The organism is Nocardia sp. 852002-51101_SCH5132738, from assembly GCF_001665695.1.
Classification (GTDB): domain Bacteria; phylum Actinomycetota; class Actinomycetes; order Mycobacteriales; family Mycobacteriaceae; genus Nocardia; species Nocardia nova.
Genome location: NZ_LZML01000119.1, coordinates 1 through 57671 on the forward strand (window position 1 = coordinate 1; position 57671 = coordinate 57671).

The 57671-nt window shown below is 68.6% G+C and carries 55 protein-coding genes and 1 riboswitch (1 of these 56 running past the window's edge); of the genes, 18 read left to right on the forward strand and 37 right to left on the reverse strand.

The genetic code is table 11. The features are described from left to right. Positions 1-651: 651 nt before the first annotated feature. A complete protein-coding gene (locus tag A5789_RS17485) occupies positions 652-1518 on the reverse strand; it encodes an exodeoxyribonuclease III (RefSeq protein ID WP_155525954.1) in 867 nt (288 codons plus the stop codon). A gap of 14 nt (positions 1519-1532) precedes the next feature. Here A5789_RS17485 and A5789_RS17490 point away from each other — a divergent pair, with 14 nt between their 5' ends. Then, the gene (locus A5789_RS17490; protein ID WP_227463188.1) at positions 1533-2465 is read left to right on the forward strand and encodes an alpha/beta fold hydrolase; all 933 of its coding nucleotides are present in this window, start codon (positions 1533-1535) and stop codon (positions 2463-2465) included. A gap of 63 nt (positions 2466-2528) precedes the next feature. Here A5789_RS17490 and A5789_RS17495 read toward each other — a convergent pair whose 3' ends face one another. From A5789_RS17495 to A5789_RS17535, 9 genes are all read right to left on the reverse strand, one after another. Continuing rightward, positions 2529-3785 (reverse strand): acyl-CoA dehydrogenase family protein, encoded by a 1257-nt coding sequence (locus A5789_RS17495; RefSeq protein ID WP_064902583.1) that lies wholly within the window; start codon positions 3783-3785, stop codon positions 2529-2531. Between the two features lie 18 nt (positions 3786-3803). Further along, positions 3804-4673 (reverse strand): SDR family oxidoreductase, encoded by an 870-nt coding sequence (locus A5789_RS17500; protein WP_064902582.1) that lies wholly within the window; start codon positions 4671-4673, stop codon positions 3804-3806. Positions 4674-4687: 14 nt separating this feature from the next. Further along, positions 4688-5569, reverse strand: coding sequence for a MaoC/PaaZ C-terminal domain-containing protein (locus tag A5789_RS17505; RefSeq protein WP_063015600.1), 882 nt, complete (start codon positions 5567-5569; stop codon positions 4688-4690). Between the two features lie 10 nt (positions 5570-5579). Next, on the reverse strand, positions 5580-6014 hold the full coding sequence (locus tag A5789_RS17510) for an SRPBCC family protein (RefSeq protein WP_063015599.1): 435 nt from the start codon (positions 6012-6014) through the stop codon (positions 5580-5582). A 13-nt stretch (positions 6015-6027) separates the two neighbouring features. After that, complete coding sequence (locus tag A5789_RS17515; protein WP_063015638.1) at positions 6028-7245, reverse strand: lipid-transfer protein; 1218 nt, start codon at positions 7243-7245, stop codon at positions 6028-6030. 385 nt (positions 7246-7630) lie between these two features. Beyond that, positions 7631-8275, reverse strand: a complete 645-nt coding sequence (locus A5789_RS17520) for a TetR/AcrR family transcriptional regulator (RefSeq protein WP_064902581.1) — start codon at positions 8273-8275, stop codon at positions 7631-7633. A gap of 38 nt (positions 8276-8313) precedes the next feature. Further along, positions 8314-8898, reverse strand: coding sequence for a potassium channel family protein (locus A5789_RS17525; RefSeq protein WP_146098797.1), 585 nt, complete (start codon positions 8896-8898; stop codon positions 8314-8316). A 51-nt stretch (positions 8899-8949) separates the two neighbouring features. Beyond that, positions 8950-10236 carry an MFS transporter gene (locus A5789_RS17530; protein WP_227463189.1) on the reverse strand — a complete coding sequence of 429 codons (1287 nt, stop codon included), beginning with the start codon at positions 10234-10236 and terminating at the stop codon, positions 8950-8952. Between the two features lie 305 nt (positions 10237-10541). Next, on the reverse strand, positions 10542-11759 hold the full coding sequence (locus A5789_RS17535; protein WP_063015596.1) for an NADP-dependent isocitrate dehydrogenase: 1218 nt from the start codon (positions 11757-11759) through the stop codon (positions 10542-10544). Between the two features lie 313 nt (positions 11760-12072). Then, positions 12073-12184, forward strand: a riboswitch (SAM riboswitch). 13 nt (positions 12185-12197) lie between these two features. On the opposite strand from A5789_RS17535, the gene A5789_RS17540 reads away from it, so the two are divergent. Together A5789_RS17540 and A5789_RS17545 are read left to right on the forward strand one after the other, a co-directional pair. Continuing rightward, positions 12198-12452, forward strand: a complete 255-nt coding sequence (locus A5789_RS17540; protein WP_063015595.1) for a hypothetical protein — start codon at positions 12198-12200, stop codon at positions 12450-12452. A 2-nt stretch (positions 12453-12454) separates the two neighbouring features. Further along, the gene (locus tag A5789_RS17545; RefSeq protein WP_063015637.1) at positions 12455-13615 is read left to right on the forward strand and encodes a homoserine O-acetyltransferase; all 1161 of its coding nucleotides are present in this window, start codon (positions 12455-12457) and stop codon (positions 13613-13615) included. Between the two features lie 2 nt (positions 13616-13617). Here A5789_RS17545 and A5789_RS17550 read toward each other — a convergent pair whose 3' ends face one another. Further along, a complete protein-coding gene (locus tag A5789_RS17550; RefSeq protein WP_081879271.1) occupies positions 13618-13863 on the reverse strand; it encodes a DUF3017 domain-containing protein in 246 nt (81 codons plus the stop codon). A 170-nt stretch (positions 13864-14033) separates the two neighbouring features. Then, positions 14034-14546 carry a GNAT family N-acetyltransferase gene (locus A5789_RS17555; RefSeq protein ID WP_228792825.1) on the reverse strand — a complete coding sequence of 171 codons (513 nt, stop codon included), beginning with the start codon at positions 14544-14546 and terminating at the stop codon, positions 14034-14036. 302 nt (positions 14547-14848) lie between these two features. On the opposite strand from A5789_RS17555, the gene A5789_RS17560 reads away from it, so the two are divergent. Further along, the gene (locus tag A5789_RS17560; protein ID WP_030513537.1) at positions 14849-15313 is read left to right on the forward strand and encodes a tRNA (cytidine(34)-2'-O)-methyltransferase; all 465 of its coding nucleotides are present in this window, start codon (positions 14849-14851) and stop codon (positions 15311-15313) included. Positions 15314-15345: 32 nt separating this feature from the next. Here the strand turns inward: A5789_RS17560 and A5789_RS17565 are convergent, their stop codons facing one another. The 3 genes from A5789_RS17565 to A5789_RS17575 all read right to left on the reverse strand — a co-directional run bounded on the left by A5789_RS17565 (position 15346) and on the right by A5789_RS17575 (position 20437). Next, complete coding sequence (locus A5789_RS17565; protein WP_063029386.1) at positions 15346-15576, reverse strand: DUF167 domain-containing protein; 231 nt, start codon at positions 15574-15576, stop codon at positions 15346-15348. Between the two features lie 48 nt (positions 15577-15624). After that, the gene (locus A5789_RS17570; protein WP_064927305.1) at positions 15625-18966 is read right to left on the reverse strand and encodes an error-prone DNA polymerase; all 3342 of its coding nucleotides are present in this window, start codon (positions 18964-18966) and stop codon (positions 15625-15627) included. Positions 18967-19054: 88 nt separating this feature from the next. After that, positions 19055-20437, reverse strand: a complete 1383-nt coding sequence (locus A5789_RS17575) for an MFS transporter (protein WP_155525955.1) — start codon at positions 20435-20437, stop codon at positions 19055-19057. 94 nt (positions 20438-20531) lie between these two features. On the opposite strand from A5789_RS17575, the gene A5789_RS17580 reads away from it, so the two are divergent. Continuing rightward, complete coding sequence (locus A5789_RS17580; protein ID WP_197516640.1) at positions 20532-21380, forward strand: helix-turn-helix transcriptional regulator; 849 nt, start codon at positions 20532-20534, stop codon at positions 21378-21380. 192 nt (positions 21381-21572) lie between these two features. Here A5789_RS17580 and A5789_RS17585 read toward each other — a convergent pair whose 3' ends face one another. Further along, positions 21573-21749 (reverse strand): hypothetical protein, encoded by a 177-nt coding sequence (locus A5789_RS17585; protein WP_156747550.1) that lies wholly within the window; start codon positions 21747-21749, stop codon positions 21573-21575. Between the two features lie 204 nt (positions 21750-21953). Here A5789_RS17585 and A5789_RS17590 point away from each other — a divergent pair, with 204 nt between their 5' ends. Further along, positions 21954-22934: an SDR family NAD(P)-dependent oxidoreductase gene (locus tag A5789_RS17590; RefSeq protein ID WP_063012671.1), complete on the forward strand. Its 981-nt coding sequence runs from the start codon at positions 21954-21956 to the stop codon at positions 22932-22934. A 71-nt stretch (positions 22935-23005) separates the two neighbouring features. On the opposite strand, the gene A5789_RS17595 is transcribed toward A5789_RS17590, so the two are convergent. The 4 genes from A5789_RS17595 to A5789_RS17610 all read right to left on the reverse strand — a co-directional run bounded on the left by A5789_RS17595 (position 23006) and on the right by A5789_RS17610 (position 27161). Beyond that, positions 23006-23902 (reverse strand): sucrase ferredoxin, encoded by an 897-nt coding sequence (locus A5789_RS17595; RefSeq protein WP_064901651.1) that lies wholly within the window; start codon positions 23900-23902, stop codon positions 23006-23008. Between the two features lie 65 nt (positions 23903-23967). After that, positions 23968-24735, reverse strand: a complete 768-nt coding sequence (locus A5789_RS17600) for an alpha/beta fold hydrolase (protein ID WP_064901650.1) — start codon at positions 24733-24735, stop codon at positions 23968-23970. A gap of 90 nt (positions 24736-24825) precedes the next feature. Next, positions 24826-26430: a DNA polymerase Y family protein gene (locus A5789_RS17605; protein ID WP_064908840.1), complete on the reverse strand. Its 1605-nt coding sequence runs from the start codon at positions 26428-26430 to the stop codon at positions 24826-24828. Beyond that, positions 26430-27161 (reverse strand): hypothetical protein, encoded by a 732-nt coding sequence (locus A5789_RS17610; RefSeq protein ID WP_063012704.1) that lies wholly within the window; start codon positions 27159-27161, stop codon positions 26430-26432. Before A5789_RS17610 ends, A5789_RS17605 begins: the two co-directional genes overlap by 1 nt. Positions 27162-27568: 407 nt before the next feature. On the opposite strand from A5789_RS17610, the gene A5789_RS17615 reads away from it, so the two are divergent. Further along, on the forward strand, positions 27569-28714 hold the full coding sequence (locus tag A5789_RS17615) for a serine/threonine-protein kinase (RefSeq protein WP_064901646.1): 1146 nt from the start codon (positions 27569-27571) through the stop codon (positions 28712-28714). A 7-nt stretch (positions 28715-28721) separates the two neighbouring features. Here A5789_RS17615 and A5789_RS17620 read toward each other — a convergent pair whose 3' ends face one another. The 3 genes from A5789_RS17620 to A5789_RS17630 form a co-directional block, all read right to left on the reverse strand. Then, positions 28722-29384, reverse strand: a complete 663-nt coding sequence (locus A5789_RS17620; protein WP_036498325.1) for a response regulator transcription factor — start codon at positions 29382-29384, stop codon at positions 28722-28724. Between the two features lie 167 nt (positions 29385-29551). Beyond that, positions 29552-31057, reverse strand: a complete 1506-nt coding sequence (locus A5789_RS17625; RefSeq protein WP_174554960.1) for an ATP-binding protein — start codon at positions 31055-31057, stop codon at positions 29552-29554. 85 nt (positions 31058-31142) lie between these two features. Then, the gene (locus tag A5789_RS17630) at positions 31143-31511 is read right to left on the reverse strand and encodes a DUF6223 family protein (RefSeq protein ID WP_064901645.1); all 369 of its coding nucleotides are present in this window, start codon (positions 31509-31511) and stop codon (positions 31143-31145) included. A gap of 222 nt (positions 31512-31733) precedes the next feature. Here A5789_RS17630 and A5789_RS17635 point away from each other — a divergent pair, with 222 nt between their 5' ends. The 4 genes from A5789_RS17635 to A5789_RS17650 all read left to right on the forward strand — a co-directional run bounded on the left by A5789_RS17635 (position 31734) and on the right by A5789_RS17650 (position 35817). After that, entirely contained in the window at positions 31734-32936 is a 1203-nt protein-coding gene (locus A5789_RS17635) for a sensor histidine kinase (RefSeq protein ID WP_064901644.1), read from the forward strand. Beyond that, a complete protein-coding gene (locus A5789_RS17640) occupies positions 32933-33622 on the forward strand; it encodes a response regulator transcription factor (RefSeq protein WP_063012665.1) in 690 nt (229 codons plus the stop codon). The genes A5789_RS17635 and A5789_RS17640 overlap by 4 nt, the downstream gene beginning before the upstream one ends. A gap of 139 nt (positions 33623-33761) precedes the next feature. Next, complete coding sequence (locus tag A5789_RS17645) at positions 33762-35603, forward strand: PspC domain-containing protein (RefSeq protein WP_064901643.1); 1842 nt, start codon at positions 33762-33764, stop codon at positions 35601-35603. Next, the gene (locus tag A5789_RS17650) at positions 35596-35817 is read left to right on the forward strand and encodes a hypothetical protein (protein ID WP_030513518.1); all 222 of its coding nucleotides are present in this window, start codon (positions 35596-35598) and stop codon (positions 35815-35817) included. Before A5789_RS17645 ends, A5789_RS17650 begins: the two co-directional genes overlap by 8 nt. 85 nt (positions 35818-35902) lie before the next feature. Here the strand turns inward: A5789_RS17650 and guaA are convergent, their stop codons facing one another. Further along, entirely contained in the window at positions 35903-37480 is a 1578-nt protein-coding gene (gene guaA / locus A5789_RS17655; protein WP_030513517.1) for a glutamine-hydrolyzing GMP synthase, read from the reverse strand. Positions 37481-37702: 222 nt separating this feature from the next. Here guaA and A5789_RS17660 point away from each other — a divergent pair, with 222 nt between their 5' ends. Then, positions 37703-38500: an alpha/beta fold hydrolase gene (locus tag A5789_RS17660; RefSeq protein WP_030513516.1), complete on the forward strand. Its 798-nt coding sequence runs from the start codon at positions 37703-37705 to the stop codon at positions 38498-38500. A gap of 21 nt (positions 38501-38521) precedes the next feature. On the opposite strand, the gene A5789_RS17665 is transcribed toward A5789_RS17660, so the two are convergent. Next, positions 38522-39691 carry a GuaB3 family IMP dehydrogenase-related protein gene (locus tag A5789_RS17665; protein WP_063012661.1) on the reverse strand — a complete coding sequence of 390 codons (1170 nt, stop codon included), beginning with the start codon at positions 39689-39691 and terminating at the stop codon, positions 38522-38524. Positions 39692-40024: 333 nt separating this feature from the next. Then, complete coding sequence (gene guaB / locus A5789_RS17670; protein WP_227463190.1) at positions 40025-41569, reverse strand: IMP dehydrogenase; 1545 nt, start codon at positions 41567-41569, stop codon at positions 40025-40027. 266 nt (positions 41570-41835) lie between these two features. On the opposite strand from guaB, the gene A5789_RS17675 reads away from it, so the two are divergent. Next, entirely contained in the window at positions 41836-42249 is a 414-nt protein-coding gene (locus tag A5789_RS17675; protein ID WP_025347353.1) for a DUF5319 domain-containing protein, read from the forward strand. Between the two features lie 168 nt (positions 42250-42417). Here A5789_RS17675 and A5789_RS17680 read toward each other — a convergent pair whose 3' ends face one another. From A5789_RS17680 to A5789_RS17690, 3 genes are all read right to left on the reverse strand, one after another. Further along, positions 42418-43617, reverse strand: coding sequence for an anti-sigma-D factor RsdA (locus tag A5789_RS17680; RefSeq protein WP_082940783.1), 1200 nt, complete (start codon positions 43615-43617; stop codon positions 42418-42420). Further along, positions 43610-44188, reverse strand: a complete 579-nt coding sequence (locus tag A5789_RS17685; RefSeq protein WP_030513512.1) for a sigma-70 family RNA polymerase sigma factor — start codon at positions 44186-44188, stop codon at positions 43610-43612. Before A5789_RS17685 ends, A5789_RS17680 begins: the two co-directional genes overlap by 8 nt. Before the next feature lie 120 nt (positions 44189-44308). Next, complete coding sequence (locus A5789_RS17690; RefSeq protein WP_227463191.1) at positions 44309-45202, reverse strand: hypothetical protein; 894 nt, start codon at positions 45200-45202, stop codon at positions 44309-44311. Positions 45203-45848: 646 nt separating this feature from the next. Between A5789_RS17690 and A5789_RS17695 the strand changes: the two genes are divergently transcribed. The 3 genes from A5789_RS17695 (at position 45849) to A5789_RS17705 (ending at position 47449) form a co-directional block, all read left to right on the forward strand. Beyond that, positions 45849-46142 carry a WhiB family transcriptional regulator gene (locus A5789_RS17695; protein ID WP_030513510.1) on the forward strand — a complete coding sequence of 98 codons (294 nt, stop codon included), beginning with the start codon at positions 45849-45851 and terminating at the stop codon, positions 46140-46142. A gap of 421 nt (positions 46143-46563) precedes the next feature. Then, entirely contained in the window at positions 46564-47139 is a 576-nt protein-coding gene (locus tag A5789_RS17700) for a sigma-70 family RNA polymerase sigma factor (protein ID WP_064901642.1), read from the forward strand. A gap of 1 nt (position 47140) precedes the next feature. After that, a complete protein-coding gene (locus A5789_RS17705; protein ID WP_227463192.1) occupies positions 47141-47449 on the forward strand; it encodes a hypothetical protein in 309 nt (102 codons plus the stop codon). Positions 47450-47765: 316 nt separating this feature from the next. On the opposite strand, the gene groL is transcribed toward A5789_RS17705, so the two are convergent. Then, positions 47766-49373: a chaperonin GroEL gene (groL, locus tag A5789_RS17710; protein WP_030513507.1), complete on the reverse strand. Its 1608-nt coding sequence runs from the start codon at positions 49371-49373 to the stop codon at positions 47766-47768. A 183-nt stretch (positions 49374-49556) separates the two neighbouring features. Beyond that, positions 49557-49859, reverse strand: a complete 303-nt coding sequence (gene groES / locus A5789_RS17715) for a co-chaperone GroES (protein WP_030513506.1) — start codon at positions 49857-49859, stop codon at positions 49557-49559. Positions 49860-50548: 689 nt separating this feature from the next. On the opposite strand from groES, the gene A5789_RS17720 reads away from it, so the two are divergent. Beyond that, complete coding sequence (locus A5789_RS17720; protein WP_155525957.1) at positions 50549-52132, forward strand: Hsp70 family protein; 1584 nt, start codon at positions 50549-50551, stop codon at positions 52130-52132. 27 nt (positions 52133-52159) lie between these two features. Here A5789_RS17720 and tsaD read toward each other — a convergent pair whose 3' ends face one another. From tsaD to alr, 6 genes are all read right to left on the reverse strand, one after another. Then, positions 52160-53194 carry a tRNA (adenosine(37)-N6)-threonylcarbamoyltransferase complex transferase subunit TsaD gene (tsaD, locus tag A5789_RS17725; protein WP_030513504.1) on the reverse strand — a complete coding sequence of 345 codons (1035 nt, stop codon included), beginning with the start codon at positions 53192-53194 and terminating at the stop codon, positions 52160-52162. After that, positions 53191-53724 (reverse strand): ribosomal protein S18-alanine N-acetyltransferase, encoded by a 534-nt coding sequence (gene rimI, locus A5789_RS17730; RefSeq protein WP_063012650.1) that lies wholly within the window; start codon positions 53722-53724, stop codon positions 53191-53193. The genes tsaD and rimI overlap by 4 nt, the downstream gene beginning before the upstream one ends. Beyond that, entirely contained in the window at positions 53721-54410 is a 690-nt protein-coding gene (tsaB, locus tag A5789_RS17735; RefSeq protein WP_064901767.1) for a tRNA (adenosine(37)-N6)-threonylcarbamoyltransferase complex dimerization subunit type 1 TsaB, read from the reverse strand. The genes rimI and tsaB overlap by 4 nt, the downstream gene beginning before the upstream one ends. 269 nt (positions 54411-54679) lie before the next feature. Next, a complete protein-coding gene (gene tsaE, locus A5789_RS17740) occupies positions 54680-55165 on the reverse strand; it encodes a tRNA (adenosine(37)-N6)-threonylcarbamoyltransferase complex ATPase subunit type 1 TsaE (protein ID WP_063012646.1) in 486 nt (161 codons plus the stop codon). After that, complete coding sequence (locus A5789_RS17745; RefSeq protein ID WP_064901766.1) at positions 55158-56288, reverse strand: alpha/beta fold hydrolase; 1131 nt, start codon at positions 56286-56288, stop codon at positions 55158-55160. Before A5789_RS17745 ends, tsaE begins: the two co-directional genes overlap by 8 nt. After that, the gene (gene alr / locus A5789_RS17750) at positions 56288-57484 is read right to left on the reverse strand and encodes an alanine racemase (RefSeq protein ID WP_369817464.1); all 1197 of its coding nucleotides are present in this window, start codon (positions 57482-57484) and stop codon (positions 56288-56290) included. The genes A5789_RS17745 and alr overlap by 1 nt, the downstream gene beginning before the upstream one ends. A 107-nt stretch (positions 57485-57591) precedes the next feature. On the opposite strand from alr, the gene A5789_RS17755 reads away from it, so the two are divergent. Next, positions 57592-57671, forward strand: partial view of an SDR family oxidoreductase gene (locus A5789_RS17755; RefSeq protein WP_064901764.1) — the 5' portion only. Its footprint extends 739 nt past the window's final position; the window shows 80 of its 819 coding nt (coding positions 1-80); its start codon is at positions 57592-57594; its stop codon lies beyond the right edge, outside the window.

The following is a 57671-nucleotide window of genomic DNA, read 5'->3' on the forward strand; positions in this document are numbered from 1 at the left end:
GGTCCGACAGCATCTTGGACGGGTCGATAGGCTGGACAGAGGTCATCGCGTGAACTTTCTTTCCTTCAAGTGACTTGCCGGTCTTTTGAAGGATCACGCGGTGACCACCCCCTATCCGGCTACGACACGCCCGCACTTTGCTGGCGTCCGGCCATACACCATCCTGCTGGACTCAACCGGAATGCGTAGCTCATGCCCCATATATTTTCATATATTTCCACGCAGGGGATTGGGATGGGAAAGCTGACCGCCGGTGGCGCTGCCGTCGTAGACGGACAGCACCGGGGAGACCGGACATCGGTCTCATGTCGCTAAGCCGTTGGGCATCGGCCCCGGCGGTCAGTCCCGCCGGAACCTACCAGTAGCACCGATATCGTTGGCGAGGTCGCTCAGTCACGCCGCCGGAACAGGTTTGCAAGTGCGTTGATGATGTCTGGTCGTGTCTCGGGTGGCGCACCCCAGAGGGCAAAGATGCAAACGGCCGATCCACACATAGCCAGGATTGCGACAGTCATTGCTACGTTCACCTGCTCAAGCCTTCCTCGGTCAGAGGAAGGAAGACGGAACCTCACCCTGACCAGCGTTCTGGTTTCTGACCAGCGTTCTGGTGTGGTGACGGCCATTCCGTCAGCGGCGCTGAGTCTACATCCGTCAATCCAGGGCGGATACCGTCTCGGCACCACCGGCCGTGCCGGTCGGGGCTGGGATAACGACGGGCTCGGGTGCCTTGTCGGCAAACTCCACGGTGACCGGGGCATGGTCCGACCAACGTAGGGCGTACTCGGCGGCCTTCTCAACACGTGCCGACACGGCTCGGGATGCGATATCCTCCGTTGTGTAAACCGCGTCGATGCGCCAGCCGGCGTCGTTGTCGTAGGCGCGGCCGCGGTAGGACCACCAGCTGTAGGGGCCGGGCACGCCCGGATGGAGTTGGCGGACCACGTCGACATACCCCGCGGCCAGCATCTCGTCGATCCAGGCCCGCTCCCCCGGCAGGAAGCCGGAGTTCTTGACGTTGCCCTTCCAATTCTTGATGTCGAGTTCGGTGTGCGCGACGTTCCAGTCGCCGCAGATCACGAAATCGCGGGTCTGCGCCTTCATATGCCCGCCCAGTTCGCCGAGGAAACGATATTTCTCGTCCTGCATGGGAGTGTCGGCCTCACCGGTGTGCACGTACACGCTCGCGACGGTGACGTCGTCGAAATCGGCCTCCACGTAGCGGCCGACGCCGTCGAATTCGGTGCTGCCGAAGCCGATTCGCACGCGGGTGGGCTCACGGCGGGACAGAATTCCGACCCCGGCGCGGCCCTTGGCGCCCGGCTCGGCGTGGGCGAGGAACCACCCGGCGTCGAGGACCGGCGCCAGTGCCTTGCGGGTCTGGTCATCGGTTGCCCGGGTCTCCTGCAGGCAGATGATGTCGGCCTCGGTCACTGCGAGCCATTCGAGCATCCCCTTCCCGGTCTTGCCGGTAGCTGCGCGTATGCCATTGACGTTGACGGAACTGATGATGCGGGCCACGTATCGACCGTACAATGCGGGAATCAACCCGTCCTCGCGGACATCGCGGCCACGCCGAGCAGGCCGCCGCCGATTCGGAAGGGGTGACGACGATGACGTCCGGCACCACCCAACCCGCCACCTCCCTTGCGCCGATGACAGCCCTGCACACCGGATCGGGTGATCCGCTGCTGCTGTTGCACGGTTTCCTGATGTCGCCGCACTGCTGGGAGGACGTCGCGTCCCGATTGTCCGCTACTTGCGAGGTGTTCGCTCCGGCCTTCGCCGGGCACTGGGGCGGCCCCGACCTCAGCGGCTGGTACATCGACGTGAATCTGCTCGCCGACCGGGTCGAGGAACAGCTCGACGAATTGGGTTGGCGCACCTGCCATATCGCGGGCAACTCGCTCGGCGGCTGGGTCGGCTTCGAATTGGCCCGCCGCGGCCGGGCGCGCACGCTCACCGCCATCGCACCCGCCGGTGGATGGCACAATCCGTCGCTGGCGCAGTTGCGGGTGGGGCTGGAGTTCCTGATGCTGCTGCCGATCGTCGAAATCGGCAAGCGTCTACCGGCCTGGATCCGGTTCAGCGCGCCGGTCCGGCGGGCCACCGCCATGTTGCTGAGCAAGAACATCGCCGCGGCGCCGCGACGCGGAGTGGAAGCGGCGATCATGTCGGCGACCCACTGTGCGGCCATGCTGCCGCTGATCGTCAGCGGTCTGCGGATGGCGGTTCTCGACGATCTGTCCACCGTGCGGACGCCGGTGCGCCTGCTGATGTGCGAATTCGACCGGATCATCCCGAACCGCATGTACGCCAAGCGTTTTCTGCGGGAACTGCCCGAGACCGCAGACCGCATCCTGGTGCACGGCGTGGGTCACGTCCCGATGCTGGAGGCTCCCGACCGCATCGCGACCCTCATCGCCGAGCACGTCTATGCCAGCCGCACGCGTCTGCGGGCGGTGTGAGAAAGGCCGGCGGATCGGTTCGAACCCCTCGGCGCCGATCCGCCGGCCGCCATCACGTGGCGATCACCGGCCCAGCAGGCCCTTCGCGATATGGGTCACCTGGATCTCGTTGCTACCGGCGTAGATCATCAGCGACTTCGCGTCGCGGGCGAGTTGTTCGACGCGGTATTCCTGCATGTAGCCGTTACCGCCGAACAGTTGCACGGCCTCCATCGCGACCTCGGTGGCAGTCTCCGAGCAGTACAGCTTGATCGCCGAGGCCTCGGCCAGGGTCGGCGGTTTGCCCGCACGGCCGCGTTCGAGGGTGTTGAAGACCATGTTCTGCACGTTGATGCGGGCGATCTCCATCTTCGCGAGCTTGAGCTGCACCAGCTGGAAGCGGCCGATCTCCTGACCCCACAGCATGCGGGTCTTGGCGTATTCCACACACAGCCGGTGACATTCGTTGATGATGCCCAGCGCCATGAAGCCCACGCCCACCCGCTCGGCGACGAAACTCGTTCGCGCGCTTTCTCGCCCGTCGCCGCCCTTGTGCTCCTCGGTCTCGCCGAGCAGCCGGTCCTTGCCCAATCGCACGCTGTCGAAGAACAATTCGCCGGTGGGTGAGGAGTGCAAACCCATCTTCTTGAACGGTTTGCCCTGGGTGAAGCCCTCCATGCCCTTGTCGAGGACGAAGGTGAGCACCTTGCGATCGCGTTTGTCGGTGCCGTCGCCCTCGTCGAGTTTGGCGTAGACGACCACCACATCGGCGTACGGACCGTTGGTGATGAAGGTCTTCTGGCCGTTGAGGATGTAGTCCTCGCCGTCGCGCTTGACCGAGGTCTTCATGCCGCCGAAGGCATCCGAACCCGAATCCGGTTCCGTGATGGCCCAGGCCGCGACCTTCTTCAAGGTCACGATATCGGCGAGCCAGCGTTCCTTCTGCGCGAGCGTGCCGCGCGACATGATGGTGGCCGCGCCGAGACCGATCGAGACGCCCATCGCGGCGACCAAACCCATACTGACGCCGGACAATTCGCTGATCAGCACCGCCATCAACGACTGCTGCTCGCCGAACGGGTCACTGCCGGACCTGGGTTTCTTGTCGCGCTGTCCGGCCTCGTCCGGCGCGGCCTCGGCGGCACGCTGCTTGGTGAGCATCTTCTCTATCGCCTCGGCGCCCATGACGTCGATGCCGAACTCGCCGAACAGTTTTCGCAAGATCGGATACGGCGGCATCTCACCGCTGTCGAGGGCGTCCAGATGCGGCCGGATCTCCTTGTCGATGAAGGCGCGCACGGCCGCGCGGATCATCTCGTCGGTCTCGGACCATTCGAACATCGTCATTCTCCTCCAGCGTCAGGGCAGCCGGGCTGCGATGTCGTCGATCAGCCAGGGGCCGTCGGTTTCGATGGTCTTCACGTCGTGCCAGCCGCCGAGTTCGGAGATGGCCCCGCCCTGGACGGCGAAGACCTTGCCGGTGACCGGGCATTTGTCGGTGGCCAGATAGGCGACCAGCGGCGAGATGTTGGCCGGGCTGAAGGCGTCGAATTCGCCTTCGCCCACCTCGGCGGCGAAGATCGCGCCCATACCGGGTGTGGCCAGGGTCAAGCGGGTGCGCGCCATCGGGGCGATGGCGTTGACCCGCACGCCGTAGCGTTCCAGTTCCTCCGCCGCGACCAGGGTCAACGCGGCGATACCGGCCTTGGCCGCGCCGTAGTTCGCCTGGCCGGCGTTGGGCAGGGTGACGCCGGAGGCCGAGGCGGTGTTGACGACGGCGGCATTGGGCTGCTTACCGGCCTTCGACTGGTCCTTCCAGTACGCCGCGGCATGGCGCAGCACGTTGAAGTGGCCCTTCAGATGCACCGCGATGACCGCGTCCCACTGCGATTCCTCCAGACCGGCGATGAACCCGTCACGCAGGATGCCGGCGTTGTTGATCACCACGTCGAGCGCGCCGAATTCCGAGATCGCCTGGTCCACCAGGTTTTTCGCACCGTCCCACTGCGCCACGTTGTCGGTGTTGGCCACCGCCTTCCCGCCCTCGGCGCGGATCTCCTCCACCACCTGCTGCGCCGGTCCGGCGTCGGCGCCCTCTCCGGCGTTGCTCCCGCCCAGATCATTCACCACCACCGAAGCGCCCTCGCGCGCGAACAACAGCGCGTGTTCGCGTCCGATGCCGCGGCCGGCGCCGGTGATGACGGCGACCCGCCCATCCAATACACCCATGAAAGTCTCCTCGGCTACGAGTTGTCGGCGACGACCGCCAGGCCGTCGGTCAGAACGAGATCGGTTCCGCGCGCGGTGCGGAACGCGTAGGTGGTGTCGGAGCCGGTCGAGCCGACCTTCCAGATCTGCGTCTCCAGATCGTCGCCGGGGAACACCATCTTCGAGAAGCGCACCGCGAAACGCTTCAACCGGTGCACATCGGAACCGGCGACCTCGGTGAGGACCGCCCACGACGACATCGCCATCGTGCACAGACCGTGCGCGATGATGCCGGGCAGTCCCGCGTCCTTGGCCACCTGCTCGTCCAGGTGCAGCGGCACCGGATCGCCGGAGGCGGGGGCGTAGCGGTAGGTCTGATCGTCGTCCACGTGGGCGGCGACCCGGGCCAGGGGCGGGCGCGCCTCCAGTTCCGGATCGAACTTGTGCGCCGGCGCGCTCTCACCGACCCGCTTGCCGACATCGATGTTGCGGAAGAAGGCGGTCAGGTACTGCTCGTTGACCAGCTCGCCCTCGGAGTCCCGGCATTCGATGAGAATGGTGATGGTGGTGCCGTTCTCCCGGCCCTCGTAGCCGACCGCCTTGGCCCGCGAGACCAGCCGATCACCGGGCCGGATCGGGCGGTGGAAGTGAAAGTCCTGCTCGCCGTGCACGACTCGGCCGAAGATGTCCATCGGGACGACGTCGATCACGGGCATCATCATCGCCTCGAAGACGGGCACGATGGCGAAGACGGGTGAGGCGATATCGCCGGACAGGTGGGCCGGAATCGGGTCGTTGGTGGCCGCGGCGTACTCGGCGATCCGCTCCCGGGTGACCTCGAATCGTTCCTCGTCGGACCAGACGTCGAGGCCCGCGTCGTCGAATTCCACGGGCCGGGGTGCTGTTTCGGTGGCCATATGCGCCTCGCTATGCCGTCGCGAGCGCGTCGAGCTGGTCGAGGGTGGTGTCCAGCTGCTTGGCGCCGTCCTTCTCCACCGCCTTGCCGAGCGCGCCCTTGATGAGCGCGCCCTCGAAATCGCCGGAGACCGAGAACGTGCTGCCGGCCCCCTCGGGCGTGATGTCGAAGGAGAACTTCACCTTCACACCGGCCATACCGGCGCCGCTGAGTACCAGGTTGTTCGGCGAATTCACCTCCTCGACAACCCATTCCATCTTGTTCGCCATGCCGAGCATCATGATCTTGGCGACCAGCTTCGAGCCCGTGGTGAGCGTGGCCGGCGGTTCCTCCATCCAGCGCTCGTGGATGGTGAACCACTTGTCCCAGGTCTGCGGATCCGAGACGACCGCCCACAGCGCGTCCGGGGTGGCGTTGAGGTTCTTGGTGGCTTCGATGTGACCCATGCTCGTACTCCTTTCAGCGCTCGGCGCGCTGGTAGGCGGTGACGACCGCGGCTCCGCCGAGGCCGATGTTGTGCTGTAGCGCGGCGGTGACGCCGTCCACCTGACGCTTGTCGGCCTCGCCGCGCAGCTGCCAGGTGAGCTCGCTGCATTGCGCCAAACCCGTCGCGCCCAGCGGATGCCCCTTGGAGATGAGGCCGCCGGAGGGGTTGACCACCCACTTGCCGCCGTAGGTCGTCTGCTCGCCGTCGATGAGGCTGCCGGCCTCGCCCTCGCCGCACAGGCCCAGCGCCTCGTAGAGCAGCAGTTCGTTGGCGGAGAAGCAGTCGTGCAGTTCGATCACCTGGAAGTCCTGCGGGCCCAGGCCCGACTGCCGGTACACTTGCTGCGCGGCTTGCACATTCATGTCGTAGCCGATGAGGTTCTTCGCGGTGCCGTCGAAGGTGGACGCGAAATCGGTGGTCATCGCCTGGCCCACGATCTCCACCGCCCGCCCGGCCAAACCGTGGCGGTCGACGAAGTTCTCGGAGGCCAGGACCACCGCGCCCGAACCGTCCGAGGTCGGCGAGCACTGCAGCTTGGTGAGCGGGTCGTAGATCATCCTCGCGCCCAGGATGTCGTCGAGCGAATACTCGTCCTGGAACTGCGAATACGGGTTGTTCACCGAATGCTTGTGGTTCTTGAATCCGATCTTCGCGAAATGCTCCGCGGTGGTGCCGTACTGCTTCATATGTTCGCGGCCCGCGGCGCCGAACATCCACGGCGCCGGCGGGAACAGCACTTCGGAGATCTCGGCCAGCGCCATCATGTGCTTGGCCATCGGCTGCTCGCGGTCGTCCCAGGTGGAGCCGAGCGATCCGGGCTGCATCTTCTCGAAGCCCAGCGCCAGCGTGCAGTCGGCCAGCCCGCCCCGAATCGCCTGTGCCGCAAGGTAGAGCGCGGTGGATCCGGTGGAACAGTTGTTGTTCACGTTGATCACCGGGATACCGGTCATCCCCAGTTCGTAGACCGCGCGCTGGCCGGAGGTGGACTCGCCGTAGACGTAGCCGACGTAGGCCTGCTGCACCTCGCGATAGTCGATTCCGGCGTCGGCCAGCGCCTTGGTGCCGGATTCGCGGGCCATATCCGGGTAGTCCCACGCACGGGTCGTCCCGTCGGCCTCCTCGACCTGCCGTCGCCCCGGTTTCTCGAACTTCGTCATTCCGACGCCGACGACGTAGACCTTGTTCGTCATCGAACCACCCTTCTCCCAGTCGGCCGCCCCGGCGAGCGGCAGCGGTCGATCCGTTCCGATCGAACTGGAAACAAACATACGGAGCTGTATGTAAATGCGCAATAGGGTGCGTGAGGTCGCTGCCGGATCGGGAGGTATGCGCAGTTAGGACGTTTGTGTTGATACGTACAGGTGCATCTGTAGCTCGCTATAGCGCCCGCCCCGCCGCCGGCGCACCGGCGGGGCGGTACGGCAGTCAGCGGTGGCGCCCGTAACAGCAGCCCGATCTCCCGCGCGCGAGAGTCGGCGCATCGGACTGCGCCGCAGCGTCATTCGTCGCGAGGCGGCTACCGGGAAGCCCCACGGCCACCGCACATCGGCGCCGGCGCGGAGCCTTTCAGAGCTCTCAGCCCCCGATTCCCAGGCCCGGCAGTGCGGATTCGGCGGCCCGGCGCAGATGCGCGGAAGCTCGCTGCCAGCGGCGGTGGGCACGCTCCGGATCGGGGGATACGAAGTTGGAGACCAGAATTCCGCGCAAGGTGTCCATCGCGGTATAGGCGAAGTCCCGAACTTCCTTGCGCCGCAATTCGTCCGGGACCAATTGCGATACCGCCATCAGGACGGCGTTGTTGACGAACGGCTCGACCTTCTCGGCCTCGGCGGCCAGCACCGGATCGGTGCGCCCGGCCACCCACAGCTCCATGGCCGCGATGAACAGCGGTCCTTGATGCAGCTCCCACATCGCGTCGAGGGTGGCGCCGATCGGATCGTCGCCGGCGCGCAACCGGCCCAGCTCCTTCATCGCGGCCTCGGTGCGCCGCTGCGCCAGATGCGAGATGGCGGCCACCACCAGATCCGTCTTGGAACCGAAATGGTGCACCTGAGCGCCGCGAGTGACCCCGGCCCGTTCCGCGACGCGCGGCGTCGTGGTGCCCGCATAGCCGTATTCGACCAGGCAATCGATGGTCGCGTCGAGCAGCCGCACCCGCATCTCACTGCTGCGCTGCTCCTGCGTACGACGCGGCGGCTTACCGACGGCAGATCTGGCCATTCGGAAATCCTACACTTACATACACACGTGCATGAAACTCACTCGGGCTCGTGCGCCGCACGGCCGCGCTGGATCGCGGCCAGCACCACACGCACGCCGGCGCCGATGAGCGCCAGATCGGCCAGGATCTGCACAGTCACCATGACGCGGGCGGCCTGCGAGGTCGCAGCGATATCGCCGAAACCGACCGTTCCCAGCACGGTCACCGTGAAGTAGAGGGAATCGACCCGGGTCAGCAGGATCGTGAAACTGTCCGGCGCGGCCGACGACATCAACACATACGTCGTGGCGAATACGAGAATGAACACCACCGCGATCATGGTCAGCGCCTCGGCTCCGCGGAGTCCGGGATAGGGCGCGGCGACGATCCGCGTGGCCTGCCGCACGATGAGCACGACGACCAACACCAGACCACCACACAGGCCCAGTAGCGGGCCGAGCTTGTCCAGATGATGAAAGGGCAGGACGAAATACAGCGCGACGAGCACGATCGTCGTCACCGCGGTTCGGGCGGCGGCATACAACGCCGCCCGCCGCCGCGCACCGTCACCGCCGCTCCACTGTTCCTGCGGATCCATCCTGACCTCCCGGTCGAGTTCTGCCGCCTGCTCGGGATCACTCAACCACGCCGGAGGGTCGCACAAGGGGAGGTTGCCCGGCGTTCTCCCGGTCGGCTACAGGCGAGGAGCGACCGGTTCACGGCGTCGCGCCACGCGGCGAGACGACCACACGGTGATGGTGAACAGCACCACCCCTGCGACGGCGAGGCCCGCGCCCACGACGGCGGGCGCGGTGTAACCGAGGCCCGCCGCGATCACGAGGCCGCCCAGCCAGGCGCCGGCGGCGTTGGCGATGTTCAGGGCGGCGTGGTTGAGGGCGGCGGCGAGGGTTTGGGCGTCGTGGGCGACGTCCATCAGGCGGGTTTGCAGGCCGGGCGCCAGTGCGGCTCCGGAAGCGCCGACCAGGAAGGCGCCCGCGGCGGCGGTGAACGGATTGTGTGCTGCCGCAACGAAAGCCGCGAGAATCACGACCATCGCGATCAGCGCGACGAACACCGAGCGGTCCACGCCGCGGTCGGCGAGGACGCCGCCGCCGATGTTGCCCGCGACCATGCCCAGGCCGAACAGTGCCAGCACGATCGGCACGAGGCCCTGACCCATGCCGGCGACATCGGTGAGGGTCGAGGTGATGTAGGTGTACACCGCGAACATGCCGCCGAAGCCGACCGCGCCGACCAGCAGGGTCAGCAGGACCTGGGGGCGGCGCAGGGCGGTCAGTTCGGTGCGCGGATCGGTCACCCGCACGCCGTGCAGATCGGGCACGAAGCGGGTGATCGCGAGGACCGTGGCGAGCCCGATGACGGCGACGACCACGTAGGCGTCACGCCAGCCGAGCCCCTGCCCGAGCCAGGTGGCCGCGGGGACGCCCACCACATTGGCGGCACTCAGGCCCAGCATCACCGCGGCGACGGCCTTGGCCCGCTGCCCCACCGGCGCCAGCGAGGCGGCGGCCAGCGAGGCGACACCGAAGTAGGCGCCGTGCGGCAGACCGGCGACGAAACGCGCGGCGACCAACGCCGGGAACGCCGGGGCCAGCACCGAGGCGATATTTCCGACGGTGAACGCGATCATCAAGCCGATCAGCAGGCGCTTACGCGGCATGCGGGCGCACAGTGCCGCGATCACGGGCGCGCCGACCACCACGCCCAGCGCGTACGCCGAGACGGCATGTCCGCCGGTGGGCTCGGAAACATGCAGATCCGCGGCGATGTCGGGCAGTAGTCCCATGGTGACGAATTCGGTGGTGCCGATCCCGAAACCGCCGAGCGCCAGCGCGAGCATCGCCGGAACATGCCATCCGGTGCGGACGGAAGTCTCCCGCGCCGAGCCGAGCGCCGCACGGGACGACGCGTCACTCGCAGACGGCGCCGAGGGGAAGTCGACGGGAGGTGCGGTACGCACGGGAGCTGAGTCGGCCACGGGTGTGGCCAACACGCGCGGCCGTCGCGGTGATACCGGCGGCCGGGGTGATTCGACTCACCGGAACCGGCTTCCGCTCGCCAGCGTCGTCCGAGGAGCATCGAAATCGTTGCGGGACAACGGCTCTCGCCGCATCGGAGGCCGCGCCCGGCGCGCTGTCGGATACCTCACACGCCGCGCGATCGGGTGCGGAAAGCAATTCGGGCACCCGCGGCCACCGGGATCGGTGGGGGCGGGTGCCCGGATATGTCTACCGGCCGCGCCGGATTCCGGCCGGTCGTGAGCGTTCAGCTCAGTTCGCGCGCCAGGTTGGCGTCGAGCACACCGAGGAATTCCTCGGTGGTCAGGTAGCCCTGGTTGCCGCCGACCAGCAGCGCCAGATCCTTGGTCATCTGGCCGCTCTCGACGGTCTTGATCACGACGTCCTCGAGGGTCTGCGCGAAGCCGATGACCTCGGGGGTGTTGTCCAGCTTGCCGCGATGCGCCAGACCCCGCGTCCACGCGAAGATCGAGGCGATCGGGTTCGTGGAGGTGGGCTTGCCCTGCTGGTGCTGCCGGAAGTGGCGGGTCACCGTGCCGTGCGCGGCCTCGGCCTCACAGGTGCGGCCGTCCGGGGTGAGCAGCACCGAGGTCATCAGGCCCAGCGAGCCGAAGCCCTGCGCCACGGTGTCGGACTGCACGTCGCCGTCGTAGTTCTTGCAGGCCCAGACGTAGCCGCCTTCCCACTTGAGCGCGGAGGCGACCATATCGTCGATCAGCCGGTGCTCGTAGGTCAGTCCGGCGGCCTCGAACTCTTCCTTGAACTCGGTCTCGAAGATCTCCTGGAAGGTGTCCTTGAACATGCCGTCGTAGGCCTTCAGGATGGTGTTCTTCGTCGACATGTAGACCGGGTAGTTCTGCTGCAGGCCGTAGTTCAGCGACGCCCGCGCGAAGTCCTCGATCGACTTCTTGAAGTTGTACATACCCATGACGACGCCGCCGTCCTCGGGCATCTTCACCACTTCGTGGACGATCGGCTCGGAGCCGTCCTCCGGGGTGAACTGAATCGTGACGGTGCCGGCCTGATGCACCTTGAAGTCGGTGGCGCGGTACTGGTCACCGAAGGCGTGACGGCCGATGATGATCGGCTTGGTCCAGCCGGGCACCAGGCGCGGAACGTTGGAGATGATGATCGGCGCGCGGAAAATGGTGCCGCCGAGGATGTTACGAATCGTGCCGTTCGGCGAACGCCACATCTTCTTGAGACCGAATTCCTCGACACGTGCCTCGTCGGGGGTGATGGTGGCGCATTTGACGCCGACGCCGTGTTTCTTGATGGCGTTGGCCGCGTCGACGGTCACCTGGTCATCGGTCTTGTCGCGAGTTTCGATGCCGAGGTCGTAGTACTCGAGGTTCACATCGAGGTACGGATGGATCAGCTTGTCCTTGATGAACTGCCAGATGATCCGGGTCATCTCGTCGCCGTCGAGTTCGACGACGGTCCCTTCAACCTTGATCTTGGACATGGATCTTCGTGTCCTCCTAAGGAAGGTGTGCTCCCATTGCACGGCCAGGCGAGCACGCTTGTGAGCGGACCCCAGCTGTTCAACAGACAACGTATACGCCCCGCGTTGTCCACGAGACGCCTGGTGCTAAACAAGACAAGCGTACTGGTGCGCTGGGTCTCACTGACAGGGGCGGTCCCATTGCGAGCTACCCACGTCACACCGGCCCGATGTCCGGTCGCCAGGGAAACGGACATACACCGCGAACATCCGCCTCGAATCGGGCGAGCCCAACCCTCGCCCCCGCCGTGACCGATTGTTACCATCCACGGCAGGTCATGAGTGCCAGCGCCAAGCCCCGGCTCGCTGGCCGGCAACCCTCCAGTTGCGGTGGGGTGCTCCGGGTGATTGACCGGGCTCTCGAAAGCCGAGGGCAAGCGCGACTGTCAGGAGCAACAAGTGAGTGAGTCCACCGTGCCCATCGTCGACAAGTGCGTGGAGGCGGCGGAGCGGCGCAGGCGTATCGCTACCATCGGGGATGTGTGTGCCCCAGCCCTCCGTACCGCCTCGACCACGCGTGCGCTCTCGCCGTGCGCCGACCCGGCGGCCTCCGGCGCCGTGTTCCGGCAGGTCCGCGGGCCGATGCGGATCCTGGGACTCGACGGCACGGGAGTAGACGGCCTGGCACGGCTCGACGTGGTGACGGCACGGTGACCGTGAGTATCGAATCGAGCACGTCACGCCCGGGCGCAACGACACTGCTACCACCCGCGGACGGCACGGTGGGCATCATCGGCATCGGCGATGTCCGCGTCGAGAACGGGGCGGTCGTCCCCGGTGTCGAACTGGCCGTGCAGCGCTGGGGCGAACTGGCCCCCGGCCTGGACAACGTGGTGCTGGTCGAGCACGCATTGACCGGAGATTCGCACGTCTGCGGACAGCCCGACGAACTGCACGCCCTTCCGGGCTGGTGGGACGGACTGGTCGGACCGGGCGCCGCATTGGACACCGATCGCTGGTGCGTGATCGCGACCAACGTTCTGGGTGGTTGCCAGGGCAGCACCGGCCCCTCGTCCCTCGCGCCGGACGGAAAGCCTTGGGGCGCACGGTTTCCGGAGATTTCGATTCGTGACCAGGTGAGCGCCGAAGTGGTGCTGCTGGACCTGCTCGGCATCTCCCGCATCGCCGCGGTGGTCGGCGGTTCGATGGGCGGCATGCGAGTGCTGGAATGGATGGTCGGCTATCCCGATCGCGTCGACGCGGCCCTGGTGCTGGCGGTCGGCGCCCGCGCCACCGCGGATCAGATCGGCACCCAGACCACCCAGATCGCCGCGATCACCTCGGATCCGGACTGGCAGGACGGCAATTATCACGACACCGGCCGCCGCCCGCAGGCCGGGCTGGGCATCGCGCGCCGGATCGCGCATCTGACCTACCGCACCGAATTCGAACTCGACCATCGGTTCGCCAACACCGCCCAGGGTGACGAAAACCCTTGGGACGGTGGCCGTTACGCGGTGCAGAGTTATCTGGAACATCAGGCCGACAAGCTGGTCGCGCGGTTCGACGCGGCCACCTACGTGCTGCTGACCGAGGCCATGAACCGGCACGACGTCGGGCGCGGACGCGGCGGTATCGAGGCCGCGCTGGCCGCCACCCCGGTGCCCTGCGTGGTCGGCGGCGTGGACTCGGACCGGTTGTATCCGTTGCGGACTCAGCAGGAACTGGCCGATCTCCTGCCCGGCTGCAAGGGCCTGGAAGTCGTGCATTCGCGCGACGGCCACGACGGTTTCCTCACCGAGACCGAGGCGATCGGCAAATTGCTGGAGCAGACGATGGAGTTGGCGCGCGCCGCGCAGGACGCCCGCGCGTCCTGAGTTCAGCCGACGCCGAGGCTGCTGATGGTGACCGCCAGCACGATGATCGCGCCGCCCAGCACGGTGTAGGCGCCGATGTCGAACGGGCGGCTGCGCACCGCCAGCAGCCCCACCCGGGCCGTCGGCAGGCACAACCGGAACACCGCCGCCAGCAGGGTCGCCCCGCCGATGAAGAACGCGCCGCGCCGCCACCGGTCCTGGGCCACGAAGACCACCGCGACCAGCAGCACCACCACGACCAGCAGCATCGGCAGATGAACCTGGAAGAAGCGGCTCGCCGGGCTGGAATGCTGTGGGTGGGTGGTCGGCACGTCGGTCACGGCTGCGATTCTCGCATGTCCGGTCGTGCCACCCCCGGGAGCGGGGGCGGGCCCGGTCACGATGGCCACCGGATGCGGCCGCCGCGACCGAGCTGCGATCAGACGCCGAACGGTGCGGCGTAGCGGATACGGCCCGCCGGGAGCGGATGGTCCGCGTCGAGCGCGAGGGCCATCAGCGCGTCATCGGGGACATCGATGCTCAGATCGATGCCGTATCGGCTTGCCCGCCGGAAACCGAACCGCGGGTAGTACTCGGGGTGGCCGAGCACTGTGACGAAATGCTCGCCGCGGTCGGCAGCGGCCCGCAGTGCGGCACGAACGGCCGCCGCCCCGGCACCGGTGCCTTGATACTCGGGCAGTACGGCGCACGGTCCCAGGCACAGCGCCGGGATATCGCCGATATGACAACGAGTCAGCAGCGCATAGCCGACGACTGCGTCGTCCGGTCCGGTCGCCACGATCGACAGGCCGTCGATCCAGGCCGGGTCGGCGCGTAGCGCCTCGACGAGGTCGGCCTCGTCGGGCCGGTCGAATGCGGCGGTAGTGACCGCGTGGACGGCGGGGATGTCGGCGGCGGTTTCGGCGCGCGTGATCCAGGTTCGAATAGTCAATGCTACGAATCCGTTTCGTATCGATCGGGTGATGAGTCGACGCGGCTGCGCGAGCGGGCGCTCGGCGCAATCGCGGACGAGATCAGGCCGACGCGCGGAAGGGGCCCTGGGGAAGGTGTCCGGCACCTGCGCGCACGGCGGCCTCACGCACAGTCATCGATCCACCTCCCGGGAGCTCATCGATACCGAGGCGATCGCGGCATCGTCGAAACGGATCGGCCGTCGCCATACGGCCGCCGATCACGGTAACAGAGGCCGGGCTGCGAGGCGTACCACTTATCCGGGACGGGTACCGTCTCGGTGTGCTCAAGCTGGTGTTCTTCGAACCGCGTATCCCACCGAATACGGGCAATGCGATCCGTTTGGCGGCCGGCACGGGATGCGAACTGCATCTGATCGAGCCGCTCGGATTCGATCTGTCGGAGCCGAAGCTGCGCCGCGCCGGACTGGACTACCACGATCTCGCGGTGGTCACCGTGCACGAAAACCTCTCCGCCGCATGGAAATCCCTGCGTCCCGAGCGCGTCTTCGCCTTCACCACGCACGCCACCACGCACAACACCGATATCTCCTACCGGGCCGGAGACGTCCTGCTGTTCGGTCCGGAACCGACCGGGTTGCCGGCCGACGTCCTGGCCGACCCGCACATCACCGATCAGCTGCGCATCCCGATGCTGCCCGGTCGCCGGTCGATGAACCTGTCCAACGCCGCGGCGGTCGCGGTGTACGAGGCGTGGCGGCAGCTGGGGTTCCCGGGCGCCGTGTAGACGCCGAGCCCCCACCGGCCGAACGGCACGCCTCAGATGTCGATCGTGAAGCGTTTGAAGCGGGAGGTGGCGCCCGCGGTGAGGTGGACGGCCGACTTGGGCACGCCGTAGTGCTGGGCGAGAAGTTCGATCGCGGCCTTGTTGGCCTTGCCTTCCACCGCGGGGGCGCGCACGTACAGCTGCAGGGTGCCGTCGTCGAGGATTTCGACGAGGGGGCCCTTGCGGCTGTTGGGTTTGATGGTCGCGCGGACCACGGTCGCCACGTGCTGCTCCTCGATGTCGGTCGGTGGGACGAGCGTAGCCGCGACCGTTCAGCGGAAATCGCGTGACTTCGAGGCCATGCGCAGGTCCATGCGCTGCAGATGTTCCGCCACCACACTCACCACACCCTCGGCGTTCTGCACCCGCCCCCGGATCAGCAGCGCGGGAGCGCCCTGGGCGATGCGCCGATAGCGGCGCCACAGCCCCACCGAACACACCACGTTCACCATGCCGGTCTCGTCCTCCAGATTGATGAAGGTGACCCCGGACGCGGTGGCCGGTCGCTGCCGGTGCGTCACCGCACCGCCGATCAGCACCTTCGACCCGTCGGGCACGGCGAGCAGCCGGTTCGCCGCGACCACGCCGAGTTCGTCCAGCCGCGGACGCAGGAATTCGGTGGGATACCGACCGGGCGACACACCGGTCGCCCACACATCGGCGGCCGCCATTTCCAGTTCGCTCATCCCGGGCAGCGCCGGTGCGTCGGTGACCGCCCCGGTCCCCGGCAGCCGATCCGCCCGCTCCCCCGCCGCCGCACCGGCCGCCCACAGCGCCTGCCGCCGGTCGAGACCGTGGCCCGATGCGGACTCGATGCTGCCGAGCGCACCCGCGGTGGCCAGGGCCTCGGCCTGCGGCACCGTCAACTCGACCCGCCCGGTCAAATCCAGAAACGATCGATAGGGACCGGAAGACCGTGCGGCGACGATCTTTTCGGCCACGTCGTCACCGAGGTGCCGGACCGCGGACAAGCCCAGTCGCACCTGGGTTCCGCACTGCTCGAGCGTCGCCCCGGCCAGGCTGTGATTGATATCCGGCCCGTGCACCACCACCCCGTGCCGGCGGGCGTCGGCCACCAGCGACTGCGGAGAGTAGAAACCCATCGGCTGCGCGTTCAGCAGCCCCGCGCAGAACGCCGCGGGATGATGCAGTTTGAACCAGGCCGAATAGAACACCAGCGCGGCGAAACTCTGCGAATGACTTTCCGGGAAACCGAAATTCGCGAAGGCGTAGATCTTCTCGTAGATGCGATCGGCCAGCTCTCCGGTGATTCCGTGCAGATCACGCATGCCCTGATAGAAGCGGCCGCGCAGCCGCTCCATGCGCTGCGGTGACCGTTTCGATCCCATCGCGCGGCGCAACTGGTCCGCCTCGGCGGCGGTGAAACCCGCGATATCGATCGCCATCTGCATGAGTTGTTCCTGGAACAGCGGAATTCCGAGGGTGCGGGCCAGCGAACTCTCGAGCGCCGGATGGTCGAGCGTCACCTCCTCCCGGCCGTTGCGCCGGCGGATATAGGGATGCACCGAACCGCCCTGAATGGGGCCGGGCCGGATCAGCGCGACCTCCACGACGAGATCGTAGAAGGCACGCGGGCGCAGCCGCGGCAGTGTCGCCATCTGGGCGCGCGACTCGACCTGGAACACTCCCACCGAATCCGCGCGCGCCAGCATCTCGTAGACGGCGGATTCGGTGAGATCGAGGGCGTGCAATTCCACGACCTCACCTTTGTGCTCGCGCACCAGATCGATCATGTAGTGCAGGGCCGAGAGCATGCCCAGACCGAGCAGATCGAATTTCACCAGACCCGCTGCGGCACAATCGTCCTTGTCCCACTGCAGCACACTGCGCCCGGGCATGCGCGCCCACTCCACCGGGCAGACGTCGGCGATCGGCCGATCACAGATCACCATGCCGCCGGAATGAATACCGAGATGTCGCGGCAGGCCCTCGATCTCACCCGCCAGTTCCAGGACCCGGTCCGGAATATCGGTATGCGTTTCGGATGCCACCCCGGTCCATCGGCTCACCTGTTTGCTGAACGCGTCCTGCTGGCCGGGCGAGAAACCCAGCGCGCGAGCAGCATCGCGCACCGCGGACTTGCCGCGATAGGTGATCACATTGGCCACCTGGGCGGCGTATTCGCGACCGTACTTGCGGTAGACGTGCTGGATCGCCTCTTCCCGGCGATCGGATTCGATATCGAGATCGATATCGGGCGGGCCGTCGCGTTCGGGCGCCAGGAAACGTTCGAACAGCAGATCGTTGGCGACCGGATCCACATTGGTGATGCCGATCGCGTAGCAGACCGCGGAATTGGCCGCCGACCCCCGGCCCTGGCACAGGATGTCGTTCTGTTTGCAGAAGTGGACGATATCGTGCACGACCAGGAAGTAGCCGGGAAAATTCAGTTCGGTGATGATCCGTAGTTCGTGTTCGATCTGCCGGTACGCCTTGGGATTCCCCTCCGGCGGGCCGTAACGATCGCGCGCTCCGGCGAGGGTGAGTTCCCGCAGCCAGGAATTCTCGTCGTGGCCGGGCGGCACGTCGAACGGCGGTAATTCGGGGGCGATCAAGCGCAGATCGAAGGCGCATGCGCGAGCCAGATCGACCGCCCCGGCCACCGCCTGCGGGTATTCGGCGAAGAGCCGGGCCATTTCCGCACCCGAGCGCAGATGCGCGCCACCGGTGGGCGGCAGCCAGCCGTCGATGTCGTCCAGACTGCACCGTGCCCGGATGGCCGCCAGCGCCATCGCCCGGCGCCCCTGCGCCGGGGTGGCGAAATGCGCTGCGGTCGTGGCGATCACCGGCACGTCCAACCGGGTGGCGAGGGCGATCAACCGGGCATTGCGTTCGTCGTCGTCGGGCACTCCGTGGTGGGTGAGTTCGACGCTCACCCGGTCGCGGCCGAACAGATCCATCAGCCGGCGCAGCGCCGCCTCCGCCTCGGCGTCACCCCGCTCCAGCGCCCGGCGCACATGACCTTTGCGGCAGCCGGTGAGAATATGCCAGTGCCCGTCGGCGGCGGCGGCGAGCCGGTCCAGGTCGTAGCGCAGGATTCCCTTCTCACCGGCCACCATATGTGCCGCCGACATCTCCCGCGACAGCCGCCGATATCCCTCCTGCCCGCGCGCCAGCACCAGCAGATGCGGCCCGGACGGGTCCGGTTCCCCCGTGCGCGGTTGCGAATCGTCCATCGGAGCGGAGCCGAATATCGTTGTCGCGTCGCGAATTTCACCCAGCGACAATTCGGCGCCGAACACCGTCGGCAGCCCCCATTCGGCGGCGGCCTCGGCGAAACGCACCACCCCGTAGAAGCCGTTGTGATCGGTGAGCGCCAGGGCCTCGAGCCCCAGGCGCACCGCCTCCTCCACCAACTCCTCGGGTTGGCAGGCGCCGTCGAGAAAGCTGTAGGCCGAATGCGTATGCAATTCCGCATACGGCACCAGCGGACCGCTCGGCTCCGGCCGCGACCCCGCCCGGTATTCGCCGCGTGTATGCGACCACGCCGGGCTGTCTCCGCCGTCACCCGGCGGGGCGGCCCCGCGCCCAGGCAGACCGGAGAGCACCCGCTCCATTTCCGCCCAGGTGGGCGGGCCGTTTCCCCAGCCCATATCGGCACGCACCTTCGTAGATTCGAACGTATATTCGATACCGATGCTAACTCGTGGGCGCAACGTTCGGAAGGCGGCCCCGCTGCGATCAGCGGGTCCGGACGAATATCCCGCCGACCACCGCGGCGGCGAGCAGTGCGAGGACGGCGATCACCAGCGACGTCCGCAGGCCGCCGAGGAAGTCACCGGCCACCAGCGTGCCGAATACCGCGACCCCGACCGCGCCGCCGACCTGCCGCGCCGTGTTGAGCTGCGCGGACGCCACCCCTGCCCGGGCGGCCGGCACGCTCTCCAGCACCGCACTGGTCATCGCCGGCACGACCGTTCCCGCACCGAAGCCGACCGGGACGGTCGCCACCCAGATCATCCACAGCGGAGCATCCGCACCGGCCAGAACGAGCAGCAGCAGACCACCCGCGAAGGCGAGCTGCCCACCGACGATCGGCGAGCGCGGGCCGACCGCGGCGGTGATCCGGCCTCCGAGCAGATTCGCGGTCAGCGCGGCCAGGCTCATCGGCAGGAATACCAGCCCGGTCACCAGCGCCGAATCACCGCGCTGCTCCTGCAGAAACAGCGACAGCAGGAAGACGATGCCGTAGTAGGCGAAGTTCTGCACGAAGCCGACGACCGAGGCGGCCGAGAAGGCCGGGTGCGCGAACAGATCCAACGGCAACATCGGGTCCGCCACCCGGCGCTCCCACCGGACGAAGAAGACCGCACCGGCCGCCGCCGCGATCAATCCGGTCAGCACCGGCGCCGAGCTCCAGCCCCGGTGGCCACCCTCGATCAAGCCGTAGGTCGAACCGCACAGCACCACAACCACGGTGAGCTGTCCGACCGGATCCATGCCACGGCCGGTGCTCGCGGGCGTCGCCGCCGACCGGGTGGTGGCCAGCAGTCCGCAGGCGCCGATCACCAGATTGACCAGGAACAGCGACCGCCAGCCGAGCGTCGCCAGCAATACGCCGCCGATCACCGGTCCAGCTGCCACCGCCGCCCCGCCGGCCGCTGCCCACAGCCCGACCGCCCGCGCGCGCCGCCCGGGGTCGGCATAGGCGTGCCGGACCATCGCCAACGAGGCCGGCAGCTGGATCGCGGCTCCGAGGCCCTGCGCGAACCGGGCGGCGATCAACATCGCCGGCGTCGTCGCCAGCCCGCAGGCCAGCGAAGCCGCGACGAACACCGTGAGACCCGCGACGAACGCCCGCCGCGCCCCGATCCGATCGGACAGCGTGCCGCCGATCAGCTGGAAGGCGGCGAATACCAGCGTGCAGCCGTCCACCACCCACTGCAGCTGACTCAGGCCGGCATCGAGCCGGTGCCCGAGCGTGGGCAGCGCGACGTTCACGATGGTGGCGTCCAGGCTGACCATCAGGAATCCGAAGGAGGCCGCGAACAGCGTCCACCGGGCCCGCCCGGGCGCCTCGGTGATCTCGATGCCGGAAATCGGCTGGGTGACAGGTGTGCTCACGTCGTCAGCATCGATCCCGGGGCGACCGCCCGACAAGGGCCGAGGGTGCACCTGTCAGGGCTACCCTGAGCGAGGCGTGATGGTAGGAGGAACGGTGGCAGACACACAGGCGAGCGAGTTGGGTTCGTTCCTGCGCTCGCGCCGGACCGCGCTCGCGCCCGAGGCGGTCGGTATCCGCGTCGAGGGCGTGCGACGCACGGCGGGGCTGCGCCGCGCGGAGCTGGCCCGGCTCGCGGGGGTCAGCCCGGGCTACTACACGCGGCTGGAGCAGGGGCGTGCCCCGCATCCGTCACCGAGTGTGCTTGCCGCGCTGGCGAATGCGCTGCGGCTGTCCGCCGACGAGCGCGAGCATCTGTTCGCGCTCGGCGGCGATGTGCGGCTGCAGCCGGCCGAGCCGGGCGAACTGTCGCTCGGCGCCCGCCGGATGCTGGAGCTGCTGTCGGAGCCGACGGCCGCGTATGTGATCGACCGCTACAGCGACGTTCTCGCATGGAATGCCGGCGCCGCCGCGCTCTTCGGCCACCTGGTCGAGGGCTCCGGCCATCCGAACAACGTCCGCTATGTCTTCACCGACCCTGAGGCGAGGCAACGCTTTTCGGACTGGGACGAGATAGCCGCCGACTCGGTGGCACATCTGCGTGCGGCCACCGGTCGGCGGCCGGACGATCCGACGCTGCGCCGGCTGGTGGCCGACCTGCACGCCCGGAGCGCTCCTTTCCGGGAACTGTGGGCCGATCACGAACTGCGGCACAAGGTCAGCGGGCACAAACGGCTGTACCACCCACTCGTCGGCGCCTTCACGCTCGACTACGTGGTGCTGGCCGTTCCGAATGTGCCGGGGCAGCGGTTGGTGGCCTACAGCGCCGAACCCGGCACGACCGCGTACGACGCGCTGGTACGGCTGGCGGCGGCTGCGCCCCGGGCATCCACTGTCGCGGGCTGACCAGGGAAGCGGTCGGCCGCAGGGGCAGAACAGGCCGCCGCTGGAATCTCGCTGATTCGAATCTTTTTCGCGAATATCGGCTCGCCCTAATGTCACTGGGCGAATCGACGGCGGGAAGGAAAGGGACCCCATGTCTGTACTGGAGTCCGCGCCGGCGAGTACGCGCGCCGCGGGGCTCACCCCTGAGCCCGCTCATCCGCCGGTGTACAGGGCGCGACGCCGGCGCCGCGCACGCCGGACCGCCTGTTCCGCCGCGGCGGCGGCCTCTCCTTCGGATGCCCCCGCCGCGATCGCCTTCGCCCGGGCGTCGGCCCCGGCCTTCTCGTCCCTGGCCGCCCTTCGCCGGCGCAACGCTGTCCACAGACTCACCGTCGTCTCCTCCCGCACCGATATCCGAACACCCAGCATGACGCGGGAGCGCCGGGCCGGCATCGCCCGTCGGAATGACCGGTACGGGGCCGATGTAGTCCTCGCGACCTACCCGGCTCCCCCGCGCCGATGTGCGCAGCCCCCTTGGCAGCGGAACTTACTTTGGAGTAAGTTCGGAGAAAATCGACCTGCAAGGGAGCAGCGATGTCGGATAACCACGCGGCCGAACACGGCTATCTGGCCCGTCGGCGGGCACGCCGGGATCTCGCCGGTAAACATGTCGTCATCACGGGCGCCTCCTCCGGTATCGGGCGGGCGGCGGCGACCGCGGTCGCCGCCAAGGGGGCCGTGGTGCTGCTGCTGGCACGGCGTGGCGAGGAACTGAACGCCGTGGTCGAGGAGATCACCGCCGCGGGCGGGCGGGCCTACGCCTACCAGTGCGACGTCACCGATTCCGACTCGGTGGACCGGACCGTGAAGTCGATTCTCGACACCCACGGCCACGTCGACATGCTGGTCAACAATGCCGGCCGCTCCATCCGGCGCGCCGTGCACCGATCCACCGACCGGCTGCACGACTTCGAACGGACCATGGCGGTCAACTACTTCGGTGCGGTGCGGATGACGCTGGCACTGCTGCCCCAGATGCGGGAGCGCAAATTCGGCCACATCGTGAACATCTCGAGCGCGGGTGTTCAGGTCGCCACACCGCGGTTCGCCGCCTATCTCGCCAGTAAGGCCGCCCTGGACAAGTTCGCGGAGGTCACGGCGGCCGAGATGCTCTCCGACAACATCACTTTCACAACCATCCACATGCCGCTGGTGCGGACGCCGATGATCGCGCCCAGCGGTAAACAGGGCCCGTCGGAATCTCCCGAATGGGCGGCGGCCACCATCGTGCGCGCGCTGAGCGAGCGGCCGCGGCGCATCGATGTGCCGGTGGGCACCCTGGCCGAATACGGGACGCTGTTCGCACCGGGAATCAAGGATCGGGTCATGCACCGGTACTACCGGGCGCTGCCGGACTCCCCCGCCGCCAAGGGCGAACTGCCGGTCGAGGACGAACCGGAGTCGGAAGTGCCCGCGCTGCAGGCGAAACCACAGCGCAAGCCGTCGGCGGCGGAGCGGGTTACCCGCTCGACACTGCGCCGCGCCGCCCGGTTGGTTCCCGGCACCTACTGGTAGACGCGGCTGCAGCCTCCACCCGCGTCGCTCCGTTGCGCTCGCTCCCGCCGCCGGTCACCCGCGGCGAAATGTCACGTGGTCTCGTGGATTTCGTCCACGACGATCGCCGACGCCGGTTTCGGGGCGGCGCCGCAGCTCGCCTGGCGGGGCGGATAGCCGACGGTTCGCGTGGTAACCAGCCACCGGCGGCCGTCGGTGTGGGTCACCTCGGCGGCGCCGGCGAAGGTCGCCGGATCCGAGATCGGGATGTTCGGCTCGACAGCCGTCACCGTCAACTGGTCGAGGGCGGCCGGCACCCGTTCCCGCACCGCGATCTCCGCCACCTGCTCGACCGGTGACAGGCCGCTTCGTCCGCGAAACCCCTTCAGCGACAGGTGGTTACGACGCGCCTGCGCCACCGCCCGGACCGCGTCCTCGCCGTCGACCCGGCCGTAGGTCAACCCCTCGGGCAGGATCACCATGGCGGGCGCGAACCGGTGCCCGCCGGTATGCGAGCACTCCCAGACCTGATCCGGATATTCGGCCGCCAGCCGGGCCGCGATCGGACGTCCCAGCCGGGCACAACACTGATCGCGCTTACCGTGTGCGCACACCAGGGTCAGCGGATCGGTCACCCGTTCACCGATTCCCGGCGCGGGACCGTTCAGCACGTGCAGGTCGATATCGAGAAGTTGTTCCGGATCGGTGACGGTCAGACGTTCGCACCACGAACCCTGTGGCCGGGAGGCGGCGAGCAGAACCGTTCGCACACCGGTGAATTCGCCGCGGCCGGGACGCCGGATGAGGGTGGGACGGACGCGCGCGGCCTTGGTGCGGGCGGCCAGTTCGGCGGTGAGCTCGGCACCGAGGACCGCATCGCCGATCACATCGCGGCCCCAGGCGCCGGGTTGTTCGATGCACAGCCAGCCGCTCACCCGGGTCGCGCTGCCCGGCAGGGGAATATCGGCCGCTGCCGCCGAACACGGCAGCCCGTCGAAATTGCTCGCGGGCACCTGCGAGGTGGGTGGTGCGGAACGGGAATCGGCCCCCACGTTCAGCGCTCCAGGAACGGCAGCACCACCGAAGCGAACTCCCGATACCGGTCGCGGTGGATGCTGTGCCCGCAGGTGAAGGCCTCGACCCGGCAGTCCGGGACACTGGCGCGGAAGATCTTCAACTTCTCCGGATCGACCATGCCGCCGGGACCGCCGCGCAACATCACCGTGGCTGCGGTGATATCCGCCAGCCGCTCCCACCATTCCGGATGCGGTTTGCGGAACTGCTCGAGCGCCGGAGTGGTCATCGACCGGTCGAAGGCCAGAACCGCACGCGGATGACGCAGCAGACTGGTGGTGGCATGCCACAGTTCCGGCACGGACGGCAGCCGCCGGGTGAGAGTGAGTTGTTCGTCACCGGAACGCAGCGGCAGCGGCTGTTCCTCGAGGACCAGCCGCCGGACCAGGGCCGGCCGTTCGATGGCCACCCACGAGCAGGCGTATCCGCCGAGCGAATGCCCGACCAGATCGACGGTGGCCAGTTCCAGCCGATCGCACAGGCGCAGCAGATCCGTGCCGAACTCCTCGAACCGGTAGGAGGCGGTGTGTTCGCTGCGGCCATGTCCGCGCAGATCGGGAATGATCACCCGGCGTCCGGATCGGATCAGCGCGGTGGCGAAGCGATCCCAGGTGTGGCCGTCGCCACCCATCCCGTGCACCAGCACCACCGGGACCTCCGAGAGCGGATGCGGTGTCGGCGCGCTGCCCGAATCCCGATAGGCGATCTGCACCCCCGCCAGGGGCACCCGGATGACGTTCGACTCCACGATCAGCCAGGGTACGTCGCTGCGGGCGCCGTCGCCGCAGCCTGTGGGGTGTTCCATAGCCCGCGCCCAGGGGCATCGGCGGCGCCGGCGCTATTCGTAGAGTCCCTCCACGTGCCAGATGTGGTCGTAGCCGAGCAACAGTAGAGCACGCTCCTCCGTGTCGAGCAGGATCTGCGTGCGGACGGCGCCTCCGGAATCGCCGGTGGCCCACCAGCGTTCGTCCAGCAGCCAGGGACCGGCCCAGCCCGCGACCCGCCACGACTTGCTGCCCCAGTGCAATTCGGCCGGTTCGGCGGTGAACATGCCGCGGTCGGTGAGCCAGATCGGGCTGCCGTCGCCGGACTCCAGCCGGACCTCGGGATGGTTGACCAGCACCACCGCGGGAGCCGGTTGCGGCAGCCGGCCCGGCCACGGCAGGCCGGGATCGGCGGCGGGAACCGCTTCCTCACCGAAGGTGATCAAGGTGACGCGTTCGACGGGACCGCGGCCGCCGCTGAGGACACCGATCCGCACCGCCTCACCGCCCAGCAGACCCTGCACCCGGGTCAGGGCGCGGCGGGCGCGCTGATCCTCCTCGCCGACCCCGCCCCAGAGCCCGAGCTGCAGCGCACCGGCCGCAACCACCTCGACCGGCTCCAGGCGCAGCAGCGTGATCGGAGCGGACGGTGGCGGTTCGGAATCGCCCGTCCGCCCGCGTTTTCCGTTGGTCAGGGCGCGATGGGTGAGCCAGCCGTCCAGCTGCCAGCGCACCCGGTCCGCGGTGGTCTCCGGAGTGAGCGGCTGGGCACAGCGCCAGATTCTCGACAGCTGTTCCCCGGCCGCGGTTTCGGCGTGGACCGCCAGCCGGGTGCAGGCCACCGAGGCCGCCGCCAGGCGTTCGTGCAGCCGGGTGGCGAGCATGCGACCGGCGAAGGCGGCGGCATCGACCCTCTCGATCGGCGGATCGCACCGGTACTCCACCATCAGGTCCGGGGCGGGCGGGGCCGCCGAGGGCGGGCGCTCCGGTTCGGCACGGGCACACCGGTGCGCCCGGATCGCGTCGGCGCCGAACCGGGAGGCGACCTCGGCGGGCGTGAGGGCCGCGAAATCGCCGATTCGGCGTAAACCCAAGCGGTGCAACAGATCCACCAGTTCGGCGCGCTCCGGTGGAGCCAGGCTCGGCTCCACGGCCAGTTCCCCCACCGGCAGCGGCGCCAGGAAATTCGCGGCGGCGCCCGGCGCGACGATCTGCGCCCGGCGCGCGGCTGTCACCGCGGCCGACAGTTCGTCGGCGATGCCGATCCGGCATTCCACACCGAGTGCGGCGACCGCGTCGACCAGGCGTTCGGCGGCCTCCTCCTCGGACCCGAAGTAACGAGCGGCGCCGCGGGCGGCGAGTACCAGCAGACCGGGACGCAAGACCTCCACTCCCGGCACCGTCGCGTCCACGGCCGTCGCCACCGGTTCGAACAGACGCGCGTCGCGGTCCGGATCCGCCTGCGCCACATGGAGGTCCGGGCAGCGCGCCTGCGCCTCGCGCCGGGTCAGACCGCGCCGCACCCCCGCATCGCGAGCCACCGCCGAACAGGCCACCACCCGATTCGCGTGCAGCACCACCACCGGTCGCAACGGTGAGAGGTCGGCCACGGCGGCCGCCGCCGCGGCCGGCCAGTCCGGACACCACACCGCCAAGACGCGGAACCCGGGTCGCTTCATCACGCCCCCACTGCCGACAGCGCGGTAGGCGGCGAATCCGATTCCGGTACAAGCCATTCGACCCGGCCGTCGCGCGGGCACAGGTCGAGCGTGCCGGTGCGCTCCGGTGCGGACCGGCCGCGCACGCAGACGTTCAAGCGCACCGATCGCAACCGGCCGCGACCACGCCCCAGGCCCGAATAGCCCGCGACCCGGGTGTCGATCCGCAGCGTCGGACCGCTCCAGGCGCCACCGGTCACCACGAGCGTGGCCCCTTTGCTGCGGGCGCGGGCGGCGAGAATTCGAGTTCGGCTGGGCGGCACCGATATACCGGCCAGGCCGACCACCACCAGATCAAGACCATCCAGCAACACTGCGGCGACCTCCACCGGGTCCGGGCCGGGTTCGGTCACCACGGCCAGCCGGCCCAGATCGGCACCCATCTCCGCGGCGGCGAGCAATCCGAGCCGCGGCAAGCCGACGGCCGCGGCGTAGCCCCCGCCGCCGGTCACCGCGGCCAGCAGGCCGGTCAGCAGCGAACCCGCGCCCGAGTAGGCCACCACCGCCCCCTTCGGCATCCCGCCCTCGGGCAGCAGCCCGGCCAGCGCGGGCGGTACGGGAAGAAGCTCTCTGCGCAGTTCAGCGCTTGTCGGCGGGCGTTCCACGACCTCGACCCCACGGGCTGGAACCGCGGCCATCCGCCGCCGCAGCTCCGCCAGCTGCACGGCCCGCGCGTCACCAGCCGAACCCATCTCGCCGACCACCTATCTCTCACCGAACGGACTCCACCGCACTCGATGCACCGCACCGCGGCATCGACTACATACCGCACCTCCTCCGCCTCACCCACCTGCGCCGGGGCTCGCATCCCCCGACAACGTCGGAAGCACCGCCGAGCGGATTCAGCACCGATTCAGCTATCGATCGTAATCGAATATACGTTCGATCCGGTGATCAGTAGAACCTTCCGACCGGTCTCCGTCAAGCCGCACCGGCCCAGGTGTCACATCAGTCCCACTGCGACTGTTCCGTCACCGGTCGCGGCTGTTGTCCCCACCACTCATCGGGGCCGTCCGGCGGGCCGCCCGCCGGGTTGTGACCGCCGCCAACCCCGGTCCGAAGCAGGCCGGTCGCCCTGGTTTTCGGCTATCCTCGCGCCGTGACCGAACGCGCCCGCCCCATCGTCGGCCCCGACTATCTCGTCGCCGGCCGTTACCGCCTGCAGTCCAAACTCGGAGGCGGCGGTATGGGTGCGGTATGGCTCGCCACCGATCGGCTGCTCAACCGCGAGGTCGCCATCAAACAGGTGCTCACCACCGCCGGGCTCAGCGAGGCCGAGGCGACCGAGGTGCGCAACCGGATCGTGCACGAGGGCCGGGTCGCGGCCAAGCTCTCGCACGAACACGCGATCGCCGTCTACGACGTGGTGCTCGAGGCGGGCGAACCGTGGCTGGTGATGGAGTATCTGCCCTCGCGCAGCGTCGCCAAGGCACTCGCGCTGGCCGACACCCTCTCCCCCATCGAGGTCGCGCAGATCGGCGCGCAGGTGGCCGACGCCCTGGCCACCGCCCATGCCGGCGGAATCGTGCATCGCGACATCAAACCGGGCAACATCCTCGTCGCCGATCGAGGCTCCGAGGTGGGGATGGCCAAACTCAGCGACTTCGGTATCTCCAGTGCGGGTGAGGCTTTCGACGAACCGGAAGACGTGATCACCGGCACCCCGTCCTATCTGCCGCCGGAGGTGGCGCGCGGTGCTCAGCCGGGCCCGGCCAGCGACGTATTCTCCCTCGGCGCGACGCTCTACACCGCGATCGAGGGACATCCGCCGTACGGATTCGACGACGACAACGACGTCATCGTCACGCGCGCGGCGATGGCACAGATCATTCCGCCCACCCGCAGCGGGCCGCTCACCCAGGTGCTGCTGCACATGATGGAACCGGCGCCGCAGCGTCGCCCCACCATGGCCGAGGCCCGCGAGGAAATCCTCACCGCCGCCTTCGGTCCCGGCACCGGGCCTTATATTCTCGGCGCTCCGATCCGCACCGAGGACGGCACCATTCCGGCCTGGGCGGCCCGCAATTCGGCCGCCGGACTGCGCAGTCCGCATTCCGCGCCGCTGCCCCGCCCGCCGCGGGTCGCCGCGGCCGGTGCCGTTGCGCAGCAACCGAAATTGGGGAAATCGAAGCTCGTCGACATCGACTTCACGAAGTTCGGGCCCAATGCGGCGCCGCTCGCGATCGCGGTGGGCCTGCTGATCGGACTGCTCATCCTGATCGTGATCCTCGTCGCCGCGATGTAGGCGCGACTCAGTCGATGCGCCGGCGGTGCGCCCAGCGAGTCAGCGCATTGCGGTTGGACTGCTGGGTTTTTCGCAGCACGTTGGAGGCGTGGGTTTCCACGGTTTTCACCGAGATGAACAGGGTTTCGGCGATTTCGCGATAGGTGTAGCCGCGCGCCAGCAGGCGCAGCACCTCCAGTTCGCGCGGGGTCAGCGAATCCAGTTCCGGATCCAGCGGGGGTTCGGGGGCCGGTGAGCGCCCGGTGAACGAGTCCAGCACGAAACCGGCCAGCCGCGGACTGAACACCGCGTCGCCGCCCGCGACGCGCCGAATGCCTTCGGCCAGTTCGGAACCGGAGATGGTCTTGGTGACGTAACCGCGCGCGCCCGCGCGAATCACCGCGATCACATCCTCGGCGGCATCGGAGACGCTCAGCGCCAGGCATACCGGGCCGTTACCCGACGCCGAACCGTTCGGACGATCGTCGATGCCCTGCAGGACCGCGACACCGCCGCCGTCGGGCATATGCACATCCAGCAACACCACATCGGGTCGCGCGGCGTCGATTCCGGCCACGGCCTCGGCCACGGTGCCCGCTTCCCCGACGACATCCATATCGGCTTCGCGGCTCAACTCCGCCCGCACCCCGGACCGGAACACGGCGTGGTCGTCGACCAGAAAGACCCGGATCGTCACAGTTCTCCTCACCTCGAGCCGGCCCGCTGCCGGGCGCGGCAGCGCCGAACTCCTCATCGGTACCACATCGGTGGCCGGGGTGCCGGAAACCGCATCGCGGTGGGCAGGGCCGGTACCGCTGCCGATGTGCCCGCCTCCCCCATCTCCGCACGCTCCGCCCGCTACCGCGACCTGCCCGGGCCGGTATCCGCGGTTTCCCCTCGCGGTTCGGTCGTCGCGGCGCTGTGCGAATCACCGGCGCGGCTCGCGTCGGCGGCCTCGGCCGCCGTGCCGGAGCGGTGTCCCTCCGCACTCGCGGACTCGGCATCCCCGGACTCTGCACGGTCGACGCCGGCTGCGGCGAATTCCTCTTGGCCCTCGGAATCCTTGCGAGGCATCATGATTCGCACCTCGGTGCCGCGGCCGGGTGCGGTCTGAACCTCGACGGTGCCGCCGCGGCGTTCGATCCGGGCGTGAATGGATTTCGCCAGGCCCTGCCGGTCCGCCGGTACCGAGGCGGGATCGAACCCGGTGCCGCGATCGCGCACGAAGATGCTGACCTGATGCGGTTCCACCTCGGCGAAGACGTCGATGGTCGGCACACCGGCATGTTTGGCGGCGTTGACCAGCGCCTCCCGGGTGGCGCCGAGCAGGGCGGTGAAATGTTCCTTCGGCAGGCCGAATCCGGTATCGCCGACATCCATCGAGACGTCGCCGACGGTCACCGGAGTCACCTGCACCCCGTACTGGTCCTCCACCTCACCGGCGATCGTGCGCAGTGCGGCGGCCAGGCTCGACTGCGCGGGCATGGAATCCTCGAACAACCATTTCCGCAGCTCCCGCTCCTGGCTGCGGGCCAGCCGGGCGACCTCCTGCGGATCGTCGGCCTGCCGCTGGATCAGCGCCAGGGTCTGCAGCACCGAATCGTGCAGATGTGAGGCGATCTCCTCGCGTTCCTCGTTGCGGATGCGGGCCGAGCGTTCGGCATTGAGGGCGCGCATCATGCGCAACCACAGCGGCACCGTCAGCAGTCCGACGCCGATCAGCGTGACCGCGACCGCGATCAGTGCCGAACCCAGCGAACTCAGGTTGATGCGGGCCAGCACCACCACGCCCAGCCCGACCACGATCAGCGTCGCCCCGGCCAGAATGCGCGTCCAGGTGAGCACGGTCGGCCGGGCGGGCAGGCCGAGAATGGAACGTGGCCCCTCGGCATCGAATTCGCGCCACACCAGCGCCGCACCGACGGCGACCACGATGATCGGCGCGACCACCCGCGCCGCGGTCCCGTTGAACAGCCACGCCATCGAGACCGACAGCGCCAGCCCGAGCAGCACCAGCCCGACGGCCTGCCGCCGCTCGGACGCCGTGGGCGGCGGCCCGTCCGCACCCGAGGACGTGAAGATCCACAGCAGCCCGTAGGCCACGATCCCCGCCCCCATCAAGGCCGACAGCAGGACGAACGCCATCCGCACCTTGAAGACGTCGACACCCAGATGGTCGGCGATACCGCCCGCGACCCCGCCGACGACCCGGCCACCGGATCGCCGCAGCAACCGCGGCTGTTCGAGCACCGGATCGGCGCCCCGGCCGTCCGGCCCGAGACCGTCCACACCGGCGCGAGGTTCGAACCCCCCGCGACCGTCGAACCCCGAACGCGCGTCGAATGCGGGCATGGAGGGGTACATGCCTTCGATACTGGCACGTCACCCCGACAACCGACCATCGGGAAATACCCGGATTCCCGATCTCGGGGTCGCCGACGGCGCCGTGTTATCCGAGGCGGCGAGCACGCACCAGCGAGAGGCTACCCAGAACCACGCCACCCAGCCCGAGCACCACCGCGGCGATCGCGCCGGCCAGCCCGTTGCCGGTACCGAAACCACCGGCGGCATCGGCCCCGTGGATGGCGCCGACGACCGCGGCGACCGCTCCCAGCGCCAGCGCCGTGACGGCCCGGGACCGGCGGGTGCCGACGCGGTGGCCGCGGGCCGAGACCGCCGACCCACCGGCGATCACGCTGATCAAGCCCAGGACGGCCGCGATGGTGGGAACGGTCCGGCCGACGCCGACCTCGTACCCGGCGGCCACGACGGAGAGGCGGGTGGTCGAGAGCGCGGCGAACACATCGAGTGCGGGCATCGCGAATCCTTTCGGTCGAGCGGCAGCCGGCTGCCGTGCGGGTCCCACGGACTCGGAATCGGCTGCGGACGCGACGATCGTCGCGCCGCGACCCGCTCGCGGGCATCGGCCCGGGATCGACGACGAATACGCCGTTCGGCGTAGCCGACCGCGCACCGCGACGTACGAAGTCGCGCGCTCGGCACGACGTCCCAGGCCGCCTCGGGCTCCTATGATCGCCACATGCCGGACCGCGTCACACCGCTGCGCCTGCCGGGCTGGTCTCAGGATCTGCTGTTGGCGGTATTCATCACCGTGATGCAGGTCCAGGGCACCGTCGTCCGCAACAGCGGCCGGCCCGAGGAGGTGCTGCGCCCGCTCTCGGACTTCGGATATCTCGGCTACCTCCTCTTGATCATCGCGGGCACCGTCCTGGTCCTGCGGCGCCGATATCCGGTCGCGGTATTCGCCGTCACCGCGCTCACCAGTGCGATCTACTACGCCCTCGACTTCCCGGACGGACCCGGATGGCTGGCACTGTTCGTAGCGCTCTACACCCTCACCGCACACGGTGACGGGCGGCGCTCGCTGGTGGTGGCCGGAGTGGGGATCGCCGTCCTTACCGCGATCTGGCTCCCCGCCGCATCGGACGTCCAACCGCCGGCCGCGATCGGCTGGGTCTATTTCCGGATAGGCGCCGCGGTGATGAGCGCCGCGCTCGGCGAGAGTGTCCGCTCGCGGAAAGTCATTGCGGCACAGGCGTTGGAGCGCGCCGAGCTGGCGGAACGAACTCGCGAGGAGGAGGCCCGCGCCCGGGTCGACGCGGAACGTCTCCGCATCGCCCGCGAAGTGCACGATACGGTCGCGCACGCCATCGCCGTCATCAACGTCCAGTCCGGTGTCACCGCGCACGTGCTGGACAAACGGCCCGAACAAGCGCGTGAGACCCTGAAGATCATCGAGCGGACCAGCTCTCGGGCGTTGTCGGAAATGCGGGCGGTCCTCGGAGTTCTCGACGACCGCGCCCCGCATCCGGGTCTCGGGCAGATCCGGGAACTCGCCGCCGCGGCCCGCGACGCCGGGCTCGAGGTCGAATTCGGCACGCCCGCACCGCCTCCCGAGATACCCGGCGCGGTCGGCACCGCGATATACCGGATACTGCAGGAATCGATCACCAATGTGATTCGCCATGCCGGCGCGACGCGAGTCTCGGTCGAGGTGAACTACGGTGCCGACACGGTCGACATCAGGGTCACCGACGACGGGCGGCAGTCACCCGCCGCATCTTTCGCAGGTCCAGCGCGTACCGCCGGGCGCGGCATCCTCGGTATGCGTGAGCGATGCCGGCTCCTGGGAGGTGATCTGGACGCGGGCCCGCTTCCGCACGGAGGATTCGCGGTCACGGCCCGGCTGCCCCTGGCCACGACGGAAACGGTGAACCTGTGAGGAGTACGGCAGACTCGGACGGTGGCACCCCGATCCGGGTTCTGCTCGTCGACGACGAGCAGTTGGTGCGGTCGGGCTTTCGGCTCCTGCTCGATATCGAGGACGACATCACGGTCGTCGGAGAGGCCGCCAACGGCGCCGAAGCCGTGCGGAAAGCTCGTGCGCTGCGTCCGGATGTCGTACTGATGGATATCCGCATGCCGACGATGGACGGCATTCAGGCCACCCGCGAGATCGCCGCGACGACCGGGCTGCAGGATGTCCGGATCCTCATCCTGACCACCTACGACACCGATGCCTATGTCTTCGAGGGACTGCAGGCCGGCGCCGGCGGTTTTCTGCTCAAGGATGCCGGTCCGGCCGAGCTGCTGCACGCTATCCGCGTGGTCGCCGCCGGTGAGGCTCTGCTCGCGCCCCGGATCACTCGCCGGCTCATAGCCCAGTTCACGGCTCGCCGCGCCGCCGACCAGGCCGCCGAACAGCGGCTCGCGGTACTGACCGACCGTGAGCGGGAGGTGCTGGCCCTGGTCGGCCAGGGCATGAGCAATGCCGAGATCGGCGCCGAACTGTTCCTCAGTCCGGCGACCGCCCGCACCCACGTCAGCCGGGCGATGGTCAAACTCGGCGCGCGCGACCGCGCGCAATTGGTCGTCATCGCCTATCGAACGGGCCTGGTGGCACCGTAGATCGAACTTGTCCGACCGTGCCCCGAGCCGCCGTCGTCTGGCGGCCCGAGTCGAGTCGATTCCGTCCGGATGTAGTTCAGGTTCGTTTTCAGGGTGAACCCCGATGCCATTCGATGCTGCTCACGGCCACCATTGAGCTATGACCACAGCGAGCGGCGGGACCGGCGGCACGAGCCGGACGGGATTCAGCGAACAGCTCCAGCACCTGTGGCGGACGCGTCCGACACGGTTGCCGGGACAGAGTCCGGTCGCCGGCGTGGCGTCCGGATTCGGCCGGCGCTACGGCGTGGACCCGGTACTGATCCGGGTCGCGTTCGTGGTGTCGACGATCTTCGGTGGTGCGGGCATCGTGTTGTATCTGGCGGCATGGCTGCTGCTGCCTCCGGCGGGTGATGCGGTCTCACCCGCGGAGGGCCTGATCAACCGCGGACGCAGTTCGCAGTCGTCCACCAAGACCATCGTGCTGATCGTCGCTCTGGCGATCGCGGTCACCACGATGGGCCCGGTGGGTGTCGGACTCGGCGGCTCGGGGGTGATCAGTTTCGCGCTGATGGTGGCCGGTTGGTGGTTGCTGTACATGCGGCAGCCGGAACCGCCGATCGACGGCTCCTATCCGCTGACGGCCGAGGGCGGGATCGCGGCGACGGGGTATCCGGGGGCGAGCTTCCCGGGCGGGTCGCCGTGGAGCGGAAGCCAGTACGGACCCTTCACCAAGCTGCCCGACCACTACGAACCGGACCCGAATGCCTTTGCCGGCGGCCAGGTTCCGACCACACCGACACCGGCGTCGAACGTCGCTGTTTCGACGGCGGACAACGCGTCGACGGCAACCGAACCGATCGTCGCAGCCGCCGCCACCGCCCCACTGCGGGTCGATCCGGCCACCGGGACGCCGGAAAGTGATCCTGGCGAAGCCGGCACCGCATCGCCGGACAGCACGAGCTCGGCACCCGAAGCGACCGAAAGTACTGCGACCGAAAGCCTGGCCGCAGAAGGTGTTCCGACGGAAAATGCGTCCGAACGGCAGGCCGATTCGGACGCCGCGACCGATCCCGGTACCTCCGAACACGCTGCCACCGAGCCGGACTCGCCCACCGACGAAGCGCCGGCCGACGACCGCCCCACGGTCGCGCTGACCCGGCCACTCACCGCCGAATCCGAATCGGCGGCACCCTCCGACGAACACCCGGCCGAGGACGAGTCCGGCCCCGACGATTCGCCCGGGCCCGGCGGGAGCACACCTCCTCGCCCGACGCCTCCTCCCGGCCCACGGCCGAACGGCAACCGTCCGATCCCGAACCCGGCGCATGTCGGCCCCACTGCGGCCGGCTGGGATCCGCTCGGCGTGGCGCCCATGGCCTGGGATCTGCCCACCCCGACGCAGCAACGCCCGGTCGCGGTCGTCCCCGCACAGCGGCCGCGCTCCCGGCTCACGCCGGTGGTGATCGGTCTGGCCGTCCTGGCGGCAGCGGCGGCGGGCGCGGTGGCCGCGGCCGGGGCGGACTGGATGACACCCGCGCGGATCGGCGCGGTCGCCCTGGCGGTGGTCGGCCTGGGCCTGATCGTCGGCGCGTTCCTGCGACGCGGCTACGGCTTGATGGTGGTGCTGGCGCCGCTGGCGGGATTCGTCATCCTCGCCTCGATGGTCGGTCCCGTCGAATTCGACCGCGGAGCCATGGGCGACCACGTCTGGACCCCGGCCACAACCGCCGATCTGGCCTCGGAATACCGGATCACCATGGGATCGGGCACGCTCGATCTGCGCCAACTGCCCCTCACCGAGAATCGCACGGTGCACGTGAACGTCCAGATGGGCGACTTCCGGGTGCTGGTGCCGGACTCGATGCGGCTACACGCGACCTGCAACGCCAGTATGGGCGACGTGTCCTGCCCGCAGGGGCCCACCGGACCGGCCGACGGGCCGATTCTCACTCTCGACGTCGATGTCCACGCCGGAAACGCGGAGGTGAAACGTGGCTGACAACGAAACGGCCGACACTCGGACCGAAACTGGGCGCGGACCGTCGTTCTCGCTGCTGCTGGCCGGGATACTCGCCCTGCTGGTCAGCGTCTGGGCCTTCATCGGCCCCACGTCCTGGCCCTTCCACAGTGCGGTGCCGGTGGGCTGGATCGTGGTGGGTGTGGCGGTGGTCGTGGGCATCGCCCTGGTGATCTCGCCGCGAAGGAAGAAATAGCCTCCGGAAGAGGCCGCAACAGAAAGAAGGGGCCTTCCAGCCGATGCTGGAAGGCCCCTTCTCCGCTATCCGTGACGACAGCCGCTCATTCCCATTCGATGGTGCCCGGCGGCTTGCTGGTCACATCGAGCACCACGCGATTGACCTCGGCCACCTCGTTGGTGATCCGGGTGGAGATGCGTTCGAGCACCTCGTAGGGCAGGCGGGTCCAGTCCGCGGTCATGGCGTCCTCACTCGACACCGGCCGCAGCACGATCGGATGTCCGTAGGTGCGGCCGTCGCCCTGCACGCCGACACTGCGCACATCGGCCAGCAGGACCACCGGGCACTGCCAGATCTGCGCGTCCAGACCGGCGGCGGTCAGTTCCTCGCGGGCGATCGCGTCGGCCTGCCGCAGGGTTTCCAGCCGGTCCGGCGTGACCTCGCCGATGATCCGGATCGCCAGGCCCGGCCCCGGGAAGGGCTGGCGCGCAACGATTTCCTCGGGCAGCCCGACCTCGCGGCCGACCGCGCGCACCTCGTCCTTGAACAGCAGCCGCAGCGGTTCGACCAGCTCGAATTCCAGATCCTCGGGCAGCCCGCCGACGTTGTGGTGGCTCTTGATGTTGGCGGTGCCGGAGCCGCCACCGGATTCGACCACGTCCGGGTACAGGGTGCCCTGCACCAGATATTCGACCGCGGGTCCGCCATCGCCGTCCTCGGTGCCGGTGGACTTCACGACCTCGGCGACCGCATCCTCGAAGGACCGGATGAACTCCCGGCCGATGATCTTGCGCTTCTCCTCCGGATCGGTGACGCCTTTCAGCTCACCGAGGAACTTCTCCACCGCGTCGACCGTCACCAGCTTGGCCCCGGTGGCGGCGACGAAGTCGCGCTGAACCTGTTCGCGCTCCCCGGCCCGGAGCAGGCCGTGGTCGACGAAGACACAGGTCAGCCGGTCTCCGATGGCCCGCTGCACCAGCGCGGCCGCCACCGCGGAATCCACGCCACCGGAAAGGCCGCAGATCGCGTGTCCGTCGCCGATCTGCTCGCGCACCTGCTCGACCAGCGCATCGGCGATATTGGCCGGGGTCCAGGACGCGGGGATGCCGGCGAGTTCGTGCAGGAACCGGCTCAGCACCTGCTGGCCGTGCGGCGAGTGCAGAACCTCCGGGTGGTACTGCACACCGGCCAGCCGCCGGGCGCGATTTTCGAAGGCGGCGACCGGCGCACCGGCCGTCGTCCCCGTGACCTCGAAGCCGGCCGGCGCGTCGGTGACCGCGTCGCCGTGGCTCATCCACACGGGTTGCACCGTCGGCAGTCCGCCGTGCAGCACGCCGCCGTCGATGTTCAGCTCGGTGCGGCCGTACTCACGGGTGCCGGTGTGCGCGACCGTGCCGCCGAGCGCCTGCGCCATCGCCTGGAATCCGTAGCAGATACCGAAGACCGGAATGTCGAGATCGAACAACCGCGGATCGAGCTGCGGCGCGCCCTCGGCGTACACGCTGGACGGCCCGCCGGACAGGATCACCGCCAGCGGCTGCCGATCGGCGATCTCCTCCACGGTCGCGGTATGCGGTACCACCTCCGAGTAGACGCTGGATTCGCGCACGCGCCGCGCGATCAACTGCGCGTACTGCGCCCCGAAGTCGACGACGAGAACTGGTCGCTGGGTTTCTGCCACCCGCACAGTTTAGTGAGGGCATCGGCGCACCTCGAGGGCGGGCGAGCCTGCGACTCGAGGCCGTGATCGCCCCCACTCCACCGGTTCGATGCCGGTCGTATCGGCCGGTGCCGGCCGGGCTTGCGAAACGGCCTATCCGCCAGCACATATCCATGCCCGCCTTCCTCCGCGGCGATCACGAAGGCGGAGCAGCGGCACTCGGCGACGGCTATCCTCGTGCTCGTGCCATTCGCCCGTGCGATCGATGCCGAAATCCATTACGAGGATTCCGGTGGCCGTGGCCCGGTGGTACTGCTGGGGCACGAATTCTTCATGGATCGAACGATGTTCGCATCGCAGGCGGCCGCATTGGCACCGGAGTTCCGCATCGTCACCTGGGATGCGCGCGGACACGGCCGCACCCGCGACGAGGGGCTGCCCTTCACCTATTGGACGGCGGCCCGCGACGCGCTGACCGTGCTGGATCAGCTCGGCGTCGAACGCGCGGTGGTCGGCGGCACCTCACAGGGCGGGTTCAGCGCCATGCGCACCGCCCTGCTCGCTCCCGAACGGGTGGAGGCGCTGATCTTGATCTCGACCGAGGCGCACAGCCCGACCCCGCAGGAACTCGTGACCTCGCGCCGCTTCCTGGACCACTGGCGGGAGCCGAATATCCGGCACGCCCTCGCCGAGCACATGGCGCACTGGCTGATCGGAGACGACGCCTGGTACCGGGCGGTGTGGACCAAGCGGTGGCTGGCGCGCGATCCGCACGAGCTCGAGGCCGCGGCCGGATGTCTGCTGGCCCGCGACTCGATCCTGGATCGGCTGTGCGAAATCACCTGTCCCGCATTGGTCATCCACCCGACGCGGGCCGGCATCCCGCGCGCGCACGCGCTGGAGATGGCACGGCGACTGGTCGGATCGCGATTCTGCGAAATCGAGGGCGCCCGTCAGGCGGTCAACATGACCCACCCCGAGCAGGTCAACGCCGCGATTCGCGACTTCCTGCGCGGGGAGGTGCTGACCCGGCTCAACTGAGCCGGGCCGCGGCGTGCGATCTCAGGCCCGCACGCTGAGACCGACCCGCTGGAATTCCTTCAGATCGCAGTATCCGGCCTTGGCCATCGAACGACGCAGGCCGCCAACGAGATTCACCGACCCCCACGGATCGCTGGACGGTCCGTACAGCACCTTCTCCAGCGCCGGCTGCTCGTCCGGCTCGGCGAACTGCAGCAGCGCGCCGCGCGGGACCGACGGATGCGCGGCCGCCGAGGGCCAGTACCAGCCGTGGCCGGGCGCCTCCTGGGCCAGCGCGAGCGGCACACCCAGCATCGCCGCGTCGGCACCACAGGCGATGGCCTTGGCCAGCTGGCCGGAGGAGACGATGTCGCCGTCGGCGATCACGTGGACGTAGCGACCGCCGGTCTCGTCGAGGTAGTCGCGGCGGGCCGCGGCGGCATCGGCGATCGCGGTCGCCATCGGGACGCCGATACCGAGCACCTCACCGGTGGTGGTGGCGCCGGGCATCGAGCCGTAACCGACGATCACGCCGGCGGCGCCGGTGCGCATCAGATGCAGGGCGGTGCGGTGATCGCTGACGCCACCGGCCACGACCGGCACGTCCAGTTCGGCGATGAAGGTCTTGAGGTTCAGCGGTTCCACCGACGAGCCGGCATCTTCGACGGGCACCGCGCTCGCGCCGCCGACGTGTTCGGCGGAGATGATGGTGCCGTGGACGACCAGCAGGTCGATCCCGGCCTGCACCAGACTCGGGGTCAGGGCGCGCGCGTTCTGGGGGCTCACCCGCACCGCGACCGTCACTCCGGCGGCGCGCACCTGCGCGACCGCGGCGGCCAGCAGGTCGGGCTGCATCGGCGCGGCGTGCAGTTCCTGCAGCAGTTCGACCGCGGCCTCGGGACCCTTGTGCTCGGCCACCTCGACCAACTGCTCGATGCGTGCGCTCACATCGGCGTGCCGGGCCCACAGTCCCTCGCCGTTGATGACGCCCAGTCCGCCGAGGCGGCCCAATTCGATCGCGAATTCCGGCGACACCAGCGCATCGGTCGGATGCGCGACCACGGGGATGTCGAATCGGTAGGCATCCAGCTGCCATGCCAGCGACACCTGCTTCGACGACCGGGTGCGCCGCGAGGGGACGATGTCGACATCGTCCAGCTCATAGGTACGCCGGGCGGTCCGACCCATCCCGATCTCGACCATGTCCCGCACTGATGTCTCTCCTTAGTGTGTTCTGCCACGTCGGTGTGTGCGACGAACTCGCGCGCCGGCGCCACGACGTCGCGGCGATCTCACGCCGACGCGCGTCCATCCTCCCAGCTCCCGGCGTACGCCATACGCCGGGGGCGGTCCGTGTCGGACCGTGAGCATCGGGACGGGCCGGGCGCGGTCACACATCGACACGACCGACCGGTATCCCGGGACCGCGTTGGGCCGACGCGTCGCGATGACATACCTTGTCCCGGAAGCATTTCCGTCACCCGCGACACAGCGGCGAGCCAACCGTGTCGCCGTGGCGAGGACTCGTCGCCCTCGCCCCGGCTCCTACTTGCCGCGGCCGGTGTAGTTCGGTGCCTCGACCGTCATGGTGATGTCGTGCGGGTGGCTCTCCTTGAGACCGGCCGCGGTGATCTGCACGAACTGCGCCTGCTGCAGGTCGGCGATCGACTGGGAACCGGTGTAGCCCATGGCCGCCCGCAGACCGCCCACCAACTGGTGGATGACCTGGTTCACCGGACCGCGGAAGGGCACCCGCCCTTCGATGCCCTCGGGCACCAGCTTGTCCTCGGCCAGCACGTCGTCCTGGAAGTAGCGGTCCTTGGAGTAGGACTTGCCCTGCCCGCGTCCCTGCATGGCGCCCAGCGAACCCATGCCGCGGTAGCTCTTGAACTGCTTGCCGCCCACCAGGATCAGTTCGCCCGGGGATTCGGCGGTACCGGCGAGCAGCGAGCCGAGCATGACCGTCGACGCACCGGCGGCGATGGCCTTGGCCACGTCACCGGAGAACTGGATACCGCCGTCGGCGATCACCGGCACGTCGGCCGCGCGGCACGCGGCCACGGCCTCGAGAATCGCGGTGATCTGCGGGGCGCCGACGCCGGCGACCACGCGAGTGGTGCAGATCGAGCCGGGACCGACACCCACCTTGACCGCGTCGGCGCCGGCCTCGACCAGCGCCGCCGCACCCTCGCGGGTGGCGATATTGCCGCCGACGACCTGGATCCGGTCGCCGACCTCGTTCTTGACCTTGGCGACCATCTGCAGCACCTGGGCCTGATGGCCGTGCGCGGTATCGACGATCAGCACGTCGACCCCGGCATCTGCCAGGCTCATCGCGCGCGACCAGGAGTCCTCGCCGACACCCACCGCGGCGCCGACCAGCAGGCGGCCGTCGCGATCCTTGGTCGCGTTCGGGTACTGGTCGGTCTTGACGAAGTCCTTGACGGTGATCAGCCCGCGCAGGCGGCCGTTGCCGTCGACGATCGGCAGCTTCTCGATCTTGTGCCGGCGCAGCAGACCCAGCGCGGCCTCGGCGGTGACGCCCTCCTGGGCGGTGATCAGCGGCGCCTTGGTCATCACGTCGGCGACCCGGCGGTTCTGGTCGACCTCGAAACGCATGTCCCGGTTGGTGATGATGCCGACCAGCGCACCGGTCTCGTCCACCACGGGCAGACCCGAGATCCGGAACCGCGCGCACATCGCGTCGACCTCGGCGAGGGTGTCGGTCGGGCGGCAGGTGACCGGATCGGTGACCATTCCGGCCTCGGACCGCTTCACCGTCTCCACCTGCGCGGCCTGATCGGCGGCCGACAGATTGCGGTGCAAGACGCCCATACCTCCGGCGCGGGCCATGGCGATCGCCATCCGCGCCTCGGTGACGGTATCCATCGCCGAACTCACCAGCGGGGTGCGCAGCGTGATCTCGCGCGTCAACCGGCTGGAGGTCTCGACCGAGCTGGGGATCAGATCGGAAGCGGCCGGCAGCAACAGCACGTCGTCGAACGTGAGGCCGAGCATGGCGATCTTGTTCGGATCGTCACCACCCGTATGCGGGCGGACGGCTCGTTCGCCCATCACGGGACTACTCATCTGATCGACCCCTCCTGGACCTCGAAAGCACCGATACGGCACTTCGGCCCGGCATTCCGGGACCTCGGTACCGATCGAGAACAGCTGATGGATGGTGGAGCCGAAGCGTGCGACCCGGCGCCTGTGTATCCATGGTATCGGCCGCCTGTGGGGGCGACCTCGTCGCCTCCGACACAGTGGTGGACGAGGGTGACAGCCGCGCAACAAGCGCGTCAAAATGCCTTCAGCGCTGGCGCGGAGGGGGTGGTTCTGCGTACCGTGGGATTGTGCGTGACCATCTACCACCTGGCCTGCCGCCGGACCCCTTCGCCGGAGATCCCTCCGACCCGTCGGCCGCGCTCGATGCCATTGAGCCTGGGGAGCCGCTGGACCCCCATGAGCGCCTAGCGGTCGAAGAGGATCTCGCCGATCTCGCGGTGTACGAGGCGCTGCTGTCCCACCGGGGCATCCGCGGTCTCGTGGTGAGCTGTGAGGATTGCCGGCAGGACCACTACCACGATTGGGACATGCTGCGCGCCAACCTGCTGCAACTGCTGGTCGACGGCACGGTCCGCCCGCACGAGCCCGCATACGATCCGACGCCGGAGGCCTACGTGACGTGGGACTACTGCCGCGGATATGCGGATGCCTCGATGAACGAAGCCCTGCACGGCGACGGATTCGACGGTTTCGACGCCTGACCCCTCAGCCGCGTAGCGCTCGGCTCGGCACAGCCGCGCGCGCTTTCGGCGTGTGAATTTCCACACTTCCGCCGCGACGTACCGCGCGCACTTCCCCCTGAAAACCCCTGAAAAACACGAATCCGACCGCCGGGATCGGCGATCGGTTCTCGTATTGAATATGTGGTTCTAGTTGATGCCGGTGTGCAATCCCCCACCGGCCGGCGGCACGACCACCGTCGGCACCGAGGGCACCGACGGATGGACCGGGGCCACCGTCTGCTGCGGCTGCGTCGGCGGGACCACCGCCCCTCCGCCGATGGTGGTCGGCGGATTGGCGGTGGGCTGGTTCGTCGGCGGCTGTTCGTGTGTGGGTGGCTGTTCGTTGGTCGGCGGCTGCTGCTGAGTCGGCGGCTGGTTCGTCGGCGGCTCGGCAGTCGTCGGCGGTTGCTGCTGCTGGTTCGTCGGCGGCTTGGAACCACTTCCCGGCTCGGTGCCCGGCGTTCCCGGTCCGGAACCGCTCGCACCGGTTTCGGGCGCGGTCTGGCTGCGCATGATCTCCGGGCCCGGGGTGCTCGGCTTGGAGCCGGTGCTCTCGTGCTGCCCTGGATTGGCAGACTGTCCCGGCGTCGTCGGCGCGACCACTGTCGGGGTGGCCGGCGTCGTATTCGCCTTCGGCTCCAGCGACTCCAGCGCGGCGGCCACCTCGGGTGCGGTGGTCTTCAGCTGATCCAGCATGTGCTGCCAGCGCACCTGCAGATCCTGCTTGCGCGAGTTGTCGTCGACCTGAGTCGTGTTGGTGGAAGCGCTCTCCAACAGTGCCTTGGCCTGTTCGGGGTGTCCCTGGTCGATCAGCGCCTGTGCCTTGGTCATATCGTCGTCGGCGCGCTGGGCGATCGTGGTCTGCGCCTGCTGGCTGAACACGACCTCCTTCACCCGCCACAACGGATCACCCGGCTGCGCCCCGTAGGAGAAGGCCGTCGTCCCGCCGGCGATCACCGCGACCGCGGCCGCGGCGCCCATCAGCGGACGTACCAATCGCAATCTGCCGCGGCGATGGGCGTTGACCCTCGCCTCCCGCGCTCCGATCTCCTGGTTGACGGCCGCTACCACGGCGTCCAGATCGGGACCGGCCGGCATCGGAGTGTCGACGATATCGGCTCGCCAATTCGCGAGCAGGCTCGCGAGTTGATACTCCTCGGCACTGTCGGTCGCTACGGGACCGTCGCCTGCGATGGCGTCGATCAGCGCATCGTCGCGTCGGACCGCTGCGATATCCACCGGCCCGGCGTCACCGGACTCCCCGGATGCCTCGGCATAGGGACCGCTGTTCGGCGATCCAAGCCGCGCCTTCCAGTCGCCCCGACCGCGCTCGCCATCCCTAGCCATACATTTCACCTGCCCTCGCCACTTGTGACTTGAGTTTCGCGAGCGCCCGATGCTGAGCCACTCGTATAGCTCCCGCCGTACTGCCCACGGCGACAGCAGTTTCTTCTGCTGACAAACCCATGACCAAACGCAGGATCAGGATCTCTCGATGCTTCTCCGGTAGCGTGGCCAGCAGACTGTTCATCTGCCGGCTCGTTTCGGATTCGAGAGCGCGCTGCTCCGGCCCCTGGTCGGTGGATATGACATCTGGTACTTCGGCCATCGCGTCCGCCTTGTTACGGGCGGCGTTGCGATGTGCGTCGGCGACCTTGTGCGAGGCGATTCCGTACACGAAAGCCATGAACGGCCGCCCCTGGTCCTGGTAACGCGGCAGGGCGGTCATCACAGCCAAGCAGACCTCCTGCGCCACGTCGTCCGCGGAGAGCTGCCCACGCTCCGCGGAACCGATCCGCGCACGGCAATAACGAACTACCAGCGGGCGGATGATTTCCAGTACCTGGGCTAAAGCCGAACGGTCGCCCTGAGCTGCAGCAGCTACGGCGGCGTCCAACTCCTCGCCCGAGTGCGTCATCGTCAGAGATATTCCTGGCGTTACAAGTGGCACGGCCGGATTTCGACCGGTGCTTCCACCGGTCGGTGGAACGAAACCAACAATAGCGGCTCAGCTATGTGAGTCGGACAACATGGGGGATCACTGCTCCCCGATTTCTGTTCCGATCCGCAGCCGACCGCCCCGACCAGCCAGAATGCTCGCGAACACAGCGGCTTCGGCTGCCGCGCGGCGGGCCTCGGCCGGCTCGCACACCCCCGACCGCAACATCGCGGCGGCCCAGCGCAGCGGCAGCAATCCGTGTGCGGCGCAGAGAGAATCGACCAGCTCGGCACCGGCGCGACTGCGATCGATGTCACCCTCGGCCGCCGCCGCGGCGGCCAGCAGTAGCCGCGACTTCACTTGATGCCGAACCGATCCCATCCGCTCGGCCGCGGCGACAGCCGCCTCGGCGTGCGTCGACGCCGGCTCGGCGACCAGTCCCAGACCGGGTGCGGCGAGGGCGGTTTCGGCGCTGACCCAGTGCCAGCGCACCAGCGTCCGCAGGTCTGTGGGCGCGCGATCCAGTTCGCCGCGACAGCGCCGCAGCAACCGCGCGGACACCTGCGGCTGCCCGGTACCGAGTGCGTCCGCGGCCAATCCGGTCAGCGCGTCGCAGACCGCCGCAGCGCGCATCGGATCGGCGGCACCCACCACCGGCAGGTTCGCGACCAGCGCCGCTGCCCGTCCGTCCAGGATCGCGGCGCGCGCGTGCCAGCCGAGTTGACGGAGCAGCGACGCCTCGGTGGAGGCCACGAGCGAGCGGAATACCGGATCCCTGGTCAACCGGGCGGCCCGGAGCAATTCGGCGCGCGCGGCCGCATACCACCCCCGACCACCGAGGACGATTGCCCGCAACCGGGTTCCGGCGGGATCGGCGGCGACGGGCAGATCCGCGAGCGCGATGCCGGGGCGGCCGCCGAACGCCGCGTCGGCCAGTACGGCGGCGGGCCCGGGGTCCAGCAACCCGCGCACTCCCGGGGACAAATCCAACACCAGCGCACCTTATCCGGAGGCGGCCCGCGCTCCGCACCGCATACGGGCTATTTCTCAGCGAAAAGCGGAGGCGCCGTGTTTCCATCAGGTAAATCTGCAACGAGCTAACCGCCGGCGCACCGAAGCAGAATTCGCACGCTTTTCGGATTATTAACCTGCGCGCCCCGACGCGGCCATCCGGACTTCTTCCGCGCGCACGAGGCCAGTGTGCCACATCACATATCACACTCCCCAGCGTTGGCAAGTACGACAGATCTTTTCTTCTGCTAAACACCCTGTGAACTGGGAAAACGCGGGAATCTACGGACACGTCGCAATACTCGCGAAACAAGTCAACCGGTCAGTATCGCTTTCCCGGTCCGGAAAGTAAACAGTGCGTAGGTTAAATCTGAGATCTGCCGGAATTGCGATCACTGTCGACGTATCTATTGACGTGATTTCACTGCGCGACCTAACGTACTTCATCGCCGTCGTCGGCGCCGCGCGAAATTGCGGCGACCGCGTACTGCGATCGCCGGAGATCGGCGATACGGTCCGAGCCCGATCTCGGCGAGGTCACTGTCGCCCCCGCCCAGGGTCCGGACAGACCGCTGCTGACAAGCACCGCTCGACAACGCCGACGAGCTCGCACCATGAGGAGTTCACCATGCCCATGCCCACCCACCTCCCCGGTCCCAACGCCGACATCTGGGATTGGCAGATGCGCGGCTCGTGCCGCGGTGTGGACTCCTCCGTCTTCTTCCATCCCGACGGCGAGCGCGGCCGCGCGCGCACCCAGCGGGAGTTGCGCGCCAAGGAGATCTGCCGGACCTGCCCGGTGCTCATGCAGTGCCGCAGCCACGCCCTGAAGGTCAGTGAGCCGTACGGCATCTGGGGCGGCATGTCGGAGACCGAACGCGAGCTCCACGCCCGGCGCAACCGCCGCCGGATGGCCGTCTGACCGGCGCTCGCGAAATTCGGTCGCACCCGACCGATCCGAACCAGCTGGGGCGCCGAATACCTAGCAAACACCCGGCCACTGAACGTGGCCGGCGACACCGGTACAGGCGCAGGTTCTCGGCCACCGCCGATTCGCCTGCCGCATGTTGACCAACGGCCGCACCCAAGCCCCAGCGTTTCGCGAAAGTCATCGGCGTGTCACGGCGTGTCTCCGCACACTCCTCGGCGTGTCGTCTTACGCGCGAAATCCGCTGGGCCACAGGTGCGTTGCCCGACGCACCCCACCTGAAAGGAGGTCATAGCGTCGCGCTACGGTAGTGACCGATGACACAGAATGGAGCGTTGTGACAACGCGGCCGCCGGCCGCAGAGGACGACTCGTTCCAAGGATCCATCGGGGACGGTCGGGTGGCCACACCGAGTGTGGACTCTGCGATCACGGCACGCGCAAGCGAAAGTATCGAGCTGGCGGCACTTCTGGTGCGCTGCGGCCGGTCCGATCAGCAAGCATTCGCCGAGCTGTACGACCGCACGTGCGCCCGGGTATTCGGACTGGTGCTGCGTGTCCTCCACGATTCCGGTTACGCGGAGGAGACGACCCAGGAGGTCTACCTCCAGATCTGGCGCACCGCAGCCAATTTCGACCCGGCCAAGGGTTCGGCGGTGACCTGGCTGATGACGCTCGCGCATCGGCGCGCCGTCGACCGCGTCCGAGCCGAACAGGCGCACGCCCAGCGTGAGGTCACCTACGGCACCGCGACCCTCGGCCACGAATTCGACGAGGTCACCGAGGAAGTCGGCCGCCGACTCGAACAGCAGGCCGTACGCGAGAGCCTCGCCACCCTCACCGAAACCCAGCGCGAGGCCATCTCGCTGGCGTATTTCGGCGGCCGGACGTATGCCGAGGTGGCTACCTACCTCGGAGTAGGGTTACCGACCGTCAAGTCCCGGATTCGGGACGGATTGACACGACTGAAAAAGAGTTTGGGAGTGACGTGAGATGAACGAGAGCCAGATCGATCTCGCGCATACGGTCGCGCTCGGATCGATCGGCGACGAGGACCAGCGCGCGGTGCAGGAGCTGTTCGACTCCGGCGACCCCGTACTGCGCGCGGACTTCGACACGGAAGTGCAACTGACCAGAGAAGCTCTTACCCTGTTCGCCTCGGCGTCGGCCGTCCAGCCACCCGCCACCCTCCGCACCCGGCTCCTGGCCGCGATCGCCGACGATCACGCCCCCGCCGCACGACACATTCGTCCCCCCGCTCACCGCAACGGTGAGGAAGCCGGTCCCACCTCTCTCAACTGAGCTCCGGCCTCAACCGAGCCTCGGGGTAGGCGCAAACGCTCCAGCGAGTATCCACCCGCAGCCCCCTCACGAAAACGCCAACGGCCCGTTCACGTTGAAACGTGAACGGGCCGTTGCGGTCACAAAGGCTCCCGTCACCGAGACTCAGACCCGACCCGATCTCACCGAGACTCAGGCCCGACCCGACCCCAACGGGTTGCGGCCCGGCTCGTCGATCGGTGCCCGTTGCGTACGCGACGAAGGAGCAAGCAACGGGCGCCGATCGACGAGCCCTAGGGGGCCGCAACCCCGCCGGAGCGAAGCGGAGGCCAAAAATTCAGTGCGCGTGGCCGTGGTGGTTGTCGGCCTCGTCCTCGGCCGGCTTGTCGACCACGGCGCTCTCGGTGGTGAGCACCATGCGCGCCACGGAGGTGGCGTTGAGGACCGCGGAGCGGGTGACCTTGACCGGGTCGACGACGCCGTCGGTGATCAGGTCGCCGTAGGTCAGGGTGGCGGCGTTGAAGCCGTCCTTGCCCTCGCTGACCTTGCTGACCACGACCGCGCCGTCGATACCGGCGTTGGTGGCGATCCAGTACAGCGGCGCCCGCAGCGCCTGCCGCACGACCTCGACGCCGATGGCCTGGTCACCGGTCAGCGAGTCGCGCAGTTCGATCAGCTTGGTCGCCGCTTGCACCAGCGCGGTACCGCCACCGGAGACGATGCCCTCCTCGACCGCGGCCTTGGCCGCGCTGACCGCGTCCTCGACCCGGTACTTGCGCTCCTTGAGCGCGGTTTCGGTGGCCGCACCGACCTTGATGACCGCGACGCCGCCGGACAGCTTGGCCAGCCGCTCCTCCAGCTTCTCGCGGTCCCAGTCGGAGTCGGTGGCCTCGATCTCGCCGCGCAGCTGCGCGACGCGGGCGTCGATGGCCTCCTGGGTGCCGGCGCCGTCGACGATGGTGGTCTCGTCCTTGGTGACGACCACGCGGCGGGCGTGGCCGAGCAGGTCCAGACCGGCCTCGCGCAGGCTGATGCCCAGGTCGGGGTTGATCACGGTGCCACCGGTGACGACGGCCAGGTCGTCGAGGAACGCCTTGCGCCGGTCACCGAAGAACGGCGCCTTGACCGCGACGACCTTGAGGGTCTTGCGGATGGCGTTGACGACCAGGGTGGACAGCGCCTCACCCTCGATGTCCTCGGCGATGATCAGCACCGGCTTGCCGGATTCGGCGATCTTCTCGAGCAGCGGCAGGAAGTCGGGCAGCGAGCTGATCTTCTCCCGGTGCAGCAGCACCTGGACGTCCTCGAGGACGGCTTCCTGCTTGTCGGGGTCGGTGACGAAGTAGCCCGACAGATAGCCCTTGTCGAACTGCACGCCCTCGGTGATCTCCAGGTCGGTGCTGACCGTGGAGGATTCCTCGACGGTGACGACGCCGTCCTTGCCGACGGTGGTCAGGGCCTTGCCGACCATTTCGCCGATTTCCTCGTCGCGTGAGGAGACGGTGGCGACCTGGGCGATGGCCTTCTCGCCGGAGACCGGCTTCGCGGCGGCCAGCAGCGCCTCCGACACGACGTCGGCGGCCTTGCTCATGCCGGCGCCGAGGCCGATCGGGTTGGCGCCGGCGGCGAGGTTCTTGAGGCCGCCCTTGATGAGGGCCTGGGCCAGCACGGTGGCGGTGGTGGTGCCGTCGCCGGCGACGTCGTTGGTCTTGGTGGCGACGCTCTTGACCAGCTGCGCGCCGAGGTTCTCGAACGGATCCTCGAGGTCGATGTCGCGCGCGATGGTGACGCCGTCGTTGGTGACGGTGGGGCCGCCGAACGCCTTGGCCAGCACCACGTGCCGGCCGCGCGGGCCGAGGGTGACCTTGACGGCGTCGGCCAGCTTGTCGACGCCGCGTTCCATTGCCCGACGAGCCTTCTCGTCGAACTCGATCTGCTTTGCCATGGTTGAGATGTCCTTGGGGTGGGAGTGGTGGACGGGCCTGCGACGACCCGCGGCCTGGAGCAGCGACCACGACGATCCCGGCCACAACGATCACTGCCCCGGCGCCCATGCGTGGGACACCGGGGCAGTGATCGTTACGGTGCGATCCGGATCGCGACGGCCGCGTGGGTCATCGGTCGGTCATCACTTGTCGACGACGGCCAGCAGGTCGCGCGCCGACAGGATCAGGTACTCCTCGCCGTTGTACTTGATCTCGGTGCCGCCGTACTTGCTGTAGATGACGACGTCGCCTTCCTTGACATCCAGCGGAATGCGCTTCTCGCCGTCCTCGTCCCACCGGCCGGGTCCTACGGCGACGACGGTGCCCTCCTGGGGCTTCTCCTTCGCCGTGTCGGGGATGACCAGGCCGGAGGCGGTCGTCGTCTCGGCCTCGTTGGCCTGGACGAGGATCTTGTCCTCGAGCGGCTTGATGTTCACGCTCGCCACGTTGAGCCCTCCACTTTCAGGGGATTCGGTCGTCCGGGGCTGTTCCCCGGACTCACGGTTTGGTCACGGTGTTGCTGCGGCGTTCGTGGAGCCTTACCACTACCGCCGTGCCGACCCTGCGCACAGCCCCGTCGTCGCGGGTGCCGGGACCCTTGCCCAAAGTCGAGCTGGCACCTGAGCACAACCAGTGCCGACTAGCACTCTATACACGAGAGTGCCAGCGCTCAAGGGTGGGCAGTGCTGACATCGCGACACGCCCGAGGGCGTGGCAATTGCTCCGAAAAATCTGTAACGTTCGGATAACGGATTGTGACAGTATGTAAGACGGTTCCGTGATCGGTCATGCCGTACGACAGTTGTGTCGTTACGGCGCGTCCATCGGCCGTAACCGTCACGCGATCCGTTGAGTACCACTGCTTCACCCATTCGCGCGACAACCTCGCGCACACCTGAGACGAGAACAAGACCGCACGTGATCGACGGCCGGTCCCGACCCTGAAAACGGATCGCACCTGATGGGACCGAAAGCCTGACGGAATGGCGCCTCACCGGACCGCCCCCGACGGAGGAAGACCCGCCCCGATCCGCGCGCGGAGTATTCGCCGCACAGCGGATGCCCGTGATGTCCGTTCGAGATGGTCGGTTCCACCAAGGCCGTCCGCTCGACCAGCTCGAGAAGGGAGGTGAACATGCGAACATCCCTCGGTATCTCCGCCGGGAACGAGGTCGTCTGCTCGGCCGTCGTCACCACCACGCCCAACGGCGCCCAGAGCTTCGACTACCGCGTCGTGTCGGCGGATGTGGCACATTCCGATCCGGGTGATCTGGTCGCCTCGTCGATCGAGCTGATGACCACGCAGATGCCCCGCGACTACCTGCACCGGGTCGGCACGCACACGCCCGGCGCCTCGGCGCCCCAGACGCAGCCCGTCCCGGCCGGGGCCATCGCGGTCGCCTACCGCGATCGTGAGCAGGCGATGGCGATTCGCGCCGCGATCGGCAAGCAGCGCCGGGATGTGCAGCTCATCCCCGAAAGTACTGCGGCACTCACCTATTTGCGCGAGACCGGCCTCCTCGACCGCTACGAGACGGTGGCCGTGATCGACCTCGGCGCCTCCGGTACGACGGTCACCGTGGCCGATCTGGCCGAAGACACCGTGCTGCGTTCGGAGCGCACCGAGACGATCAGTGGCGCCGCGGTGGACGAGCTGATCTATCACCATCTGCTGGACTGCCATTTCGCCCGCAGGGGCACCCGGCCCAACCGGACCATGCTGATCAACCGCAGCCGGGCCGCCAAGGAGCATCTGTCCATCGCCCCGGCGGTGACCATCGATCACGTCGCCGGGCAGCCGCTGAAGCTGACCCGCGCCGATTTCGGTGAACTGATCGCCGATCTGCTGCACGAGGCGGCCGACTACGCCCGCGCGGTCTTCGCACGAGCGCCGAAATCCCCGGAGGCAGTGGCGATCATCGGCGGCGGCGCCAATATCGCCTCGCTGGTCGAGGGACTCGACGCATTGCTCGACATTCCGGTGGTCTCGGTTCCGGAGCCGGAGGCGGTGACCGCGAAAGGCGCGGCGCTGGTGGCCGATTCGGCCCAGCCTTCGACCTTCTCCCCGATCGCCCTCGGTAGCGACGGATCGGCCGGAACCTTCACCAAACTGATCGGCACCCTCGTCGGTGCGGTCGTGGTGGTCGGTCTCGTGGTCGGCTACGGCGTCAAGGAACTCGTGCCGACGGCCCACCAGGATGTGACCCCGGCAGGGACGACCGGTACTCAGCTGACCACGTCGCCCACGTCGTCCCCGATGCCCACGGCTACATCGACGGACGCCACCGGGCAGAGCCGGACCGAGCGTCCGCCGACGAGCTCCACCCAGCCCGGCAGTTCGGCACCCGGCACATCGCCGGGCAGTTCGGTGCCGACCACCCATGCCGATCAGGTGCCGCCGATCACGCCGACGACCAGTGCGCCGGTCCTGCGGCCGGATCCGAATCTGCCGCAGATCCCGTTGCCCAACCTGCCGCATCTGCTCGGACCGCTGCTGGGAACCACCACGCCGCAACCGGTTACGCCCGAGACGACCACACCGGACAGTCCTACTCCGGGGGCCGCGCCGACCAAGCCGGGCAGTACCCGAATTCCGGTACCGCCGCACTCGAGTTCCGGGTCTGCGGAGACGGACCCGGCCCAGTCCGCCGAGCCGGGTGAATCCACTCCCTCCGGGCAGCCGACAGCGCCCAGCACAACCGTGCAGCCCCAGAACTGAGCCGGCGGAATCCTTTTCGGGACGGCCTCAGCGAATCTGGCTGGTGGACACCGAAAGACCTGGATCGGTCGCGACCGTCAACGGAGACGGTTCGGCGCCGCCCGCGATCACGTGGGCACCCAGGGTGGCGATCATGACGCCGTTGTCGGTACACAAGCGCGGCTTCGGCACCCGCAGGGTCAGACCGGCGGCCGCGCACCGCTCTTCGGCCATCGACCGGATCCGGGAGTTGGCGGTCGCGCCGCCACCGAGCACGAGCGTGTCCACACCGACATCCTGCGCCGCGCGCACGGCCTTCATGGTCAGCACATCGGCCACCGCCTCCTGGAACGAGGCCGCGATATCGGGGATCGGCAGTTCGGTCCCGTTGCGCTGGGCCGCCTCGACGTAGCGGGCGACGGCGGTCTTGAGACCGGAGAAGGAGAAGTCGTAGCGCGGATCACGCGGCCCGGTCATCCCGCGCGGGAATGCGATCGCGGCCGGATCACCGTGGACCGCAGCGGCATCGAGCGCCGGACCGCCCGGGAAGCCGAGGTCCAACAGCCGCGCCACCTTGTCGAACGCCTCGCCGGCGGCATCGTCGACGGTGCTGCCGAGTTCGACGATCGGCTCGGCCAGATCGGTCACGTGCAGCAGATGGGTGTGCCCGCCGGAGACCAGCAGGGCCACGCACGGCGGCATCGGTCCGTGTTCGAGAGTGTCGACGGCGACGTGCCCGCCGAGATGGTTCAACGCGTACAGGGGAATATCCCAGGCCGCCGCATAGGCTTTCGCGGCCGCCACGCCCACCAGCAGCGCACCGGCCAGGCCCGGTCCGATGGTGACCGCCAGCGCATCCGGCTTGGCGATGCCGGCCGTCGACAGCGCACGCCGCATGGCGGGCACGATGGCCTCGAGATGAGCACGCGAGGCGATCTCGGGAACCACGCCACCGAACCGCGCGTGCTGGTCGACGCTGGAGGCGACCTCGTCGGCGAGTAGCTCGCAGGTGCCGTCCGGATGGCGGCGCACGATGCCGACACCGGTTTCGTCACAGGAACTTTCGACACCCAGGACGATCATGACAGGACCTCGGAGTCGTGGGCGCGCTCGACGCCCGGGTGCGGGAATCCGGTCATCGCCGGGCGGCGCATGGTGAACGCGTCGGCGCCGCTGGGCTGGTAGTAGCTCTTGCGCAGGCCGATGATGTGGAAGCCGTGCTTCTCGTAGAGCGCGATGGCCGGGGCATTGTCGGTGCGCACCTCGAGGAAGACGGGCCCACCGCGCCGGCCGGCCTCGGCCAGCAACGCGCGCAACAGGGCGGTCCCGATGCCGCCGCGGTGCACATCCGGATCGACACCGATGGTGTGAATCTCGGCCTCGGGATGGTCGGGCGTGCCCAGCAGCGCGATGCCCGCGTACCCGAGCATGCGCCCCGCGTCGTCACGCGCCACCAGATAGCGATTGTGCGAACCGGCCAGCTCCGAGCGGAAGGCCACGTCCTGCCACGGATCGTCCTCCGGGAACAGCAGCAGTTCCAATTCCACGCAGCGCGCGATATCGGCCGGGCCCATCGGTTCGATATGGACCACCGGCGAGGATTCGGTACTCATCGCACCGCCTGATAGCTGCGTTCGACCGCATCGGGACGGCGCAGATACAGCGGGACCAGCGGCTGCGGCGTCGCGCGCGCGAGGATGTCGTGGGCGGCACACCGCACCAGCCCCGCCGCCGACGGGGTCTCCACCGGCAGCACCGGAAGATCGAAAAAGTCCACGTGCGAGGGTGATCCGGCGATCGCGGTCGCGTCCCCGGAATCCAGATCGACCGGTTTGCACACACCGGGACCGTCGACGCGGCCGCCGCGGCGATACCGCGCCCAGTACACCTCGCGGCGGCGGGCGTCGGTCACCACGAGCAATTCGGCGCCCGAGATCTCGTCCTGACCGGCCGGCACCTCGGGCCATGCCTCCGCGGCGATGGCGTCGAGACTGCAGACGCCGTGCACCGGCAGGCCCAGGGCGTCACCGAAGGCGGCGGCGGTCGCCATTCCCACCCGCAGGCCGGTGAACGGGCCGGGGCCGATACCCACCACGACCGCCCCGATATCGGTGCGCGTGCGGTCGGCCTGCTCGAGGCAGGCCAGAATCTGCGGGGTGAGCACCTCGTTGTGGGCGCGCGCGTCCACGGTCACCCGGGAGGCGAGAGTGCGGACCTGCGGCTGTGTGGCGGCCTGCTCCAGTTCCACCAGTCCTGCTGTAACGGCAGGCGTCGCGGTGTCGACAGCAAGTACAAGCATGATTGCCTCAACGATACCGGTTGGTCACCTCCTGTATGCCATCAGCGCCGTCGGCGTATTCGCATGTCGCAACCGCGGGGCAAACCGCTGCCGGCCGGATGTGCGCACGTCGTGACGAGGCGACCGCGTGGCGCTCGTCAACGACCAAGTGCCGCAACAACTGCCGGGGTGCCGGTGCGGAGGTCCGCGATCGGGGCCCGGCGGCCGGGCCGGATTCCGCGCTGCCGCGTATTCGCCCGCGGCGCATCGGTGGCGAGCATCACAACCGATCAGTACTGACCGACCCACTCCCAGGTGGCGGTGCGGGTCTCCGATTCCGCTTCCCGATGCAACCGCACCCGCAGATGACGGTCCGCGAGATGTTCGACGACACCGAGGCCCCACTCGACGACCACCACCGCTTCGTGCAGATCGGCATCGAGATCCAGGGCGTCGAGCTCGTCGAGGTCACCGCCCAGCCGGTAGGCGTCGACATGCACCAGCGGTATCGATCCCGGCGCCGCGCCCGCGCGATGCTGCCGCGCGATGATGAAGGTCGGTGAGCTGACCCGTCCCTCGACCCCGAGCCCGGCCGCGATCCCCCGGGTAAGCGCGGTCTTCCCCGCGCCCAGCGGGCCGTCGAGCACCACCAGATCGCCGGGCCGCAGCTCGGCGGCCAGCTCCCGGCCCAGCGCCTCGGTATCGGCGACCGTGGGCAGTTCGCGGCTCTCGGCCTCGCCCTGTGCTTCCGGGGCTTGCTCGCGATGCTCAGCCATTGCTCGCCTCCCGCCCCACGCCGTAGTCGACGGACGCGCCGCCGAATACGCCCGTGCGCAACAGCAATCGATCCAGCGCGGCATTGATCAGCTCGGGATATTGCAGATGCACCATATGCGCGGCGTCGGTGACCCGGATCAGATCGGCGTCCGGCAGCCGGGCGGCGAGTTCCCGCGAATTGCGGAACGGGATGATCAGGTCGTGGTCGCCGCCGACGACCAGCGCCGGCTGCGGCGCGAGCACCGGTAGCGCCGCCGATTCGTCGTGCACCTGCAGGGCTTCGAGAAATTTCACGATGGTCTCGACCGGTGTGCGATCGATCATCGAGGTGGTGAATCGCGACAGCGTGGGACTGACGTCGCCGTGGAACGAACTGACGTGCAGGACCGGGGTGATCAGCTGACGGGCCGTGACCCGTCCCGCCTGCACCAGCGCCGGGGAGGTGTGGGCGAGCACCCGGAACCCGTCGATCGCCGGACTGCGCAACAGCTGTGCCGCACCGGCGCGGGTCACCCCGGCCGCGGTGGTGGACAGCAGTGCGGAGGCCAGCACGCGGCGCTCGAACCATTGCGGATTCCGCGCGGCCGCCGCGAGAATCGCCATCCCACCCATGGAATGCCCCACCAGCACCAGCGGGCCGTCGGGCGCACAATCCTCGATCACCCGCAGCAGGTCGCGTCCCAGCTGTGGAACCGTGCAATTCGCAGTGCTCGACGTGCCGGAACTGCCGTGCCCGCGCAGATCGAAGAACACCATGCGGACCTGCGCGCCCCACTGCCTCGCGAGATCACGGCGCTGAAAGTGGAACGAGTGCATGCTGTTACAGAATCCGTGCACGAAAACGAGGGTGGCAGCCGGGTTCTCGGCGCCGACGACGCGCGCGGCCAGCGGTACGCCGTCGTCGGCCACCACCCGGCGCGCAGGATCGCGGTCCAGCAAGGTGAAATCCTCGTCGCGCAGGTCGTCACCGCGAGCCGGCCAGGCGACGGCGGCGCCCATTCGCCGCAGGGCCTGCGCACCGGCCAGCGCGCCCAGCACACTCGCCGACGCCACCCCGCCACGCAGCAGTGTGGACCGTAACCGGCGCGCGCTCCGAAACTGATGTGCCCGTTCGGGTTCCATCACACCACCCCTGCCTGTCCGGTATAGCCTCGCACGACACGGCCGCGGGGGGAACACACGATCTCGTAGTGGATGGTGTTCATCAGTTCCGCCCACCGCTGGGCGTGCGGATCACCCGGGGCCCCGCCGAACAGCACCGCGCGATCCCCCTCCTGCACTCCCTGCCGGTTCTCGCCCAGATCCACGACCAGCTGATCCATGCACACCCGGCCGATGTTCGGATACTCCGCATCCCCGATCCGCAGCGCGATCCGACCGCCCAGGCCGCGCGGCACGCCGTCGGCATAACCGGCCGGAATCAGTGCCACCGTGGTGTCGTGCGGCGCGATCCACTCGTGCCCGTAGGACACGCCCTCGCCCTGCGCCACCCGTTTGACCAAGGCGACCCGGGCCCGGAAGGTCATGGCCGGGCGCAGGCCGAAGTCGGAGATCTCCGGAATCGGACTCAGGCCGTAGACGGCGATACCGGGCCGCACCATGTCGAACGCCAGATCGGGCCGGGTGAGCGTGGCCGCGGAGTTGGCCAGGTGCACCACCTCGGGCTGCAGCCCGTAGTCCTTGGCGAGAGCGATGGCCTCGACGAATCTGTCCCGCTGCGCGTCGATGACCGGATGCTGCGGCTGATCGGCGTGGGCAAGGTGGGAGAACATCGCCCGCAGATGCACTACGCGCTCGGCGACCAGCTCCTGCAGCAGGGTCAGCACGTGCGGATACTCCGTGGAGGAGACACCGTTGCGGTTCAGGCCGGTATCGAGCTTCAGAGTGACGGTCGCGGTGGTTCCGCTCGCCCGCGCCGCGCGCTCCACCGCCCGCAGGTGGGCGGTCGAGGAGACTCCGATCTCGATATCGGCGGCGATCGCGGCGGCGTAATCCGCGTCGGAGGTGTTGAGCCAGCTGAGGATGGGCGCGGTGATACCGGCCGCGCGCAACTCCAGCGCCTCGGGAATGGTGGTCACGCCGAGTTCGGCCGCGCCCGCGGCCAGTGCCGCCCGGCCGACCTGCACCGCTCCGTGGTTGTAGGCGTCGGCCTTCACCACCACCATCACCGCGGCATCGCCCGCGTGTTCGCGCAGTATCCGCACGTTGTGTGCGATGGCATCCAGATCGACGACGGTCTCCACCTGCGGATCAGCGCTACTCACGGCTACCGATCCTGCCACGTGGCGCGTCGCGCCCACCCGGCGCGCCCGGGTGATATCGGATCGAGCCGAAATCAACCCTTGCTTGGAGTGCACTCCAGCTCATTAGCGTGGTTCACGCGGGCACACGCCGCCCGCCACCACCCATCGACCAGAGGGGTTTCATGAGCAAGGTTTGGTTCATCACCGGCGTCTCGCGCGGATTCGGCCGCGAATGGGCTCTGGCGGCCCTCGAGCGCGGCGA

Bases quoted from the DNA above. Each gene is read 5' to 3' on its own strand.
- A5789_RS17490 (WP_227463188.1), top strand. From the start codon at position 1,533: ATGCGGGAATCAACCCGTCCTCGCGGACATCGCGGCCACGCCGAGCAG.
- A5789_RS17695 (WP_030513510.1), top strand. From the start codon at position 45,849: ATGCCCATGCCCACCCACCTCCCCGGTCCCAACGCCGACATCTGGGAT.
- A5789_RS17495 (WP_064902583.1), bottom strand. From the start codon at position 3,785: ATGTTCGAATGGTCCGAGACCGACGAGATGATCCGCGCGGCCGTGCGC.
- A5789_RS17635 (WP_064901644.1), top strand. From the start codon at position 31,734: ATGCCGGACCGCGTCACACCGCTGCGCCTGCCGGGCTGGTCTCAGGAT.
- A5789_RS17630 (WP_064901645.1), bottom strand. From the start codon at position 31,511: ATGCCCGCACTCGATGTGTTCGCCGCGCTCTCGACCACCCGCCTCTCC.
- A5789_RS17510 (WP_063015599.1), bottom strand. From the start codon at position 6,014: ATGGGTCACATCGAAGCCACCAAGAACCTCAACGCCACCCCGGACGCG.
- A5789_RS17610 (WP_063012704.1), bottom strand. From the start codon at position 27,161: ATGGGTTCGGCTGGTGACGCGCGGGCCGTGCAGCTGGCGGAGCTGCGG.
- A5789_RS17505 (WP_063015600.1), bottom strand. From the start codon at position 5,569: ATGGCCACCGAAACAGCACCCCGGCCCGTGGAATTCGACGACGCGGGC.
- A5789_RS17520 (WP_064902581.1), bottom strand. From the start codon at position 8,275: ATGGCCAGATCTGCCGTCGGTAAGCCGCCGCGTCGTACGCAGGAGCAG.
- A5789_RS17590 (WP_063012671.1), top strand. From the start codon at position 21,954: ATGTCGGATAACCACGCGGCCGAACACGGCTATCTGGCCCGTCGGCGG.
- guaB (WP_227463190.1), bottom strand. From the start codon at position 41,569: ATGAGTAGTCCCGTGATGGGCGAACGAGCCGTCCGCCCGCATACGGGT.
- A5789_RS17570 (WP_064927305.1), bottom strand. From the start codon at position 18,966: ATGGGCTGGGGAAACGGCCCGCCCACCTGGGCGGAAATGGAGCGGGTG.
- A5789_RS17605 (WP_064908840.1), bottom strand. From the start codon at position 26,430: ATGAAGCGACCCGGGTTCCGCGTCTTGGCGGTGTGGTGTCCGGACTGG.
- A5789_RS17645 (WP_064901643.1), top strand. From the start codon at position 33,762: ATGACCACAGCGAGCGGCGGGACCGGCGGCACGAGCCGGACGGGATTC.
- groL (WP_030513507.1), bottom strand. From the start codon at position 49,373: ATGGCAAAGCAGATCGAGTTCGACGAGAAGGCTCGTCGGGCAATGGAA.
- A5789_RS17535 (WP_063015596.1), bottom strand. From the start codon at position 11,759: ATGTCCAAGATCAAGGTTGAAGGGACCGTCGTCGAACTCGACGGCGAC.
- A5789_RS17500 (WP_064902582.1), bottom strand. From the start codon at position 4,673: ATGGGTGTATTGGATGGGCGGGTCGCCGTCATCACCGGCGCCGGCCGC.
- A5789_RS17680 (WP_082940783.1), bottom strand. From the start codon at position 43,617: ATGGCTAGGGATGGCGAGCGCGGTCGGGGCGACTGGAAGGCGCGGCTT.
- A5789_RS17720 (WP_155525957.1), top strand. From the start codon at position 50,549: ATGCGAACATCCCTCGGTATCTCCGCCGGGAACGAGGTCGTCTGCTCG.
- A5789_RS17745 (WP_064901766.1), bottom strand. From the start codon at position 56,288: ATGGAACCCGAACGGGCACATCAGTTTCGGAGCGCGCGCCGGTTACGG.
- A5789_RS17625 (WP_174554960.1), bottom strand. From the start codon at position 31,057: ATGTACCCCTCCATGCCCGCATTCGACGCGCGTTCGGGGTTCGACGGT.
- tsaE (WP_063012646.1), bottom strand. From the start codon at position 55,165: ATGGCTGAGCATCGCGAGCAAGCCCCGGAAGCACAGGGCGAGGCCGAG.
- A5789_RS17550 (WP_081879271.1), bottom strand. From the start codon at position 13,863: ATGCTGCTGGTCGTGGTGGTGCTGCTGGTCGCGGTGGTCTTCGTGGCC.
- A5789_RS17685 (WP_030513512.1), bottom strand. From the start codon at position 44,188: ATGACGCACTCGGGCGAGGAGTTGGACGCCGCCGTAGCTGCTGCAGCT.
- tsaD (WP_030513504.1), bottom strand. From the start codon at position 53,194: ATGATCGTCCTGGGTGTCGAAAGTTCCTGTGACGAAACCGGTGTCGGC.
- A5789_RS17515 (WP_063015638.1), bottom strand. From the start codon at position 7,245: ATGACGAACAAGGTCTACGTCGTCGGCGTCGGAATGACGAAGTTCGAG.
- rimI (WP_063012650.1), bottom strand. From the start codon at position 53,724: ATGAGTACCGAATCCTCGCCGGTGGTCCATATCGAACCGATGGGCCCG.
- tsaB (WP_064901767.1), bottom strand. From the start codon at position 54,410: ATGCTTGTACTTGCTGTCGACACCGCGACGCCTGCCGTTACAGCAGGA.
- A5789_RS17705 (WP_227463192.1), top strand. From the start codon at position 47,141: ATGAACGAGAGCCAGATCGATCTCGCGCATACGGTCGCGCTCGGATCG.